The 56141-nt window shown below is 72.3% G+C and carries 51 protein-coding genes (1 of these 51 running past the window's edge); 25 read left to right on the top strand and 26 right to left on the bottom strand.

Annotation, left to right across the window (positions count from 1 at the left end):
* From ACFWV3_RS22240 to ACFWV3_RS22220, 5 genes are all read left to right on the top strand, one after another.
* Nucleotides 1–317: the final stretch of an alpha/beta hydrolase family protein gene (locus ACFWV3_RS22240; RefSeq protein WP_382413325.1), read on the top strand. 1042 nt of this gene lie to the left of the window's left edge; 317 of the gene's 1359 nt are visible here — the last part of the coding sequence; the start codon falls outside the window, past its left edge; the stop codon is at nt 315–317.
* A gap of 112 nt (nt 318–429) precedes the next feature.
* Nucleotides 430–1341, top strand: a complete 912-nt coding sequence (locus ACFWV3_RS22235; protein WP_382413324.1) for a transporter substrate-binding domain-containing protein — start codon at nt 430–432, stop codon at nt 1339–1341.
* Nucleotides 1338–2222 carry an amino acid ABC transporter permease gene (locus ACFWV3_RS22230; RefSeq protein WP_382413323.1) on the top strand — a complete coding sequence of 295 codons (885 nt, stop codon included), beginning with the start codon at nt 1338–1340 and terminating at the stop codon, nt 2220–2222. Before ACFWV3_RS22235 ends, ACFWV3_RS22230 begins: the two co-directional genes overlap by 4 nt.
* The gene (locus tag ACFWV3_RS22225; protein ID WP_382413322.1) at nt 2219–3025 is read left to right on the top strand and encodes an amino acid ABC transporter ATP-binding protein; all 807 of its coding nucleotides are present in this window, start codon (nt 2219–2221) and stop codon (nt 3023–3025) included. The genes ACFWV3_RS22230 and ACFWV3_RS22225 overlap by 4 nt, the downstream gene beginning before the upstream one ends.
* Nucleotides 3018–4169, top strand: a complete 1152-nt coding sequence (locus ACFWV3_RS22220) for a CapA family protein (protein WP_382413321.1) — start codon at nt 3018–3020, stop codon at nt 4167–4169. The genes ACFWV3_RS22225 and ACFWV3_RS22220 overlap by 8 nt, the downstream gene beginning before the upstream one ends.
* Here the strand turns inward: ACFWV3_RS22220 and ACFWV3_RS22215 are convergent.
* Together ACFWV3_RS22215 and ACFWV3_RS22210 are read right to left on the bottom strand one after the other, a co-directional pair.
* Nucleotides 4157–5065, bottom strand: a complete 909-nt coding sequence (locus ACFWV3_RS22215) for a PaaX family transcriptional regulator C-terminal domain-containing protein (RefSeq protein ID WP_382413320.1) — start codon at nt 5063–5065, stop codon at nt 4157–4159. The two genes, ACFWV3_RS22220 and ACFWV3_RS22215, sit on opposite strands and share 13 nt — an antisense overlap.
* A 237-nt stretch (nt 5066–5302) precedes the next feature.
* Complete coding sequence (locus ACFWV3_RS22210) at nt 5303–6223, bottom strand: PaaX family transcriptional regulator C-terminal domain-containing protein (RefSeq protein WP_382413319.1); 921 nt, start codon at nt 6221–6223, stop codon at nt 5303–5305.
* 71 nt (nt 6224–6294) lie between these two features.
* Between ACFWV3_RS22210 and ACFWV3_RS22205 the strand changes: the two genes are divergently transcribed.
* The 3 genes from ACFWV3_RS22205 to ACFWV3_RS22195 are packed head-to-tail and all read left to right on the top strand — an operon-like array spanning nt 6295 to nt 9834.
* Nucleotides 6295–7527 (top strand): CaiB/BaiF CoA transferase family protein, encoded by a 1233-nt coding sequence (locus tag ACFWV3_RS22205; RefSeq protein WP_382413318.1) that lies wholly within the window; start codon nt 6295–6297, stop codon nt 7525–7527.
* A gap of 2 nt (nt 7528–7529) precedes the next feature.
* On the top strand, nt 7530–8594 hold the full coding sequence (locus tag ACFWV3_RS22200) for a 2-hydroxyacyl-CoA dehydratase (RefSeq protein ID WP_382413317.1): 1065 nt from the start codon (nt 7530–7532) through the stop codon (nt 8592–8594).
* Complete coding sequence (locus ACFWV3_RS22195) at nt 8587–9834, top strand: 2-hydroxyacyl-CoA dehydratase (RefSeq protein WP_382413316.1); 1248 nt, start codon at nt 8587–8589, stop codon at nt 9832–9834. Before ACFWV3_RS22200 ends, ACFWV3_RS22195 begins: the two co-directional genes overlap by 8 nt.
* Here the strand turns inward: ACFWV3_RS22195 and ACFWV3_RS22190 are convergent.
* A complete protein-coding gene (locus ACFWV3_RS22190) occupies nt 9823–11283 on the bottom strand; it encodes an FAD-dependent oxidoreductase (RefSeq protein ID WP_382413315.1) in 1461 nt (486 codons plus the stop codon). The two genes, ACFWV3_RS22195 and ACFWV3_RS22190, sit on opposite strands and share 12 nt — an antisense overlap.
* A 42-nt stretch (nt 11284–11325) precedes the next feature.
* Between ACFWV3_RS22190 and ACFWV3_RS22185 the strand changes: the two genes are divergently transcribed.
* A complete protein-coding gene (locus ACFWV3_RS22185) occupies nt 11326–11946 on the top strand; it encodes a TetR/AcrR family transcriptional regulator (RefSeq protein WP_382413314.1) in 621 nt (206 codons plus the stop codon).
* Between the two features lie 3 nt (nt 11947–11949).
* On the opposite strand, the gene ACFWV3_RS22180 is transcribed toward ACFWV3_RS22185, so the two are convergent.
* The gene (locus ACFWV3_RS22180; RefSeq protein WP_382413313.1) at nt 11950–12735 is read right to left on the bottom strand and encodes an alpha/beta fold hydrolase; all 786 of its coding nucleotides are present in this window, start codon (nt 12733–12735) and stop codon (nt 11950–11952) included.
* Between the two features lie 75 nt (nt 12736–12810).
* Between ACFWV3_RS22180 and ACFWV3_RS22175 the strand changes: the two genes are divergently transcribed.
* Both ACFWV3_RS22175 and ACFWV3_RS22170 read left to right on the top strand, forming a co-directional pair.
* Nucleotides 12811–13473: a GntR family transcriptional regulator gene (locus ACFWV3_RS22175; RefSeq protein WP_382413312.1), complete on the top strand. Its 663-nt coding sequence runs from the start codon at nt 12811–12813 to the stop codon at nt 13471–13473.
* A gap of 111 nt (nt 13474–13584) precedes the next feature.
* A complete protein-coding gene (locus tag ACFWV3_RS22170; protein ID WP_382413311.1) occupies nt 13585–16059 on the top strand; it encodes a reprolysin-like metallopeptidase in 2475 nt (824 codons plus the stop codon).
* Here the strand turns inward: ACFWV3_RS22170 and trpB are convergent.
* The 3 genes from trpB to ACFWV3_RS22155 all read right to left on the bottom strand — a co-directional run bounded on the left by trpB (nt 16049) and on the right by ACFWV3_RS22155 (nt 19085).
* On the bottom strand, nt 16049–17281 hold the full coding sequence (gene trpB, locus ACFWV3_RS22165; protein WP_382413310.1) for a tryptophan synthase subunit beta: 1233 nt from the start codon (nt 17279–17281) through the stop codon (nt 16049–16051). The genes ACFWV3_RS22170 and trpB overlap by 11 nt on opposite strands.
* Before the next feature lie 67 nt (nt 17282–17348).
* Nucleotides 17349–18092 (bottom strand): AraC family transcriptional regulator, encoded by a 744-nt coding sequence (locus ACFWV3_RS22160; RefSeq protein ID WP_382413309.1) that lies wholly within the window; start codon nt 18090–18092, stop codon nt 17349–17351.
* A gap of 36 nt (nt 18093–18128) precedes the next feature.
* Complete coding sequence (locus ACFWV3_RS22155; protein ID WP_382413308.1) at nt 18129–19085, bottom strand: alpha/beta fold hydrolase; 957 nt, start codon at nt 19083–19085, stop codon at nt 18129–18131.
* Between the two features lie 62 nt (nt 19086–19147).
* On the opposite strand from ACFWV3_RS22155, the gene ACFWV3_RS22150 reads away from it, so the two are divergent.
* On the top strand, nt 19148–20095 hold the full coding sequence (locus ACFWV3_RS22150) for a helix-turn-helix transcriptional regulator (RefSeq protein WP_382413307.1): 948 nt from the start codon (nt 19148–19150) through the stop codon (nt 20093–20095).
* On the opposite strand, the gene ACFWV3_RS22145 is transcribed toward ACFWV3_RS22150, so the two are convergent.
* The 4 genes from ACFWV3_RS22145 to ACFWV3_RS22130 are packed head-to-tail and all read right to left on the bottom strand — an operon-like array spanning nt 20086 to nt 22920.
* Nucleotides 20086–20730 (bottom strand): NAD(P)-dependent oxidoreductase, encoded by a 645-nt coding sequence (locus ACFWV3_RS22145; RefSeq protein WP_382413306.1) that lies wholly within the window; start codon nt 20728–20730, stop codon nt 20086–20088. The two genes, ACFWV3_RS22150 and ACFWV3_RS22145, sit on opposite strands and share 10 nt — an antisense overlap.
* Nucleotides 20731–20732: 2 nt before the next feature.
* Entirely contained in the window at nt 20733–21596 is an 864-nt protein-coding gene (locus tag ACFWV3_RS22140) for an SDR family NAD(P)-dependent oxidoreductase (RefSeq protein WP_382413305.1), read from the bottom strand.
* The gene (locus ACFWV3_RS22135; protein ID WP_382413304.1) at nt 21593–22444 is read right to left on the bottom strand and encodes an SDR family NAD(P)-dependent oxidoreductase; all 852 of its coding nucleotides are present in this window, start codon (nt 22442–22444) and stop codon (nt 21593–21595) included. The genes ACFWV3_RS22140 and ACFWV3_RS22135 overlap by 4 nt, the downstream gene beginning before the upstream one ends.
* Nucleotides 22441–22920, bottom strand: coding sequence for a MarR family winged helix-turn-helix transcriptional regulator (locus ACFWV3_RS22130; protein WP_382413303.1), 480 nt, complete (start codon nt 22918–22920; stop codon nt 22441–22443). Before ACFWV3_RS22130 ends, ACFWV3_RS22135 begins: the two co-directional genes overlap by 4 nt.
* Before the next feature lie 58 nt (nt 22921–22978).
* Between ACFWV3_RS22130 and ACFWV3_RS22125 the strand changes: the two genes are divergently transcribed.
* On the top strand, nt 22979–24046 hold the full coding sequence (locus ACFWV3_RS22125) for an alpha/beta hydrolase (protein ID WP_382413302.1): 1068 nt from the start codon (nt 22979–22981) through the stop codon (nt 24044–24046).
* A gap of 13 nt (nt 24047–24059) precedes the next feature.
* Here ACFWV3_RS22125 and ACFWV3_RS22120 read toward each other — a convergent pair whose 3' ends face one another.
* Nucleotides 24060–24662: a DUF4232 domain-containing protein gene (locus ACFWV3_RS22120; RefSeq protein ID WP_382413301.1), complete on the bottom strand. Its 603-nt coding sequence runs from the start codon at nt 24660–24662 to the stop codon at nt 24060–24062.
* Between the two features lie 293 nt (nt 24663–24955).
* Between ACFWV3_RS22120 and ACFWV3_RS22115 the strand changes: the two genes are divergently transcribed.
* A complete protein-coding gene (locus ACFWV3_RS22115; protein WP_382413300.1) occupies nt 24956–27637 on the top strand; it encodes an XRE family transcriptional regulator in 2682 nt (893 codons plus the stop codon).
* 111 nt (nt 27638–27748) lie between these two features.
* Here the strand turns inward: ACFWV3_RS22115 and ACFWV3_RS22110 are convergent, their stop codons facing one another.
* The 3 genes from ACFWV3_RS22110 to ACFWV3_RS22100 form a co-directional block, all read right to left on the bottom strand.
* Nucleotides 27749–30910 (bottom strand): S8 family serine peptidase, encoded by a 3162-nt coding sequence (locus tag ACFWV3_RS22110; protein WP_382413299.1) that lies wholly within the window; start codon nt 30908–30910, stop codon nt 27749–27751.
* Between the two features lie 134 nt (nt 30911–31044).
* Nucleotides 31045–31701: a response regulator gene (locus ACFWV3_RS22105; protein WP_382413298.1), complete on the bottom strand. Its 657-nt coding sequence runs from the start codon at nt 31699–31701 to the stop codon at nt 31045–31047.
* Nucleotides 31698–32849, bottom strand: coding sequence for a sensor histidine kinase (locus ACFWV3_RS22100; RefSeq protein ID WP_382413297.1), 1152 nt, complete (start codon nt 32847–32849; stop codon nt 31698–31700). Before ACFWV3_RS22100 ends, ACFWV3_RS22105 begins: the two co-directional genes overlap by 4 nt.
* 148 nt (nt 32850–32997) lie before the next feature.
* Here ACFWV3_RS22100 and ACFWV3_RS22095 point away from each other — a divergent pair, with 148 nt between their 5' ends.
* The 4 genes from ACFWV3_RS22095 (at nt 32998) to ACFWV3_RS22080 (ending at nt 40876) form a co-directional block, all read left to right on the top strand.
* On the top strand, nt 32998–33741 hold the full coding sequence (locus ACFWV3_RS22095) for an ABC transporter ATP-binding protein (protein ID WP_382413296.1): 744 nt from the start codon (nt 32998–33000) through the stop codon (nt 33739–33741).
* Complete coding sequence (locus ACFWV3_RS22090) at nt 33741–36152, top strand: ABC transporter permease (RefSeq protein WP_382413295.1); 2412 nt, start codon at nt 33741–33743, stop codon at nt 36150–36152. Before ACFWV3_RS22095 ends, ACFWV3_RS22090 begins: the two co-directional genes overlap by 1 nt.
* The gene (locus tag ACFWV3_RS22085; RefSeq protein ID WP_382413294.1) at nt 36149–37591 is read left to right on the top strand and encodes an alpha/beta fold hydrolase; all 1443 of its coding nucleotides are present in this window, start codon (nt 36149–36151) and stop codon (nt 37589–37591) included. Before ACFWV3_RS22090 ends, ACFWV3_RS22085 begins: the two co-directional genes overlap by 4 nt.
* A 129-nt stretch (nt 37592–37720) precedes the next feature.
* A complete protein-coding gene (locus tag ACFWV3_RS22080; RefSeq protein WP_382413293.1) occupies nt 37721–40876 on the top strand; it encodes a GH92 family glycosyl hydrolase in 3156 nt (1051 codons plus the stop codon).
* Nucleotides 40877–40923: 47 nt separating this feature from the next.
* Here the strand turns inward: ACFWV3_RS22080 and ACFWV3_RS22075 are convergent, their stop codons facing one another.
* Entirely contained in the window at nt 40924–41946 is a 1023-nt protein-coding gene (locus ACFWV3_RS22075; protein ID WP_382413292.1) for an NmrA family NAD(P)-binding protein, read from the bottom strand.
* 22 nt (nt 41947–41968) lie between these two features.
* Here ACFWV3_RS22075 and ACFWV3_RS22070 point away from each other — a divergent pair, with 22 nt between their 5' ends.
* The 4 genes from ACFWV3_RS22070 to ACFWV3_RS22055 all read left to right on the top strand — a co-directional run bounded on the left by ACFWV3_RS22070 (nt 41969) and on the right by ACFWV3_RS22055 (nt 45362).
* Nucleotides 41969–42301, top strand: a complete 333-nt coding sequence (locus tag ACFWV3_RS22070) for a winged helix-turn-helix transcriptional regulator (protein ID WP_382413291.1) — start codon at nt 41969–41971, stop codon at nt 42299–42301.
* A 194-nt stretch (nt 42302–42495) separates the two neighbouring features.
* Nucleotides 42496–42882 carry a hypothetical protein gene (locus ACFWV3_RS22065; protein ID WP_382413290.1) on the top strand — a complete coding sequence of 129 codons (387 nt, stop codon included), beginning with the start codon at nt 42496–42498 and terminating at the stop codon, nt 42880–42882.
* Entirely contained in the window at nt 42883–44376 is a 1494-nt protein-coding gene (locus ACFWV3_RS22060) for a glycoside hydrolase family 76 protein (RefSeq protein WP_382413289.1), read from the top strand. It begins immediately after the preceding gene.
* A gap of 89 nt (nt 44377–44465) precedes the next feature.
* Complete coding sequence (locus ACFWV3_RS22055; RefSeq protein ID WP_382413288.1) at nt 44466–45362, top strand: CPBP family intramembrane glutamic endopeptidase; 897 nt, start codon at nt 44466–44468, stop codon at nt 45360–45362.
* A gap of 133 nt (nt 45363–45495) precedes the next feature.
* Here the strand turns inward: ACFWV3_RS22055 and ACFWV3_RS22050 are convergent, their stop codons facing one another.
* Nucleotides 45496–46353: an SDR family oxidoreductase gene (locus tag ACFWV3_RS22050; RefSeq protein WP_382413287.1), complete on the bottom strand. Its 858-nt coding sequence runs from the start codon at nt 46351–46353 to the stop codon at nt 45496–45498.
* 160 nt (nt 46354–46513) lie between these two features.
* Between ACFWV3_RS22050 and ACFWV3_RS22045 the strand changes: the two genes are divergently transcribed.
* Nucleotides 46514–46774: a hypothetical protein gene (locus tag ACFWV3_RS22045; protein ID WP_382413286.1), complete on the top strand. Its 261-nt coding sequence runs from the start codon at nt 46514–46516 to the stop codon at nt 46772–46774.
* Here the strand turns inward: ACFWV3_RS22045 and ACFWV3_RS22040 are convergent.
* The 5 genes from ACFWV3_RS22040 to ACFWV3_RS22020 form a co-directional block, all read right to left on the bottom strand.
* Complete coding sequence (locus ACFWV3_RS22040) at nt 46764–47264, bottom strand: hypothetical protein (protein WP_382413285.1); 501 nt, start codon at nt 47262–47264, stop codon at nt 46764–46766. The two genes, ACFWV3_RS22045 and ACFWV3_RS22040, sit on opposite strands and share 11 nt — an antisense overlap.
* Complete coding sequence (locus ACFWV3_RS22035) at nt 47261–47584, bottom strand: WXG100 family type VII secretion target (RefSeq protein WP_382413284.1); 324 nt, start codon at nt 47582–47584, stop codon at nt 47261–47263. The genes ACFWV3_RS22040 and ACFWV3_RS22035 overlap by 4 nt, the downstream gene beginning before the upstream one ends.
* A 12-nt stretch (nt 47585–47596) precedes the next feature.
* Entirely contained in the window at nt 47597–48430 is an 834-nt protein-coding gene (locus ACFWV3_RS22030; RefSeq protein ID WP_382413283.1) for a hypothetical protein, read from the bottom strand.
* A gap of 280 nt (nt 48431–48710) precedes the next feature.
* Complete coding sequence (locus ACFWV3_RS22025; RefSeq protein WP_382413282.1) at nt 48711–49481, bottom strand: aminoglycoside phosphotransferase family protein; 771 nt, start codon at nt 49479–49481, stop codon at nt 48711–48713.
* Between the two features lie 48 nt (nt 49482–49529).
* Nucleotides 49530–50420 (bottom strand): hypothetical protein, encoded by an 891-nt coding sequence (locus ACFWV3_RS22020; protein WP_382413281.1) that lies wholly within the window; start codon nt 50418–50420, stop codon nt 49530–49532.
* A gap of 131 nt (nt 50421–50551) precedes the next feature.
* On the opposite strand from ACFWV3_RS22020, the gene ACFWV3_RS22015 reads away from it, so the two are divergent.
* Nucleotides 50552–51082 (top strand): DUF4232 domain-containing protein, encoded by a 531-nt coding sequence (locus ACFWV3_RS22015; RefSeq protein WP_382413280.1) that lies wholly within the window; start codon nt 50552–50554, stop codon nt 51080–51082.
* A 53-nt stretch (nt 51083–51135) separates the two neighbouring features.
* Here the strand turns inward: ACFWV3_RS22015 and ACFWV3_RS22010 are convergent, their stop codons facing one another.
* A complete protein-coding gene (locus ACFWV3_RS22010) occupies nt 51136–52194 on the bottom strand; it encodes a glycoside hydrolase family 43 protein (protein ID WP_382413279.1) in 1059 nt (352 codons plus the stop codon).
* A gap of 267 nt (nt 52195–52461) precedes the next feature.
* Here ACFWV3_RS22010 and ACFWV3_RS22005 point away from each other — a divergent pair, with 267 nt between their 5' ends.
* Entirely contained in the window at nt 52462–53484 is a 1023-nt protein-coding gene (locus tag ACFWV3_RS22005) for a DUF1996 domain-containing protein (RefSeq protein WP_382413278.1), read from the top strand.
* A gap of 9 nt (nt 53485–53493) precedes the next feature.
* On the opposite strand, the gene ACFWV3_RS22000 is transcribed toward ACFWV3_RS22005, so the two are convergent.
* The 3 genes from ACFWV3_RS22000 to ACFWV3_RS21990 are packed head-to-tail and all read right to left on the bottom strand — an operon-like array spanning nt 53494 to nt 55999.
* A complete protein-coding gene (locus ACFWV3_RS22000; protein WP_382413277.1) occupies nt 53494–54153 on the bottom strand; it encodes a hypothetical protein in 660 nt (219 codons plus the stop codon).
* Nucleotides 54150–54818, bottom strand: a complete 669-nt coding sequence (locus tag ACFWV3_RS21995; protein ID WP_382413276.1) for a response regulator — start codon at nt 54816–54818, stop codon at nt 54150–54152. Before ACFWV3_RS21995 ends, ACFWV3_RS22000 begins: the two co-directional genes overlap by 4 nt.
* Nucleotides 54815–55999 carry a sensor histidine kinase gene (locus ACFWV3_RS21990; RefSeq protein ID WP_382413275.1) on the bottom strand — a complete coding sequence of 395 codons (1185 nt, stop codon included), beginning with the start codon at nt 55997–55999 and terminating at the stop codon, nt 54815–54817. Before ACFWV3_RS21990 ends, ACFWV3_RS21995 begins: the two co-directional genes overlap by 4 nt.
* Nucleotides 56000–56141: the final 142 nt, after the last annotated feature.

Below are 56141 nucleotides of genomic sequence, written 5' to 3'. Positions count from 1 at the left end.
CGGGCGACGTGCGGGTGCCGGTGCTGACCGTCAACGGCACGGGCGACCAGATCTCGACCGTGGCGCAGCAGCAGTCGTACGAAGACCTGGCTCGCCGCGCCGGCCACGGTGGCCTCGTGCGGCAGACGTACGTGCGGACGGCGGGGCACTGCACGTTCACGGTCGGGGAGCAGGTGGCCGCGATCGACCAGATGTGGCAACGACTCCGGACGGGCCGCTGGCCCGATGTCTCGCCGCGGGCCATGAACGGGCTCGCCGGCGACGGTCGGTACGTCGCCTTCACCCCGCCCCGGTTCAACCGGCAGTACGCGGGCTGAGGACGACCCACCGGCGCACCACGGCCGACCTTGACACGACCGGGTGCCGAAGTTAGACACTATCGCCCACGTCCGTAAAGCGGATGCGGTTATATCGACGACGGGAGCACCGATGCTCAAGTCTCGTAGATCTCTTCTCGCGCTGTCGGCCGTGGTACTGGTGGCCGTGGCGGGATGCGGCGGCACGTCCGGCGACTCGTCCGGCGGTGCCCCGAGCGCGGCCGGCGACGGGAAGGCCGTCCACCACGACAAGCTGCCCCAGCAGTTCAAGGACTCCGGGGTGATCCGCTTCGCGGGCGACTCGCACCCGCCGTACCGGGTGGTCGGCAAGGACGGGACCACGGTCACCGGCCTCGATCACGACCTCCAGGAGGCCCTCGGCAAGGTGCTGGGCGTGCGCACGGAGATCACCGTCGTGCCCGGCCTGCCCGCCGCGCTGTCCGGGATGCTCTCCGGCCGCTACGACGCGTTCAACGGCCCGGTCAAGGACACCGCGGAACGGGAGAAGCAGTTCGACGCCGTGGTCTGGATGGTCACGCGCACCGCCTACCTGATCCCGAAGTCGGGCTCGGCCGGCATCAAGGCGAGCGACGACCTGTGCGGCAAGCGGGTCGCGGCCGTGTCGGGCAGCATCATCCAGGACCAGGTCGTGCGGCTGACCGACTGGTGCGTGAAGAAGGGCAAGCAGGCCGTGCAGTTCATCGGCCTGGCCGACACGAACGGCACGATCCTGGCCGCGAAGTCCGGCAGGGCCGACGCCGCGGGCATGACCGAGAGCGCCGCGATCGACGCACTGGCGGCCGCGAAGGACGACTTCACCTACGTGAAGCAGACCGACGAGCAGGGAGCGGGCGTGGACAAGCTGGCCATGCTCGTGCCCAAGTCGAGCGGCCTCGGCCCGGTCGTGCACGAGGCGTTCCAGGAGCTCTTCGCCAACGGGGAGTACGACCGGATCATGAAGCAGTACGGGCTGGAGAACGTCAAGGTGGCCAAGCCGGAGATCAACACGGCGGCCGGCCAGTGACCACGACCGCCGCTCCTCCCGGCGTCCCCGACGTCGACGTCGCCATGGCCCGGCACCGCCCGCGGCCGTGGCGCTGGCTGCTCGGCGCGGTGCTCCTCGTGCTCGCCGCCCAGCTCGCCTGGTTCGTCACCCACAACGACCGGTTCGAGTGGCCGGTCGTCGCCGAGTACCTGTTCGAGCCCAACGTGCTCGCCGGCCTCGGGACCTCCGTGCTGCTCACGGTGGTCGCGATGCTGGGCGGCTCGGTGCTCGGCGTGCTGCTCGCGCTGGGGCAGCTGGCCGACTTCGGCCCGGTGCGCTGGGTCTGCACCCTCTACATCGGAGTGTTCCGCGGCATCCCGCCGCTGGTGCAGCTGCTGTTCTGGTTCAACCTCGCCTACCTGCTGCCGCGGCTGTCGATCGGCGTGCCGTTCGGGCCGACGTTCGAGTCGTGGTCGACCAACGACCTGATCACGCCGCTGACCGCCGCGCTGATCGGGCTCACGCTGCACGAGTCCGCCTACATGGCCGAGATCGTCCGCGCCGGCATCCTCTCGGTGGACCCCGGCCAGCGGGACGCGGCGATGGCGATGGGGTTCACCGGCGGCCAGACGTTCCTGCGGGTGGTCCTGCCCCAGGCGATGCGGGTGATCATCCCGCCGAGCGGCAGCCAGTTCATCTCGCTGCTGAAGGGGACGTCGCTGGTGAGCGTGATCGCCATGACCGACCTGCTGCACGCGGTGCAGGTCGTCTACAACCAGACCTACCAGATCGTGCCGCTGCTGATCGTGGCGTGCTTCTGGTACCTGGTCGTCGTCACCGCGCTGTCGTTCCTGCAACAACGCCTCGAACGCCGGTTCGGCCGGGGGCAGCGGACCACCCGAGGGGAGTGGCTGGCATGACGGACGGTCCCGTGCTGAGCGTCCGGAACATCCGGCGCAGCTTCGGCGAGCACGCGGCGCTCGACGGGGTGAGCCTGGACGTGGCGCAGGGCGAGGTGGTGGCCGTCATCGGGCCCTCGGGCTCCGGCAAGTCCACCCTCGTGCGGTGCGTGCACCAGCTCGAGCCGATCGACAGCGGAGCCATGTACCTCGACGGCGAGCTGCTGGGCTACGAGCAGTCGGGCGGCGGGCTGCGCCCGTTGCCGCCGAAGCGGGTGGCCGACCAGCGGCGCCGCATGGGCATGGTGTTCCAGCAGTTCCAGCTGTTCCCCCACTGGACGGTGCTGCGCAACATCACCGAGGCCCAGGTGCGGGTGCACGGACGCGGCCGGGAGCAGGCGGACGAGCGGGCCAGGGAGCTGCTCGCCAAGGTCGGTCTGACGGACAAGGCCGACGCCTACTCCCGGCAGCTCTCCGGCGGCCAGCAGCAACGGGTGGCGATCGCCAGGGCGCTCGCCACCCGGCCGCGCATCATGCTGCTCGACGAACCGACCAGCGCGCTCGACCCCGAGCTGGTCGACGAGGTGCTCACGGTGATCAGGGACCTGGCGGCCGCCGGGCTCACGATGATCATCGTCACGCACGAGATCACGTTCGCGCTCGAGGTCGCCGACCGGTTCGTGTTCATGGACCGCGGCCGCGTCGTCGAGCAGGGCCCGGTCGCGGACGTGCTCGGCGAGGGCAGGTCCGGTCGCCTGCGGACGTTCCTGTCCCGCTACACCCAGCAGCGCGGCACCGCGCGGGAGGAGGGGGCCCGTGTCTGACGTGGTCACCGTGCTGTCCGTCGGGGACCTGGTGCTCGACGAACCGGACCCGGCGTCGTTCCTCGTCCCGGCCGCGCCCGCGCTGGGCAAGGGCGACCTGGTGATCGGGCACGTCGAGGTGCCGCACAGCACGACGGACGTCCAGGTGAGCACCGACGTCCCGGCGCCGCCCGCGGACCCGGCAGGGCTGGCCGCGCTGGCGGACGCCGGCTTCCACGTGGTGACCCTGGCGGGCAACCACGTCTACGACGCGGGCGAGGTCGGGGTGCACGACACGATCGCCCACGCGCGGGCGGCCGGGCTCACCACGGCGGGCGCGGGACCGGACCTCGGCTCGGCCCGGCGACCGGCGGTCGTCGAGCGCGGCGGCCTGCGGATCGGGGTGCTCAGCTACAACCTCGTCGGCCCGCGCGAGTCGTGGGCCACCTCCCGCAAGGCGGGGTGCGCCTACGTCCGGGTGCTCACGCACTACGAGCTGGACCACGCGAGTCCCGGCGGCCCGCCGGACGTCTACACCTTCGCCGAACCCGTGACGCTGGCCGCGATGGCGGACGACATCGCCGCACTGGCGTCCGAAGTGGACGTCGTCACCGTGTCCATGCACAAGGGCGTCGGGCACACGCCCGCCGTGCTGGCGATGTACGAGCAACCGGTGGCGCGGGCCGCCATCGACGCGGGCGCGCACGCCGTGTTCGGCCACCACGCGCACATCATGCGCGGCGTCGAGGTCTACCGCGGCCGTCCGATCTTCCACGGGCTCGGCAACTTCGTGACCGTCACGCACGCCCTCACCCCGACCGGCAACGACAGCGCCGAACGCGCCGGCTGGGCGCGCAAGCGCGTCGAGATCTACGGGTTCGCGCCGGACCCGGACATGCCGTTCTACCCGTTCCACCCGGAGAGCAGGAACACGGTCATCGCGGTCTGCCGCTTCGACCGCGGGGGGATCGTCTCGGCGGGCTTCCTGCCGTGCTGGATCGACGACTCGGGCCGGCCGGTGCCGGTGTCGCGTTCGGACGGTGGGGAGGAGGTCGCCGAGTACGTCGCGCGGATCGGCGCGGTGGCGGGGCTGACGGCGGACTTCACCTGGGACGGCGACGAGGTCGTGCTGCCGGGCGTGGGCCGGCCGGCTCAGCCCGCGTAGTCGCTGCCGTGTCCGCGCACCAGGGCCGCCGCGTCCTCGTCGTACCGCCCGACGACCTGCCGCACGCGCTGCTCGGCCAGCAGCGCCAGCTCGTCGTAGAGCCCGGTGAACAGCGCCCTGGCCCGCGCCCGCGGCCACGGCTGCGGCAGCAGCGTCATCGGCAGCTCCGGGTCGAGGCCGGGGAACCGCCGCCAGTCGTCCATCAGCGCGGTGCGCACCACCAGCGCCTCGGCCGTGCCGATCCGCCCCTCCGCCAGCCGCCGCCGCACCTCGGAGTACTCGTCGATCAGCGCGACGTACCGGTCGTGCAGCTCGTCGAGGTCCCACGCGGTGATGGGGTGGCCGCCGAGGGGACTGCCGTCGGCCACCTCGGCGCGCAGCACCGTGGCGGAGTCGATGGCGAGCTCGGACAGCACCTCCGTGATGGCGGCGACCCGGTCGTGCGGCGAGACCCAGACGCCGTCGAACAGCGACGCGAACCCGAGCCAGCCCAGCCGCGAGCGCAGGGCGTGGCGCAGGTCGCGCTGCTCCTCCGGCACCGAGAACACCGCGATCGTCCACTGTCCCGTCCACGGCTCCTCGGTGGCGCCGAACGTGACGATCTGCCGCAGCCCCGCCTCCAGGACCTGGGCCGCCCGCGAGCTCAGCGCGTAGGACGTGTGCCGGCCCGCCCGCGACAGCTCCAGCAACCCGCGGCGCGACAGCCTGCTCAACGACGCCCGCGCGCTGGTCTCGGTGATGTCGAACTCGCCGAGCAGCTCCACGAGCGCGGCCGAGGGCAGGGGCGCCCGCTGGCCGTACCAGTAGTCGCCGATGAGGGTGAGGAGCAGGTGCTGGGGGCTGCCGCCGGACTGCATCCTGGGGAGTGCGGGCACTTCGCGAGGAGCAGCGGTCATGAAAACACTCTACATTTTCCTGCTCGATCGACACGAGAGCAGATCTGCTCTGTCCGCCTTCGTCCTGTCAGTGGGTTCCTGAAGGCATCGGTGAGGTCTGCGCGTCGCCAGGCGCGAGGTCTAATGCTTGACACTTTTCGTTCCGGCTGGTCATCTATGAGTCAGATAACGACGTCCGGGCGCGACGGTTCGAGGGGAGTGCGGATGAGTCCTCGCCGTCGAACCGCGCCCGGCCGGTCAGGGCGCCCGGTGGGTCGTGTGGTGCCGGACCAGCTCGATGTCGTCGGGGTCGTGCTCCAGCACGATCTGGCGGACCCGGTGCTCGGCCAGCGGCCCGAGCCCGTCGTAGACCTCGGCGAACAGCGCGCGTGCGGTGTCGCGGGGCCAGTCGCCGGGCAGCAGCTCGTGCGGGAGGTTCGGGTCCTTCCAGCGGAACGTGCGCCACTCGTCCATGACCTCCGTGCGGCGCACCAGCGCCTCGGCGGCCGTGACCCGGCCCGCGCGGACCTGCGCGGCGAGCGGCGACACCGTGTCGGCGAACTCCTCGTAGAGCTCCCGCACCTCGTCGAGGTTCCAGGCCTCGGTCAGCGGCCGGCCGCCGACGGGGCCGCCGGTGCGCAGCACGACCGCGCTGGTCACGCCGAGGGTGTCGAGCTCGTGGACCGTGTCGTCGCCCGAGGCGGTCGGCGAGATCCAGAAGCCGTCGAAGATCGGCGCGAAACCCAGCCACCGCAGGCGGGTGCGCAGCTGGTGGCGGACCTCGCGCTGCTCCTCGGGGATGGAGAACGCGACGGTGGTCCACGTGCGGTCCCAGGGTTCGGCCGGCACGCCGAACGACAGCACCTTGCGGACCGTGTCGCCCAACGTCGCCGCCGCGGCGCCCTCGACGCCGTAGAACGTGCGGCGGCCGTTGCGGTGCACGGTGATCATGCCGCGCCTCGACAGCCTGCTCAGCGCCGCGCGTCCGCTGGTCTCGGTGATCCCGAACTCGGCCAGCAGCCGGACCAGTGCCGCCGACGACGCCCAGCCGCCGGTGGACAGCCAGTAGTCCGCGTAGAGCGTCATCAGCAGGTGCTGGGGCGCGCCGCCGTGCTGCTGGCGGGGGAGCAGGTCGGAGCGAGGGCCGCGCGGGGCGGCGGATCGCGGCGTGGCCGTCACGGTCACCGAGTGTAGAGGCGGGATGCCGGCCGGTACGGGACCGTGCCGGCCGTGACCGAGGAGGTGCGCAGGTGACCGAGCAACCACTCGCCGGGCGGACGGTCGTCGATCTCACGACGGCGCTCGCCGGGCCCTACGCCACCCTGCTGCTCGGGGGCCTCGGCGCCCGCGTGATCAAGGTGGAGAACCCGCGGACCGGCGGGGACTCGTCGCGGGGCAACGCGCCGTACCTCGGCAGGGACGGGCTGGGCCTCGGCAGGGTCCACGACGACGACATGTCCGTGTCGATGCTGTTGCGCGGCAGGAACAAGGAGAGCGTGACGCTCGACCTCAAGCACCCCGACGGGCGCGGCGTCCTGACCGACCTGGTGCGGCGCGCCGACGTGCTGGTGGAGAACTACAGCGCGGGCGTCACCACCCGGCTCGGCATCGACCCCGCGGCGATGCTCGCGGTCAACCCGCGGCTGGTCTACACGTCGATCAGCGGTTTCGGCGCCCAGGGCGGCCCCGCCAAGGCCATGGACACGATCGTCCAGGCGCTGTCCGGGATCATGGGCACCGCCGGTCAGGAGGGCGACGACCCGGTCCGCAACGGCCTGCCGGTCGGCGACCTGGTGGCGCCGCTGTTCGCGGTCATCGGCACCCTCGCGGCCGTCGTGCAGGCCGACCGCACGGGCGTGGGCCAGCACGTGGACGTCTCGATGCTGGGTGCGTTGACGTCACTGGTCGCGTGCGAGCCCTTCGACGCGTACGCGGCGGTCGGTTTGGCGCAACGAACGGGTTCCCTGGTGCCGAGGCTCGCGCCGTTCGGGTTGTTCGAGGCGAAGGACGGGTGGCTCGCCCTGTGCGGGCCGACCGACCGGTTCGCCGCGGGGGTGTTCCAGGCGATGGGGGAGCCGGGGCTCGCCGCCGATCCCCGGTTCGCTACGAGGGACGCGCGGGTGGCGAACTCGACCGTGTTGCACGAGCTGATCGGGCAGTGGGCGGCCGGGCAGTCTCGGGCAGAGGCGGTGGCGCTGCTCGTCGACAACGGCGTGCCGGCCGCCGAGGTGCGGGAGCCCGCGGAGGCCGTGCGCGACCCGCTGGTCCGCGGGCGGCGGGAGGTGGTCGCGCTGACCCACCCCTCCCACGGCGCGACCGCGGACATCTCCGCCACCGGCGTGCCGATCGTGTTCTCCGGTTCTGCCGTCGGCTTCGACCAGCCCGCTCCGGCCCTGGGTGAGCACAACGACCTGGTGTACGGCGACCTCCTCGGTTACGACGACGACCGGCTCGCCGCACTGCGCGCGGAACGGGTGATCTGACCGTGGTGACACCGCTGGAACGCCTCGTCGACCACTACGAGCACCGGTACCCGGTCTCGTGGGACGGCCTCGTGATCGGCTGCGTCGGCCAGGACGTCCCGGTGGAGCTGGTCACGGCGGCGGGCGCGCTTCCCGTGCGCCTCGCGGGCCGGCCGGGCCTGGACGTCGCGGAGGGCGAGACCTACCTGGGCCGCGGCGTCGACGCGGCCTCCCTGTCGGTGCTGACCCGGTTGCTGGCGGGGGAGTACGGCCGGCTCGACCGGCTCCTGGTGTCGCGGGACTGCGAGGCGTCGCTGCGGTTGTTCTACGTCGTGCGGGAGCTGCGGCGGCTCGAACCCGGTCTCGGCCTGCCGGAGACCCACCTGGTCGACGTGCTGCACCTGCCGCACTGGACGACCACGCGGTACGTCGGAGGCCGGTTCGCCGAGCTGGTCGCCGTGCTGGAGCGGTGGACGGGGTCGCGGCTGACCGAGCAGAAGATCGCCTCGGCGATCATGGCGCACGACGCCCGCCGCGACCTGTGGCACGCGGTCTCGGTGCTGCGCGGGGACCTCCGGCTGACCGGCGTGCAGGCACTGGCCGCGTACGGCGCCGTCCTGCCCGTGGTGGAGCACAACAGGTTGCTGCGGCAGCTGGTCAAGTCCGATCTGGACGTCCACACGGGACGGCGGGTCTTCGTGACGGGCAGCTCGCACGACAACCCCGAGGTGTACCGGTCGCTGGAGGAGTCGGGATGCGTCGTGGTCGGCGAGGACCACGACTGGGGAGACCTCCTCGCCGCACGGCTCGTGGGCGAACCGACTCTCGCGGCGCTCGTCGAGCGCTACCAGTACAACGGCCCCACCGCGGCCCGTGCGTCGATCTCCGACCGTGCCGCGCACACGGCGCGTGCGGCCGTCGAGTGCGGCGCCGAACTGGTCGTGTCGTACGTCCGCCGCCACGACGACGCCCCGCCGTGGGACTTCCCCGCGCAGAAGGAGGCGTTGGGACGGCACGGCATCCCGGCCGTGATGTTCGAGCACCAGGAGTACGGCTCGATCGACCTCGCGGAGGTGTTCGTTGGCTGAGAAGCTGCTGGCCTCGGCGACGGAGGCGACCCGCTACCAGCGCGAGTGGTTCCAGGGCCTGCGCGAGTCGGCCGCGGCCGGCGGACCGCTGGCGCTGGTGAACGCCGACGCCCCGCAGGAGATCTTCCGCGCCATGGGGATCCCGTACGTCGTCAACCAGTGGTGGGCGTCGGTGGTGGCGGCCAAGCGGATGGCGCCCCACAACCTGGAGCTGCTGCGCGAGCGCGGCTACCCGGACCACACCGAGCAGTACAGCTCGATCTCGCTCGCGTCCCTGTTCGGCCCGGAGCCGCACCACACGCCGTGGGGCGGTCTGCCCCGGCCGACGATCGTGCTCGCGGAGACCGTCGGCGACGGCGGCCGCAAGATCTTCGACGTGTGGGGCAGCCAGCCCGGCATCACCTACTACGCGCTGGAGAGCGCCGCCGAGAACACCGTCCCGGTGAACTGGTGGGAGCTGATGCCGCACGACTGGGAGAAGGCGGTCGGCACGGCCAGGCTCGACCTGATGGTGGCCGAGCTGGAGAACCTGGTCCGGTACCTGGAGACGACGACCGGACAGGTGTTCAGCGAACGCGCGTTGCGCCGGGTCCTGGACCTGGTCAACGAGCAGGCGGAGTGGAACCGGCGCACCCGCGACCTCATCGCGCGCACCACGCCGAGCCCGCTGGCCGTCACCGACAGCATCCCGAGCGTCATGATCCCGCAGTGGCACCGGGGCACCGAGTGGGCCCGTGACGCCGCACGACTGTTCTACGAGGAGGTCGAGGCACGTGTCCAGGCGGGTGCAGCCGTGTGCGAGAACGAACGCGCCCGGCTCATGTGGATCGGCCGCGGCCTTTGGTACGACATGGACTTCTACCGCCGCTTCGAGCAACGCCACGGCGCCGTCTTCGTGTGGTCCATGTACCTGGCCATCGCCGCCGACGGTTATCCGCGCTACGGCGACGATCCGCTGAGGACGCTCGCGGCCCGGTTCGCCTCCTTCCACGACCAGCTCTACATGCCGCCGTGGTCGAGCGAGTGGTACGTGAAGGAGGCGAAGCTCCACCGCGTCGACGGAGTGGTGCACCTGGTCTCCGACGACGCCCGTGGCAGCTACTTCACCAACCGCGCTCTCCGTGCCGCGGGCATCCCCGTGTACGAGCTGCACGCCGACAACGTGGACACCCGCTCGTACCAGGACTCGACCGAACGGGCGCTGGAGGACTGGCTGGAACGGGAAGTCCTACGCCGGTGAGCGGAAGGTCGTGCCGAGGCCCTTCAGCGCCGTCGTGACCTCCTCGTCGTCCGCGCGGTCCGACGCCCACCACACGTGCCCGTCGGGACGCACGACCACGACCGCGGCACCGGTCCACTTCTGCTCGCCCACGACCACGTCGAACCCCGACGCCTGAGCGAGCGCGGTCACGTCGCCGCCCAGCGCGCCGGCGGTGTCGAGCACGACCGGCCGGCCCGAGGTCAGCAGGTCGAAGAGACCCGGCACCCTGGACCCCGTGAGGGGATGACCGGCCGACGGGTACGCCACGTCGAGCGCGGACAGCTTCCCGGCCAGCGCCAGCGAGAGCTCCGGCACCGTCGAGATCAGCTTGCTCAGCAGCGAGCGCAGCGCCGCACCGTCCGATGTGGTCGCGCCGATCAACGCCGACTGGGCGAGCGTGTGCTCGGCCAGTTCCTCGCCGATCGGGTGGCGCTCGTCGTGGTAGCCGTCGAGCAGCGCCGGGTCCGCGGCGCCGCGGGCCACGGCGGCCAGCCGCCAGCCGAGGTTCATCGCGTCCTGCAGGCCGACGTTGAGACCGACACCGCCAGCCGGGAGGTGCATGTGGGCCGCGTCGCCCGCCACCAGGACGCGGCCGCTGCGGTAGGTCTCCGCGACCCTGGTCGCGTTGCCGAAGCGCGACAGCCAGCCGGGGTCGTGCATGCCGAAGTCGCTGCCCGCCACCCGGATCGTGGTCTCCCGCAGGGCTTCCAGCGTGAACGGGTCGGCCGCGCCGTTGTGGTGCGCGTCCATCCCCGCGATGCGGTGCCTGCCGTCGCGCACCGGGACGCTGATGAGGGCGCCGTGCTCGTTGTGCGCGCTGACCATGGCGGGTTCCGCGAGCCGGACCTCGCCGACGTAGCCGTAGGACGTCGTGTCCGTGCCGGGGAACGCGATGCCCGCAGCCTTGCGGACCGTGCTGCCCGCGCCGTCCGCGCCCACGACGTAGCTCGCGGTGCGGGTGTACTCGCCGTCCGGGCCGCTCACCCGCACGGTCACCCGTTCGTCGTCCTGCTCCAGCCCGGTCACGGCGTGGCCGCGCAGGATCACGACGCCCAACGCGAGGGCGTGCTCCTCCAGGAGCTCCTCGGTGCGGCGCTGGGGGATGGCGAGCATGAACGGGTACGGGGTGTCGAGCGCGCGGAAGTCGAGACGGCTCTCCAGCATCCCGAAGTGCCAGTTGGGCAGCGGTACGCCCTCGGCGAGGAAGCGCTGCGCCAGACCGCGCATCGCCAGCACCTCGATCGTGCGCGGGTGCACGCCCAGTGCCTTGGAGTGCGGGCTGCGCTCGGTCGCCTTCTCGAGGACCACGACGTCGGCGCCGCCCAGCGCCAGCTCCGCCGCGGTCCACAGGCCGACCGGCCCGGCGCCGGCCACGACCACGGGTTCACTGGTGCGTAACTCGGTCGATTGGTGCGTCTCACTATTCATAGTAACGACCATACATTGAATTGGAGGACGTAGGATCCGGGCATGGTTGCGCGCGGCTATCGGTCACCGGTGCGGGCCCGGCACGCCGAGGACACCCGCCGCTCGATCGTCGAGGCGGCGGCGGAGCTCTTCGCGGAGCAGGGCTACGCCCGGACGAGCGTGGCCGCCGTCGCGGCCGCCGCCGGCGTCGCCGTGAACACCGTCTACACGAGCGTCGGCAACAAGTCCGCGCTGATCATGGCGATGTCCGAGGACGGCGCGGCCGACGCCGTGGCGGTGGAGGCGGAGCGCCGGATCGGCGAGTGCGAGGACCCGCGCGAGATCCTGCGGATCCTGGCCGATGGCACCGGCCGGGTGCGCAGGAGCAGGCAGAAGGCGCTGGAGATCCTGCTGGACAACCGCAACGCCGACCCGGACGTGGCCGCCGCGGCCGACCTCGCGACCCGTGCCGTGCGGGGCCGGTTCGAGGTCGTGGCCGCGCGTCTGGTCGCCGTCGGCGGTCTGCGGGAGGGGCTCACCCGCGAGCAGGTGGAGCAGGCGTTGTGGTTCTACTTCGGCTTCGAGGCGTGGCGGACCGTGCGGGGTTTCGGCTGGAGCTGGGAGGACTCGGCGGCCTGGCTCGCCGAGCAGTCCGCGCGCACGCTGCTGCCCGTCACCGGGTGAGGATCACCGCGTCGCGCTGATCCTGCCGACGAGCTCGCGCACGGTCTCCAGCACCTCGTCGGGGTGGTCGAGGTGCACGCTGTGCGTCGCGCCGGGCCACCTGCGCAGCTCGCCGCCGAACGCCGTGGCCAGGCGGCGGTGCGCCCGGTGGACGACGTGGTCCGGCTTCCGATCGGCCGTCACGACCACGGCCGGGAGCCGGGGCAGGTCGGACTCGCGGAAGTTGCGGGCGAGGCCGGTCAGGCCGCGGACCGCGCGGGCCAGCGTCGGGATGTCCAGGTTCGCCGTGCGTTCGGCCGCCGCGGCGCAGTCGGGCCGCAGGCCGCGGGCGGTCCTGAGCGCGGCGGTGCGGACGGCCGCCGTCGCCAGGCGGCCGAGCCCGGGAACCGAGGCCAGTCCGTCGAGCCTCCGCATCATGCGTTCGATGCGCTCGCACGACCCGACGTCGTTGATCGGCGTCGGGTCGAGCAGCACCAGGCCCGCGACGTGGTCGGGGTGGTCGCGGGCGAACAGCGCTCCCACCGCGCCGCCGAGGCTCTGACCGACCACGACGACCGGGCCGCGGTCCAGCCGTTCGACGAGAGAGGCGAGCGCGGCAGCGGCACCGGCCAGCGACCCGTCCACCGCGGACTTGCCGGTACCGGGACGGTCGTGCTCGACGACCTGGGCGGTGGTGGTCAGACCCTCGCGCAGACCGGGGAAGAAGCCGTCGCACGACTCGGCGCCGCCCGGCAGGAGCAGCACCGGGGGACCGGTCTCGCCGTGCACCTGAACCTCGTCGATCCGCATGACGCTCCCTACTCTCCGCTGATTGTGCAACAACCTCTCCAGCATTGTGACACAATCTGCCGGGTGGAGAACGTGATGACTGCTCCGGAGCGGATCGCCGCGACCCTGCGCGGTGAGCTGCTCGACGGCGCGCACCCGGTCGGCACCCGTTTCCGGGAGGAGGACCTGGCCGCGCGGTTCGAGGTGGGCAGGCACACGGTGCGCTCGGCGTTGCGCCTGCTCGTCGACCGCGGCCTGCTGACGCACGAGCGGCACCGGGGAGCGGTCGTGGCGCCGCTCAGCCGGGCCAGGGTCGACGAGATCTTCGACTACCGGCTGGTGCTCGAAGCCGGCGCGCTGCGGATGGCGCTGGCGTCGGGTGCCGACCTGGGTCCGGTGCTGGCCGAGGCCGACCGGCTGGAGGAGCTGGCCGCGCGCTCGTCACGACCGTCGTGGCGGGAGCTGACGGCCGCGCACGGCGACTTCCACCGGGCGATCGTCGCGGTCGCCGGCAACCGGCACCTGCTCGACAGCTACCGCCGCTGCGAGGACGAGGTGCGGTTGCTGCTCACGTTCGTCCGCCCCGACTTCGACGCCGTGAGCATGGCGGCCGTCCACCGCGCGCTGGCCGACAAGCTCGTGCTGGGCGGGGACACCGCGGTGGACGCGTTGGTCGACGACGTCGACCACACCGGGCGGGCCGCGTTGCTGAGTGCGTTGCGCCGCGCAGAGGAAAGCGCTCGCCTGCTCGGGCACTGACCGGTTCCCCGGCGGTCCGTCTCGACTGGCGGATGCGTCCGTTCAGGGGTCGAGGGCATCCGGTGGGTGTGGGTTGATGAAGGGCACCGACTCACTCCGGGGAGACCTCACGTGGCACCTCGTTCGCCGGGACGCCGGGCGCTGGTCCTGACGCTGGTCGCGATCACGGCGGGCGCGGTGGTGACCACACCGGGCGCGGCCGCCGCCCCCGCCAACCCGTGGGCGAGAGCCGACGTCGTGGCCCGGCAGAGCGGGGTTCCGTTCGCCGGGTTCACCCTCGACCGGTCCGCACTGGCCGCCACCCTGGCCGGGACGGGCACCGTCGAGGCGGTGCTGCCGACGCCCGCGGGCACGTTCGAACGGTTCGCCCTCGTGGACTCGCCGGTGATGGAGCCGGAGCTGGCGGCGGCACACCCGGAGATCAGGACGTACGCGGGCAAGGGTCTCGACGACCCGACCGCGTCGGTCCGCGCGGACCTGACACCTTTGGGATTCCACGCCTCGGTGCGGTCGCAGCGGGGACAGTGGTCCGTCGCCCCGAGGTCCCACCGCGACCAGAGCCTCTACGCCAGCTTCCCCGGTTCCGCCCTGAACCCGGCCGATCCGGTGCGGGAGACCGGTGTCGAGTACGCGTCACGACAGGCGAAACCCGGTGGCAGCACCACGAGTCCGGTCGTGCAGGTCCGCACCTACCGCCTGGCGCTCATCAACGGACCGTCCTACGCGCGCTACTTCGGCCTGGAGAACGTGACCGCCGCCAAGGCCTCTCTCGTCAACCGGCTCCAGCAGATCTACGAGGACGAGGGCGCGATCCGGCTGGTGCTGGCCAACGGTTCCGACAAGCTCAACCTCGCCACCGACGCCGAGGCGACCGGGCCGGACGGTCCGTGCGGCGCAGCCCCCTGCTACCGGCAGGAGGAGATGGACCAGTGCGTGACCGGCACCCTCGGCAACGCCGCGACGGTGCTGGGACAGCTGATCGGCGCGAGCAACTACGAGATCGGGCACACGATCCTGGGCGTGCGGGGCGGCGGAGCAGGGGTGCCGGGCGTGGGCGGCCCCGACAAGGCGGCGGGCTGCACGGCCATCGCCACCCCCGACGGTGACTACTTCGCCATCGACTACGTGGCGCACGAGCTGGGGCACCAGTTCGGCGCGGACCACACGTTCAACGGCGACCAGTTCGGCTGCGGCACGGGGCAGCGCTGGGCAGGGTCGTCCTACGAGCCGGGCAGCGGGTCCACCGTCCTGTCGTACGCGGGCATCTGCCAGCAGGACAACCTCCAGCGCCACAGCGACCCGTACTTCTCGCACCGCACCCGCGCGGAGATCGCCTCGTTCACCGCCACGCCGTGGTCGTGGAACGCCGACGAGGTGCAGAACGCGTCCCTGCGCGGCTTCGGCGAAGGCGACTCGTTCACGCTGACCTACGAAGGCCGCAGGACGGCGCCGATCACGTACGCCGGCTACAGCCAGGAAGCGATCAGGACGGCGCTGCAGGCGGTCCTGCCCGTCGGCGCGGAGATCGAGATCGCGGGTCTCGGCGACAACGTCAACCGGCCGTCTCCCTTCGACACCACGGGTTTCCAGGTCTCGTTCGGCGGGACGCTGGCGGGCAGGGACCTCCCCGCGCTGGGCCTCGACGTCAGCGGCGCGTCCGGGAAGGTCGGCGAGACGGTCAGGGGCGGCCCCGCGGCCAACGGCGGCCACCGCGTCCAGTCCACCCGCAACCACGTGCCGGTCGTGACGGTGCCGGCGCGGCACGTCATCCCGCAGCGCACGCCGTTCTCCCTGACGGGCAAGGCCGTCGACCCCGACGGCGACCCGGTGACCTACCTGTGGGAGCAGAACGACCCCGGCGGCGAGAACGGCACCTCGCTCGTGAACAACACCAAGACCGACGGCCCGCTGTTCCGGGTGTTCGGCACCGCCGCGGTCGTCAGCGACGCCGACGCGCTGAAGTACCACTCGCCCGGCGCCAACGCCGCGACGACGAACCCGAGGCGGGACTTCCCGGACCTGGCGCAGATCGCGGCGAACAACACGAACGCGGTCTCCGGCCGGTGCCCGGACGCGCCGCCGCCCCCGTCGCCGGAGTCCGGCTTCGGCACGAACGTGCCGCCGGAGCTCGTCGACTGCTACTCGGAGTTCCTGCCCACCGACGACTGGGTGGGCGTCGACGGCTCCCGCACCCTCCACTTCAAGCTCACCGCCCGCGACGGCAGGCAGGGCGGTGGCGGCATCGGCAGTGCCGACACCGCGCTCGTGGTCGCGCCGGGCACCGGCCCGTTCCTGGTGACGTCACAGGCTTCCCGTGCCTCGTACCGCGGGGGTGCGCGGCAACGGATCACCTGGGACGTGGCCGGCACGTCCGCGGCCCCGGTGAACGCGAAGGCCGTCCGGATCACCTTCTCCGCCGACGGCGGGAAGACCTTCCCGTTCGTGCTCTCGCCCTACACCCGCAACGACGGGGCCGAGACGGTGCGGTTGCCGAAGGTGCGGACCGAGAAGGGCCGGATCAGGATCGAGGCCGTCGGCAACGTCTTCTTCGACCTCAACGACGCCGACCTGACCGTCACCGGCTGAGCGACTCGCGGTCCTGCCGTGCCAGGACGAAGTCGACGTCCTTGTCGCCGCGCCCGGACAGGTTGACCAGGATCCGTTCGGTGGACGGCCTGGTCGCCGCGAGGCGGAGCGCGAACGCGAGGGCGTGCGAGCTCTCGAGCGCGGGGATGATCCCTTCGGAGCGGGCGACGCGGAGGAACGTCGCCACGGCCTCGTCGTCGGAGACGGTGGCGACGGACACCCGGCCGGTCGCGCTCAACATGGCCATCTCGGGGCCGACTCCGGGGTAGGCGAGCCCCGAGGCGACCGACCGCACCGGGGCCGGCGCGCCGTCCTCCTGCAGGACGACGGACGCGGCGCCGTGCAGCGTTCCCGGCCGTCCGAACGTCAGGGTCGCGGCGTGCTGACCGGGCCCGGCACCCCGGCCGAGGGGTTCCGTCGCGTGCAAGGCGACTCCGGGATCGTCCAGGAAGCCGGAGTACAGCCCGAGCGCGTTCGACCCGCCGGCGACGCACGCCACGACGTGGTCGGGCAGCACACCACCGGTGAGCGCGAGGAACTGCGCCCGCGCCTCCCGTCCGACGACCGACTGGAAGTCACGGACGATCAGGGGGAACGGGTGCGGTCCGATGGCGGAGCCGATCGCGTAGAGCGCGTGGGCGTGCTGCTCGGTGTAGGCGTGCAATGCCGAGTCGCTGGCCTCCTTCAACGTGGACTGGCCGGAGTCCACGGAGACGACCCGCGCACCCAACAGGCGCATGAGGCGCACGTTCGCGTTGACCTTGTCGAGGTCGACCGCTCCTATGTGGACCTCGCACTCGAGCCCGAACCGGGCGGCCGCGCCGGCGAGCGCGACGCCGTGCTGGCCCGCCCCCGTCTCGGCGATCAGCTTGCGCTTGCCCATCTTCCTGGCGAGGAGGGCGAACCCGACGCAATGGTTGATCTTGTGGGCACCGGTGTGGTTGAGGTCCTCGCGCTTGACGAAGAGCTGGGCGCCACCGACCTCGTCCGAGATGTTCCTCAGGTGGTGCACCGGTGTCGGCCGGCCCTGCAGTCCGGTGCGGACGGTGTCGAGCTCGTGCAGGAAGTCCGGCGACGAGCTCTGTTCCTGGTACGCGCGGGTGAGCTCGTCGAGCGCGGGCTCCAGGTGCGCGGGCCAGTGGTTGCCGCCGAAGTCCCCGTAGTACCCGGCGGCGTCGGGGAAGCGACCGGCGTGCGTGCTCGTGTTCGTGCTGTGCGGCATCGTGACCACCTTTCAGGCAGGTCGACGGTAGGCACGGCGGAGCGCGAAATCTTGAACAGGATGTGCGTCACCCGGCGCGGTGCGCGGCCCGCGAGAGCGCTCCCGGTGGCACACCGAACACCTTCTTGAACTCACGGGTGAGGTGCGGCTGGTCGCTGAAGTCCGCCAGCTGCGCGACGTCGTCCAGCTCGACCCCGGCGCAGATGAGCTCACGGGCCCTGGCGACGCGGACCTGGCGGGCGTAGGTCTGCGGCGGGATGCCGATGGTGGTGCGGAACGAGCGGACGAGGTGGCTCGGGTTGACGCCGATCTCGCGGGCGAGGTCCTCGGTGCGGGTGGACCGGAGGCGGCCCTGCCGGATGAGCCGGCACGCGGTCCGCACGATCGACGCCGGCGTGGGGGAGCCGGCCGAGAAGCTGCACTCCGCCAGCACCTGCCGCAGCGGCTCCTCGACCGCGGCGTCCGGTGCCGACAGGGCGTCGACCAGCGCGCGGGTGGCCCGGCTCCTGGTGACCACGTCGGTCCGGATCTCCCCGCCTGCCAGGAACGCCTCCGCCGGGTAGAGGACGTCGTAGCGGGCCAGGCCGCCGACGCTCCTGCCCGAGTGCACCTCGAACGGGTTGAAGAAGAACACGTCGCCGGCCCGCACGGTCCTGCTCCAGCGGCTGGACGAGATGTGCGCGCTGCCCTGCGTGATGACCACGACCGAGTACGTGCCGTGCAGGTGCGCGTCGAAGTCCGCCGCGGCTGCCCGCGCGTGGACGAGGTCCGCGTGCCGGAGCGCGAACGTCATCGAGTCGACTCGTGTCACGTGACCTCGTCCCGCGGGTGGATCGGCGCTGTCAAGCTACCCGGCGGTGTCCTGCCGCTCCAGCCACGAGAGCAGCACCCGGTTCAGCTCCTCGGGCTTCTCCTGCTGGATCCAGTGACCGCAGTCGAGGCTGGTCACCTCCACGTTCGGCACGAAGTCGACGAGGTTCTCGGACTTCGCGACCAGGTCCCGGTCGCCGTAGACCATGAGCGCGGGGTGCCGGACGACCGGGTCCACGTCCGCCAGCAGGTGCCAGTTGCGGTCGAGGTTGCGGTACCAGTCGAGGCCGCCGGTGAACCCCGACTTCTCGACGGCGGAGACGACGACGGCCAGGTCGTCCTCGCTCATCACGGGCTCGCCGAGCGGTGCCTCGTCCTGGGCGAGGTTGATGAACGCCATGCCCGGCCGTGGCTCGCGCGGTGGTTCGTTCTTGCGGAACAGGTTGCGCAGGAACTGAGCGGCGTTCTCGTCGAACACGGCGTCCGCCACGCCGGGCTGCCGGGAGAAGTGGACCATGTAGAAGTCCGGGCCGAACAGCTCCTCCAGCGACTCGAGCCACGGCTTCGGCCCGCGTTCGAGGTAGGGCAGGCTCAGGGCGGCCAGCCTGGTGACGCGGTCCGGGTGCAGCAGGGCCAGTCCCCAGACGACGTTCGCGCCCCAGTCGTGACCGACGAACGTGGCGTCCTCGTAGCCGTGGTGGTCGAGCAGGGCGACGAGATCGCCCGTCAGGTGTGCGATGTCGTAGTCGGTCACGTCGGCCGGGCGGCTGGAGTTCCCGTAGCCCCGCTGGTTCGGGACGAGGACGTGGTAGCCCGCCGCGACGAGCGCGGGCACCTGGTGGCGCCACGAGTAGGCGTGTTCCGGCCAGCCGTGGCAGAGCACGATCGGCCTGCCGGCGTTCTCGCGGCCTGCCTCGAACACCTCGAGTTCCACGCCGTTGACCGGGGCGAGCGTCGGCTCGGGGAAGCCGGTGGGGTTGTGCGGTGCAGTCATGCCGCCATCCTGCGAACCAAACCGGTCACCTCATGACCGGTTTGTGTGGAACTCTGGGCGCCGTGGGCACAGACCGGCTGGTGGCCGTCCTCCTCCTGCTGCAACGGCGCGAGCGGGTGACGGCGGCGGAGGTGGCGCGCGAGCTGGAGGTCTCCGAGCGCACCGCCCGCCGGTACCTCGACGCCCTGGCGATGGCCGGCGTGCCGGTGTACTCGGTGCAGGGCAGGGGAGGCGGCTGGCGCCTCGTGGGCGGCGCCCGCACCGACCTGTCCGGGCTGACCGCCGGGGAGGCCCGCGCCCTCTTCCTGGTGGCGGGTCAGGCCTCGGCCGCGACGCCCGCCGTGCGAGCGGCGCTGCGCAAGCTCGTCCAGGCCCTGCCCGCGCCCTTTCGCGACCAGGCGGAGGCAGCGGCGTCGTCGTTGGTCGTGGACCCGCGGCGGTGGGGCACGAGCCGGACCGAGGGCGCACCGCCACCCTTCCTCGCCGAGCTCCAGGACGCGGTGATCCGCGGCGTGCAGGTGCGGCTCGGTTACGCCGACAGCGCGGGCACGGAGACCGTGCGGACCGTGCACCCGTTGGGCGTCGTCGCCAAGGAACCGTGGTGGTACCTCGTCACGGACACCGAATCCGGCCGGCGGACGTTCCGCATCGACCGCGTGTCGTCCGTCGAGCCGACCGGCGATCCCGCGCGCCGGCCGGAGGACTTCGACCTCGCCAGGAGCTGGCGCGAGATCGTCGGCGAGGTCGACCGCGGGCGAACGCCGCTGGAGGCCCTGGCGCTGTGCGTGCCCCACGAGATCGGCCGGCTGCGGATGGGGTTCGGCGACCGGCTCGAGGTCGGCGGCTCCACATCGGACGGTCGCGTCGAGGTCGTCGTCCGCGGCTACGACGAGCACTCGCTCGCCGGTGAGCTCGCGGGGCTCGTCGACTGGATCGAGGTGGTCGGTCCGCCGGGGGTGCGCGACCGGCTCGCGTCGATCGGCGCCACGCTCGTCGGCCGTTACGGCTGAGCGCCGCTGAGCACGACGTGGTGCTTGGCGAGGGTCGGCGTCTCCACCGACGAGACGAGGAACTGCGCGACGTCCGCCCGTGCGATCGCGAGCGGTTTCGGCGTGCGGATGTGCGTGGAGGCGGACCACCGGGTGCTCGGCTCGGCGTCGGTGAGCGCTCCGAAGTAGGCGATCGTCCACTCCAGGTCGGACTGGACGACGGCGTGCTCGGCCGCGTCGAAGTCGCGGTAGTCGCGGCGGATCAGGGTGGAGGCGACGAGCCGGACGACGGGCGAGGCGGCGGCGCGGCTGCGGCCGGTGCCCCACGCGACGGGCAGGACGAGGCGGGGGACTCCCGTGGCGTACATGGCCTTCACCACGTTCACCATCGCGTCCGCGAGGATGGCGGGCCCGCGCAGTCCCTTGAGCCACAAGGGGTTGCCCAGGGCGGACAGCACCGCGTCGTGACCGTGCAGGGCCTCGGCGATCGCGTCGGGCCGGTCCGTGACGGAGCCGAGGCTGATCGACAGCGCGGAGCTGTCGGGCAGCGCGCCGCGGTTGCGGACGAAGGCGGTGACCTCGTGGCCCTCGGCGAGCGCGCGGGTGACCACGGTCCGTCCGAGTCGTCCGTTCGCGCCGACGACGAAGATGCGCAACGTCAGTGTCCTTCCAGTGGTGCGAGTTGTTCGCTGAGCAGCCGGACCGCTCGCGCGAGCTTCGGTGAGGTCGCGCCGCGCGGTGGGCTGATCGGTGTGCCGTCGCGGCCGAGCGTGAGACCGGTCCGTCCGTCGAGCGCGGGGTCGGTGGCCGCGATGATCGACGACCTGGCCGCCTCGGCCGCGGTGCCGCCGGTGGTGCGCTGGAACGCCCGCAGGACGAGGGGCCAGAAGGGCCGCAGCCACGGAGCGACGACCCGGGACGACCGCATGGTGCCGGAGGTCATGTCGGTGACCGCTCCGCCGGGGTCCGCGGCGAAGACCGAGACACCGGTTCCGCGCAGGCGTTGCGCCAGGTCCAGGGTGTGCACGAGGTGGGCGAGCTTGGCCCGGCCGTAGACGTGCAGCCCGTGGTACCCGCCCGGCGCCTCGGCCGCGTCGAACCGGCGTGAGCCCAGGCGCACCGAGCCGGAGGTGACGGTGACGACGCGGGCGGGTGCGCCCTCGCGCAGCCGCGGCAACAACAACTGCGTGAGCAGGTAGGGCGACAGGTGGTTGAGCGCGAAGGTCGCCTCGACGCCGTCCGGGCCGAGGCGGCGGTCGTCGAACATCGCGCCCGCGTTGGTGACCAGCACCCGCACCGGGCCACCGGCGGCCACCTCACCGGCGAGCGCTCGCACGGACGCCAGGGAGACCAGGTCGGCGGCGAGGAAGCGGGCCGCCGGGCCGAGGCGGTCCAGGGCGCGCTCGCCGCGTGCCGGGTCGCGTCCGACGACGGTCACCTCGTACCCGGCCGCGGCGAGTCCGGCCGCGGTCTCCAGGCCGATGCCGCCGGTGCCACCGGTCACCACGGCGCGCCCGGTCATCGCTCCGGCTGTTCCTGGTAGATCACGTGCAGACGGCGGCAGGCGTCGGCGTAGACCGCGGTCACCAGGCCCTCGTCCTCCACCAGCTTCGACGGCTCACCCCGGTGGTCGCGGACGAAGTACGCCGAGGGCGGGAGCGCCGGCGCCTCCGCGAGCTTCACGAGGGTCGTGGCCGCCGCGGCGGGGGAGCGGAGCACTGGACGCGCGAGGTGTTTGAGGACGGTGCCGGTGCGGCCCATGTAGCGGCCGAAGTCGCTCGCGACCAGGCCGGGGTGGACGTCGACGATCTCGACCTCAGGGTGCAGGCGGTGGTGCTCGCGGTGCAGCAGCAGGCTGACCAGCTTGGCCAGTGCGTAGCGCCGGTGCGGGCCGCGGCCGGTCATCCGGTCGAGCTGGCCGGCCACGTCCTCGCGGTGCAGCACCGCCTCCCGGTGCGAGCGGGAGCTCGTGGCGACGACGCGGCCGCCGGCCAGCACCGGCGTCAGCTCCCGCAGGAGCAGGAACGGGGCCAGCGCGTTGACCTGGTAGTTCGGTTCGTGGCCGTCCACGGTGGGCGTGAAGTCCGCGAACGCGCCCCCGGCGTTGCCGAGCAGGACGTCGATCCTGCCCAGGTCCGCGGCCAGGTCGGTGGCGAGCCTGCGCACCTGCGCGAGGTCGGCGAAGTCGGCCACGTAGCGGGGGACGGGGCCGCCGCTCGCGACGAGGGAGTCGGCGACCTGCTCGGTGCGGGCGCGGTCGCGGCCGACCACGGCGACGCGGGCGCCCCGTCCGGCCAGCTGCCGGGCCGCCTGCTCGCCGATGCCGGAGGAGGCGCCGGTGACGACGACGGTCTTGCCTTGGAGAGTCATGGGGTGTCCCTGGGTGGTTCGGAGAACTGCCGCAGCGCGGCCAGCAGTGCGGGGGTGAGCAGCCGGTCGGCGCCGGGCGGCAGCACGCCGTTGATGGCGGCGTCCGCGTCGTCGAACACGGCCTGACCGGCCAGCCGCAGCCGGTGCCCCTCGTCGGTCACCCGCAGCGTCGCCGTGCGGCCACGGCCCGGCTCGGTCACGCGGACGACGGCGCCGAGCTTCTCCAGGTGCCGCACCGTGTCCTGGATGCTCTGCGGGGTGACGCCCGCGCGCCGGGCGAGCTCGCTGTAGGAGATGCCGGGCGTGTGGTGCAGGTGTCCGAGCGCCGAGAGGTGGCGCAGGGTGATGCCGTGCTCGCCCAGGCCGTTCTCGACGCGCTCCTTGACCCGTCTGCCCAGTGCCATCACGAGGAAAGCCGCGCTGAGGGGAGGTCCGTCCCCGGTCCGGCCCGTGCCTTGGCCCGCCGATGTGCTCACGAGTTACAGTCTGCCTGAAACCGAGTTTCAGTCAAGCTGCAACCGAGGACGTGAGCTGATGCCGAAGGTGACCGGAGTGCCGCTGGCGGTGCGGGTGCAGGAGACCGTGGTGGGGGTGCTGGGCCGGCTGCCGGCCTCGGTGCGGGCGCGGATGGCGGGGCCGGAGGTGGTCGTGGACGGCGCGAGCCTGGCCGTCGACGCCCGCCTGCTGATCAAGTCGCTGGCGGGCAGGAAGTCGGCGCTGGTCGTCGACGACTCACCGGAGGTGTCCCGTGCGGAACTGGACCGCAACGCGCCCATGTTGCGCGCCGGTCGTCGCCCGACTCCCGCGGTCACGACGTCCGAGGTCGTCCTCCGCGGCGGCCAGGGACCGTTGGACGCGACGCTGTACGTGCCCGCCAGCAGCGGTGACCGCTCGGGCGCGCTGGTGTTCTTTCACGGCGGCGGGTGGGTGATCGGCAGCCGGGCCGGTTATGACCACGTGGGCCGCTTCCTCGCCGAACGCACCGGCCACCGCGTGCTGTCCGTGGACTACCGCCTCGCCCCCGAGAACCCGTTCCCGGCAGCCGTGGACGACGCGCTGGCCGCGTTCGACGACACGGTCGCCCAGGCCGCCGACCTCGGCATCGACCCGAGCAGGATCGTCGTCGGCGGGGACAGCGCGGGCGCCACGCTCGCCGCCGTGACCGCCCGCCGCGCCGCGGACCGGGGCGAGGGTCCGGTCCCGAGTGGACAGTGGCTGCTGTACCCGGCGACGGACCTGGCGGAGCGGCATCCGTCACGCGAGAGGTTCGGTCGGGGGTTCCTGCTGACCGACGACGACATCGTGTGGTTCCAGGACCACTACGTCCCGGCCGGTGTCGACCGCGCGGATCCGCAGGTGTCCGTGCTGTACGGCACGATCGCGGCGACCACCCCGCCGGCCCACCTCGTCACCGCCGGGTTCGACCCTCTGCGCGACGAGGGCGAGCGGTACGCCGAGAGGCTGCGGGAGGCCGGTGTCGCGGTCGAGGCGGTGCGGGAAGCCGATCTGCCGCACGGGTTCCTGCCGTTCGTGCACCTCGGGCCGCGGTTCGGCGAGGCGGTGGCCGCGAGCGCGGACGCGCTTCGCCGAATGCTGGACTGAGGCAAAAAACCGGTCAGGACTTGACCGGCCCCACGGACATCAACGACTTGTCCGCCGCCGAGCACGCCTGCTGCTCCTTGGCCACGAACATCGCCGCGGTCTCGCCCGGCGGGTAGATCCGCAGGCCGCGCACGTCCGCGGGACCGCACTGGGCCGGGTCGTACACACCGGCGTTGGTGATGGTCAGCTGGCTGGCGGCGCTCGCGCCCGGCTGGATCGTGACCGCCGCCGACGCCCCGTCCTCCGCCTTGGTCGCGGGCGCGCCGACCTGGGTGCCGTTGTCACCCGTCACGAACGAGACGCCGGGGAAGCCCTGGAGCGTGCACGGTGCGGAGCCCTTGTTGGTGAACGTGAGGGCGTACCTCATCTTGTTCATCCCGCCACCGCCCTCGTCGGCGGTGAGGCCGAGTCCGAGATCGGCCGACCTGCAGGCGGCGGGGCCGCTGGGCGCGGGCTGAGGTGCTGGTGTCTCCGAGGTGGTGCCGGGAGCCGGGGTGTTCGCCGCCGAGGACGGGGCAGGTGAGGACGGGGCCGGTGACGCCGTACCGCTCTGGCCGGAGCAGCCGGCGAGCAGGGCGGTGAGTGCGGTCGCGGTGGCCAGGGCAGTGGCACGCATGGCGGACTCCATTCCGGTTCTCGCCGACGTTCGATCTCGGCGAAACGCAGTCGTGCAGGAGTGCCCCGGGGCCATTCGGCGCACACTTCTTCTTGATCTTCCTCACAGATTCGTGGAATCACCCGGTGGAAAACGGACGTAATCACCCGCAATTCATCTCGATTGGCGCGGTATTCGCGCGCGGCGGGAAACGAGTGGCGCGAAAACAGCCGTGTGCCGCGTTCGGTAGGTCCACCTGGTGGCCGTGACCGGTGGCCGTCTCCGGGCAGGATCGAGGTGCTGAAGGGGGAGCGGTGCCACGTCTGGAACGGCCACTGGCCGGGGAGAACACGCCGGTGCAGCGGTTCGCCGCGGACCTGCGGCGGTTGCGGCGGGTCGCGGGGCTGCCGTCCTACCGGGAGCTGGCCCGGCTGGCCAACTACTCGCCGGCCGCGTTGTCGGAGGCCGTCGCCGGGCGCAGGCTGCCGAGCCTGGCGCTGACCAGGGCGTTCGTCCGCGCCTGCGGGGGCGATGTCGAGCAGTGGACGGGGCGGTGGCGGGAGCTGGCCGTGGAGGCGCCCGACCACGGCGACGCGCCGTACGTCGGGCTGGCGGCCTACCAGGTCGGCGACGCCGAGCGGTTCTTCGGTCGGGAGACCGACGTGGGCAGGCTGCTCGAGCTGGTGCGCGAACGGCCCTTCGTTGGGGTGTTCGGCGCGTCCGGTGCGGGCAAGTCGTCGCTGCTGCGGGCGGGGCTGGCGGCGCGGTGGGGCGAGCACGTGGTCGTCACGCCGGGACCGGACCCGGTCACCGAGCTGGCGGTGGCGCTCGCGGGCGACCGGTCGGCGGTCGACGTGCGGGCCGAGCTCGCCGCCGATCCCGGGCACCTGCGCGTGCTGCTCCGCCAGGCGGGAGACGACCTGCTGCTCGTCGTCGACCAGTTCGAGGAGGTGTTCACGCTCTGCGGGGAGGCCGACCGGCGGTGGCTGGTGCGGGCGCTCACGCACAGCGCCGGGGCCGCTCGGGTCGTCATCGGGGTGCGGGCCGACTTCTACGGTCACTGCGGCCGCCATCCCGAGCTGCTCGACGCGCTGCACCGCTCGCAGTCGCTGGTCGGTCCGATGAGCGCGGAGCAGGTCCGCCGCGCGTTCGTCGAACCGGCAGCGCTGCGCGGGGTCTCGCTGGAGAACTCGCTGGTGGCGCGGCTGGTGGCCGACGTGGCGGGCGGTGCGGGCGCGTTGCCCCTGGCGTCGCACGTGCTGGTGGAGACGTGGCGGCGGCGCCGGGGCGCGGTGCTGACGCTCGCCGCCTACCAGGACGCGGGCGGTGTCGAACACGCCCTGGCCCGCACCGCCGACCAGGTCTACAAGGCGTTGTCCGAGCACGAGCAGCAGGCGGCACGGGAGGTGTTCCAGCGCCTGGTCGTCCCCGGCGACGGCACCGAGGACACCCGGCGCCGCGTGACCCGCGCCGAGCTCGACGCGGACGACGCGCTGCTCGACCGCCTCGCCGCGGCCCGGCTGGTCGTCCTCGGCCGCGACACCGTCGAGCTCACCCACGAAGCCCTGCTGCGCGCGTGGCCCCGGCTCGTCAGCTGGCTCGACGAGGACCGCGAGGCGTTGCTCGCCCACCGCAGGCTCACCGCCGCGACCGAGGCCTGGCTCGCGCACGACCGCGATCCCGACGCCCTCTACCGCGGCGTCCACCTCGACCAGGCGCGCCGCCTGGCTGCGCGCCTCAACGCGGCCGAGCGCGAGTTCGTCGACGCGGGGATGGCCGCGGAACGCGACCGGGAGGCGCTGCGCCGCCGGGGTGTGCGTCGGCTCCGGCGGCTCGTCGCCTGCATGGCCGTGCTCGTCGTCCTGCTCGCCGCCAGCGCCACCTACGCGGTCACCGCCCAGCGCGCCGCCACGAACGAACGCAACCAGGCGCTGTCGTCCCGCGCCGCCGACACCGCGCTGCGCGAGCTCGACCACCCGCGTGAGGCCGCGGCGCTCGCACTGGCCGCGTACCGCGTCGCCCCCACCACCCGGGCCCGTGACGCGCTCCTGCTGGCCCGCGCCGCGGGCACGGCGACCACCCTGGGCGACGGCTACGCGCGGTTGCCCCGCTCCGTCGTCCTGACCACCGAGTCCGAACCGGGGGTCACGGCCTACCGCCTGTGGGTCGACCGGCGGAAGGCGGGCAGGATCGACGTGCCGCCCGGCGGGTTCCTGTACCTGATCAGCGCCGACGGGCGCACCGCGCTCACGACGGGCCGCCCCGGCGACTTCGAGCTGTGGGACCTCGCCGATCCCGACGCGCCGCGCCGGACCGCCGCCATGACGAACTGGCCGATGCCCCTGGGGATCGACGCAACGGGCACCCTCCTGACCGCCGTCGAGGACGGCACGGCCGTGCACTGGCGTCCCGGCGACACCACCCGGACCCGCTTGCCGGGCGACGACGTCGAGAACGCCGTGCCGTTGCAGGACGGCACCGGCGTCGTCGTCGTGCGCCGCGACGGCGACCGCCGCGAGGTGGAGGTGCGCTTCCTGGACGGACGGATCACGCCGGTCCTCAGCCGCAAGGCCCGGCTCGCCGCGGCGACGGGGCCGCGCGGCAGGATCGCCGTGTCCGAACTGGACGGTGGCCGCCTCACCGTGCTCGACGGGACGAAGGTGCTCGCGGAGGCGGACGGCGTCCCGGCGGAGGCCCTGGTCGAGTTCTCCGGCGACGGCGGGTCCGTCACCGCCGTGCGCCGCGACTCGCTGTGGCTGCTGGACGTCGACGGCGGCGGCGCGCCGATGTCGTTGCGGGCGCCGGGAATGGAGTTCACCGACGCGCTGTACGAGCGGGGCAGCGGTGAGCTGCTGGTGATGCCGGCGCGCGACGGAGCGGTGTGGCGGGTCGCGACCGGGGTCGACGCCGTGGTCCGCGAGATGTGCGCCGGCCACGTCGACGTCGACTGGCCGGCGCACTTCCCCGGCGTGCCCCGGCGAGCCCTGTGCCCCTGACGGGCCCTGTCCGTCTGCCGAACGCCGTGCCCCGGTCGAGCACCGGGTGCCCGGGCACGTGCTGACGCCGGGCGGAACCTCGTCGGTCCGCCCGGCGCCCCCCGCAGCCGGTCAGCCGAGCCGGTAGGCCCGGATCACCGTCTGGTCCAGCTCGCCGCCGCGCCCGTCGGAGGCACGGACCCGGAGCGAGACGAACGTCCCGGCTCCCGCCCGGTTGCCGACCAGCGCCGTGCGGCCCAGCACCGGGACGCCCGTCCAGCTCGCCCCGTCGTCGTAGGAGGCCTCGACGCGGAAGTGGTGCAACGGCGGGGTGTCCGCGCCCGGTTGCCGGTCCGTCACGAGCGGCACGGCCAGTGGCCGGTTCGCCGGTGCGCTGCCGGTGCCGTCGAGCGCCGGCGTGAACCGCACCACCGACATCGGCAGCCGCCGTTGGCCGGAGGTGGTGTCCGAGCGGAACGTCCAGTCCACCGCGACGCGCGTGCCGAACTCCGAGATCCCGGCCGACCGGGTCGCCTCGGCGTGGGCCCGGAAGGCACCGGGGCCCGGCGGCACGGTGAACACCCCGTACCCGGCGGCGTCGCTGTGGCCGACGATCTTCCCGTCGCGGTGCAGGTCCGTGCGCGCGGAGGTGACACCGGAGTAGCCCTGGTTGCCCTCGCGGTCGCCGAACAACGGCAGCGACACCACGACCTCGTTCCCCGTGCGGGTGAGGCTCGGTTCGCCGTCGTTGTACATCACCGGTCCGATGACGGGTGCGGCGAAAGTGCGTTCGTGGGTGCGGCCCGCGCCGTAGCGCTCGAACTTCCCGAGCATGAAGACCTCTCCCGCGAAGAACACCGTGCGCCAGGTGGTGTCCGCTGTGGTGTACCGCGTCACGGCGCGGCTGGACGACACGTCCGCCAGGAAGCCCGGTCCGAGCCCGCCGGACGGGGACACCATGATCTCGAGGACGTCCTGGTGGTCCGCTCGTGCCGCGGGACCGATCGAGGTGCGCACCTTCGCGAGGTCCCGCGCCCGCGGCTTGCGCACGAACCCGTCGGGCACCCGGCCCTGTTCGGTCCACCCCAGCCAGTAGGGCCCGGACGGGCCGGTGAACTGCGCGGACACGAACACGTCCAGGTCCCCGTCCGGCAGCGGCGGTCCCGCGTGACCCACCCGCGTGCCCGCCGGAAAGCCCGCTGGGGACACGACTCCGAGGCTCGTGGTCGTGCCGCCGATCTTGCGCTGGACCGACAGGCGGTGCACACCGGGCACGGCCGCCGGGTCGGGTGCCGCCACCTCCAGCGGGCCCGCCGTGCGCGCGTCGAGGACCACGTGCGTCGGTCCGGCCACCCGCAGGTCCGGCCGGGTGACGATGGTCTGCGGGCCGGTGTCCGGCCCCAGGAACGCCTGCGCCAGGTAGTCGCCCTTCGGCAGCCGCGCGGTGTCGCCCCGCAGGTAGGTCTGCTGACCCGTGGCCGTGTTCAGCACCGACGTCGCCCTGCCGCCCTCCGGCGCACCGGGGAAGGCGAACGTGACGGGGTAGCTCTCCTCCTCCCGGTTCATCGCGACCGGCGTCCGCAGCACCTCCGCCCCGCCGGTGCTCGCGACCACCGACCCGGAGTAGACGCCGTCGACGGACCCCTTCCGCGCGTCTCCGGTCACGGAGGCCTCGGCGGTGCCGCCCGCCGGGACGGTGATCCTCGCCGGCGACACCGAGAACACCGGGTGCTCGGCGCCGTCCGGCCCGCGACCCCGCACCGCCAGGTCCAGCGTCACCGGTTGCGTGCCGTCGTTGCGGTAGACCAGGGGTTTCACCGCCGGGACGTCGTCGTCGTGCGGCCACTCCTGGCGGCTCAGCACGACGGACGTGGGCTCGCTGGTGACCGTCGTGGCCAGCGCGGCCGCGATGTCGAGGCGGCCGGAGCCCTGCTCGAAGACGCCGAGTGCCGCGTTCGGCTTCGCCGAGGCGGTCAGCGCGGCCTTGAGCCGGGTGCCGGTCCAGTCCGGGTGCCGTTGCGCCAGCAGTGCCGCGGCGCCCGCCACGTGCGGCGAGGACATCGACGTGCCGGACAGGGTGGTGTGGTCCGGGCTGGTGGGGGTGCCGGGGAACGTGCCGGTGCTCGCCCTGGCCGCGACGATGTCCACGCCCGGCGCGGTGATGTCGGGTTTGACCGCGCCGTCGGGCACGCGCGGGCCGCGGCTGGAGAAGTCGGCGAGCGAGTCGTCGCGGTCGACGGCGCCGACCGTCAGCGCCGAGTCGGCGGTGCCGGGGGAGAGCACCGTGGCGGCGCCGGAGAAGCCGGAGTTGCCCGCCGAGACGACGAACAGCGTGCCGTGCTCCGCGGACAGCGCGTCCACGGCGGCCTCCACCGGGTCGAGGTCGTCGGTGGCGGGCAGGCCGAGGCTGACGTTGACCACGTCCGCGCCCTGCTCCGCGGCCCACCGGAGCCCCTCGATGATCACCGACTCGGGACACGCGCCCCTGGCGTCGCAGACCTTGGCGTCGAGCAACCGGGCGTCCGGTGCCACGCCCCGGTACGGCGCGCGGTGGCTCGCGATGATGGCCGCGACGTGCGTGCCGTGGCCGTAGTGGTCGACGCCGTCCTGCTCACGGGTGAAGTCGCGGCCGGCCACCTCCTGCCCGGCGAGGTCCGGGTGCTCGCCCTCGATGCCCGTGTCGACCACGCCGACCGTGACGCCCGCGCCCGTGAGTCCCGCCGCCCACGCCACCGGCGCGCCGACCTGGGCGGTGCTGCGGTCGAGCAGCGGACGGGCCACGCCGTCCAGCCACACCTTGCCGGGGGACCGCCGCAGCTCCCGCCAGCCGGTCGCCTTCGGCACCTCGGCCGCCACGGCGTCCACGGCGGGCAGGTCCAGGGCCACCCCGGCCCCCGCGGGCGGGCGGTCACCGGAGACGATCACCGGCACCGTGTCGCGCCGCGCGTCGTCGTACCCGGCCTCGACCAGCCCGGTGACGTCGAACAACCGCCGGTCCACCCGTCCCTCGGCCAGCGACGCGACCACGTCGGAGGGGACGACCTCCACGCGGCCGGCGTGCTCGGCCACCTGGAACGAGACGCCCTCGCGGTCCGGGCCGGGGGTGACCGAGACGAGCACGCCTCCGTCGACGACGACCTTGTCGCCGGTGACGAGCGTGACGGTGGTGAGGTGGTGCTGTTTCGACTGGTCGTGCGCGACGGCCGGTGCCGGCTCGGCTGGTTCCGCTCCGGCCGGGGCGGCGGCCCCGGCCAGTGCGCAGGCCAGCATGAGCGCGACCGCTCTTCGTGCCACGGGGATCTCCTCGCCCTTCGGGGGAGGCCCGTGCCGAGGACGGTGGACGCGGCACGGGCCGGGCCCGAGTCAAGCGGCGAGGACGGTGTTCAGGTTCGTCGTCCGCGAGCTGAACGACGTTTTGTGGTCACCCGTCAGCCGGTGACGACGCCGGTGCGCCACGCCCAGGCCGCCACCTCGACGCGGTTGCGGACGGCGAGCTTGCGCTGCGCGTTCGCCAGGTGCGTCTTCACGGTCGCGAGGGAGACGTACAGCCTGGCGCCGATCTCGTCGTTGGTGTGGCCGTTCGCGACGAGCCTCACCACGTCCAGCTCGCGGTCGGTCAGCGGCTCCGGCAGCGGCCTGTCCGGCGCGGAGTCCCGTGCCGGGGCGAGCTTCGCGAGCAGCCGGACCGTCACGGCGGGCGAGATGAGGCCGGCACCCGTGGACGCCGCGCGGACGGCCTCGATCAGCAGCGCCGGGGACATGTCCTTGAGCAGGAACCCGCACGCGCCGTTCCGCAAGGCCCGGTAGACGTACTCGTCGAGGTCGAACGTCGTCGCGATGAGCACGTTGAGCGGTGCGTCCACGCCCGGTCCGGCGAGCAGCCGCGTCGCCTCCAGGCCGTCGAGCGCGGGCATGCGGATGTCGAGCAGGCACACGTCGGGACGCAGGCGGCGGGCCTGCGCGACCGCGCTCTCGCCGTCCGCGACGCTCGCCACGACCTCCATGTCGGGCTGCGTGCCGAGGATCATCCCGAACGCCGAGCGGATCATCTCCTGGTCGTCGGCGACCAGCACCCGGATCGTCATGCGGCCGAGGATGGCAGAAGGGCCGTGACCGCCCAGCCGCGGGACGTCGGGCCCGCGCGGAGGCTGCCGCCGGCCGACTCCACCCGTTCGGCGAGTCCCACCAGGCCGAACCCGCCCCTGGGCAGGCTCGTGCCGCCCGCCTGGCCGTCGTTGGTGACGCTGATCTCCAGCTCCTTCCCGTCGGTGCGGGCGCTGATCCGCACCCCGGTGACGCGGGTGGCGTGCCGGAGCACGTTGGTGAGCGCCTCCTGCACCACGTGCCGGGCGGCGTCGACCGTCGTCGCCGGCAGGTCAAGGGAGGCGAGCGCCGGGTCGACGGACGTGGTGACCGGCGCACCGGCGAAGCTGGTCGCGAGGTCGTTCACCATCAGCGAGAGCGCCTGCTGCGGACGGGTCGGGGCGGTGCCGTCGCGCAGGACGTCGACCATGCCCCGCATCGACGTCAACGCCTGCGACCCGGCCCGTTCGATGCCGTCGAGCATCTTGTCGAGCACCGCGGGGTCCGGCAGCCGGCCCTCGCCGGTGGCGAAGCGGGCCGCCTGGGCCTGCACCACGATGGCGGTCACGTGGTGGGCCACGAAGTCGTGCAGGTCGCGGGCGTACTCCAGCCGTTGCGCCTGCCGTGCGAGCTGGAACGCGTCGGTGCGGCCGCGGTCGTGCAACCGCATGACCAGGCCCAGCAGGAGGACGAACGCCAGCACCAGCGCGATGGTGACGCCCATCGAGGCCATCCACCCCGGTTCCAGCGCGTCCAGGCGCAACGGCAGCACGGTCGCCGCGAGCCCGAGCAGCGCGCACAGCCACGTCGCCCGCCAGGCGCCGAACGCCTGCAGGGTCCGCACGGACAGGCAGGCGATGCCGATCAGCTCGAAGAACCCGAACGTGTTGTCGAGCTTGCCCGGCAGCAAGGCCGCGCACACGACGGTGAAAGCGATCGACGCGGTCGCCACGCCCGCCACGGCGTACGTGGTGAGGGTGCGCGTGAACAGCGCCGCCGACGGCAGCAGCCCGCAGACGAGCACGCCCACCGCGCCGTACGTGCTCGGCGCGGAGAGCACGTCGAGGGCCAGCACGGCGGCGCCGGCCGCGAGGATCAGCCCGAGGACGACGCGTTGCCACCACGTGAGCCGCGCCAGGATGCCCGTCATACCGGCGACGGTAGGTCAGAGCCGGAGCCGGCTGCCTCAACCGTTCGGCGGAGACACCCCCGCGATCACTCGGCAGTGCGATGGATCCGCGCGCCGCCTCCCGTCAGCAGGCTGGGCACGTCCCCGAAGTCGACGAGAACGGTGTCCGATGGATCAGCGAACGGTGGCGGTGGCCGACCAGCTCGGCAAGGTGTACGGGTCCGGGCAGGCCGCGGTGACGGCGCTGGCCGGGGTGTCCGCGCGGTTCCGGCGCGGCGAGTTCACCGCGGTCATGGGGCCGTCGGGCTCCGGGAAGTCCACCCTCATGCACTGCATGGCCGGGCTCGACTCGCCCACGTCGGGCAAGGCGTGGGTCGGGGGAGTCGACCTCGGCTCGCTGAAGGAGGCCGAGCTGACGCGGTTGCGGCGCGACAGGATCGGGTTCGTCTTCCAGGCGTTCAACCTGCTGCCCACGCTCACCGCCTGGGAGAACATCGTCCTGCCGCTGACCCTGGCGGGCGTGAAGCCGGACCACGTCTGGACGCGCCGGGTCGTCGAGGCGGTCGGGCTCGCCGATCGCCTGGAGCACCGGCCCGCCGAGCTGTCCGGCGGTCAGCAGCAACGCGTGGCCTGCGCGCGGGCGCTCGTGTCGCGGCCGGAGATCGTGGTGGCCGACGAACCGACCGGCAACCTCGACTCCCGCAGCGGCGCGCAGATCCTCGAGCTCCTGCGCCGCTGTGCGAAGGAGTGGGGCCAGACCGTCCTGATGGTCACGCACGACCCGATCGCCGCCGGGTACGCGGACCGCGTGCTGTTCCTCGCCGACGGCCGGATCGTCGACGAGATGACCGGCCCCACGGCGGACCTGGTGCTCGACCGCATGCGCCGCTTCGACGGTCAGGTGGTGCGCTGATGCTCCGCGTGGCTTGGCGGTCCATGACGGACAACCGCCTGCGCTTCCTCCTGCCCGCGATCGCGATCGTGTTCGGCGTCGCGTTCGTCACCGGGTCGCTCGTCTACGGCGACACCGTGCGCGCGGCCGTGGAAGGCGCGCCGAAGGACTTCGACGTCCGCGTCGAGGAACGCGGCAACGACTCCCTGTCGCCCGAGACCGTCGAACGGCTGCGCGGCGTCGCCGGGGTGGGCGAACTGCGGCCCGTCTCGGAGGGGCCCGCGTTCCTGGTCGGCAAGGACGGCCAGCTCGTCGGCCCCTCGGGGTCGGACGGCGGGGTCGGGTTCGACCCGCAACGCCATCGGCTGGTCGGCGGCACGGCTCCGGCCGGACCGGACGAGGTGGCGCTCGACCGGCGGGCCGCGGACCGCACCGGCTACCGGGTCGGCGACTCGATGCGGGTCGTCGTGGCGGGCACGGCGCGCACCGTCCGGCTCAGCGGGGTGTTCGACTTCGAGAACACCAGGATCGTGCAGGGCGGCACGCTCGTCGCGTTCGACGACGCCACCGCGCGGCGGCAGTTCGACCCTGGCGAGGCCGGCCACACCGCGACCCTCCTCACCGCCGCGCCCGGCACCGGCCCGGCCGTGCTGGCGAACGCGGTGCGCGAGGCACTGCCCGACCTCCGCACGTCCACCGCCGACGAGCTGACCAGGCTGGAGGCGAGCGGCAACGACAAGCTGACCATGATCCTGCTGATCTTCGCGGGCGTGGCGCTGTTCTCCTCGGCCTTCCTGGTGGCCAACACCTTCACGATGCTCGCCGCCGCCAGGGCGCGCGAACACGCGCTGCTGCGGGCGATCGGCGCCGGGCGGCGGTACGTGCTGCGCCTGGTCCTCACCGAGGCGGTGCTGCTGGGCGTCGTCGCCACCGTGCTCGGCCATGTGCTGGGCGTGGCCGGCGCGGCGGTGCTGAAGTCGCGGTTCGCCGTGTTCGAAGGGGCGCAGATCCCGTTGCGGCCGTTCACCCCGGTCACGATTCTCGCGGCGTTCGGCGTGGGGCTCGGCGTGACCCTGCTGGCCGCGTACGTCCCAGCCCGGCGTGCTGCCGCCGTTCCGCCGATCGCGGCACTGCGCACCGGTCTGCCGCCCACCGGGAAGTCGTTGCGCCGCAGGAACGTCGTGGGCTTCGTCGTCACCGCCGCCGGCACGCTGATGGTCGTCCTCGGGCGAGGCGAGCAGACCATGATCTACCTCGGCGCGCCGACCATGCTGATCGGGTTGGTCGTCCTCACGCCGTTGCTCGCCGCCGGGCTGACGTCCGTGCTGCGCCGCCCGCTGACCCGGTTCGCCGGTCTCACCGGGACCCTCGCCGTGGAGAACACGCGCCGCAACCCGCGCCGCACCGGTGCGACCGCGAGCGCGCTCATGATCGGGCTCTCGGTGTGCGCCGCGGTCACCGTGCCGATCGCGTCGGTCTCGGCGAAGAGCGAGGAGACCGCCAGGACCTGGAACAACGCGGACGTGCGGGTGGAAGCGCTCCCGTACGCGGAGATCGACCCCGGAGTGGCCGACGAGATCGCGAAGGTCCCGGGCGTCGAGCACGTCACGGCGTTGCGCCAGGCGTTGCTGCCGCTGGACAAGGGCTCTTTGCCGGTGACCGGGGTGAACGCTGCGGCGATCGCCGCGCTGGTACCGCTGACGGTCCACGAGGGCTCACTGGACCGGCTCGGCACGGGCATCGCGGTCGAGCGCGACGTGGCCGTGCGGCACGGCTGGACGCTGGGTACGACGGTGAGGGCCGACAAGCCGTTGCCCGTCGTGGCGATCTTCACCGCACCGGAGGAGTTCGACGCCGGCGCCCTCGTCGACACGGCGAACCTCCCGCCGGACGAGCTCTACACCCGTGAGGTCTTGGTCAAGGCCGGCGGTTCCGCTGAGCAGGTGCGCGACGGCATCCGCGCCGCGCTGGACAACCCGGCGTTGCTGGTGCAGACCCGCGACGAGTACGTGAAGGCGCAGGGCGCGCAGTACGACCTGTTCCTGAACCTGCTCTACGCGATGCTGAGCGTCTCGGTCCTGATCGGCGCGTTGTCGGTGGTCAACACCATGACGATGTCCACGATGGAGCGGATCCGCGAGATCGGCCTGCTGCGCGCGGTCGGGCTCGCCCGGTCCCAGGTGGGGTCCGTGCTGCGGATCGAGTCGGTGGTGATCGCGGTGATCGGCGCGCTGGCGGGGGTCGTGTCGGGGTGCGTGATCGGCGCGATGACCGTGAGCGGGCAGGCGAACACCACCCCGGTGCTGCCGTGGGACCGGCTGGCCGTGTTCATGGCGATCACGGTGGCGATCGGCGTCGCCGCGGCCTTCGTCCCCGCCCGCCGCGCCGTGCGCATCCCGATCCTGACGGCGATCAAGGCGGACACCGAATGAACCCGAGGAAGAACCTCCTGCTGCCCGTGCTCCTGTGTTCCGCGCTGTGCACCGGTGGTGTCGCGTCCGCCGCGGCACAACCGGACTGGAAACCGTGCGCGGAGATCGCCACCGGCTGGGACCGGGACGACCACCGCACCGAGTGCGCGATGGTCCGGGTCCCGCTCGACCACGCGAACCCCGGCGGGCGGCAGATCGAGATCGCGGTCAGCCGGATCAGGGCCACCGGGGACCGGACCGGCGCGGTCCTGGTGAACCCCGGCGGCCCCGGCCAGCCGGGCGTGACGATGCCGCGCGTGCTCGCGGACAGCGGGGCGAGCGGGCTCACCCTCCGGCACGACCTGGTCGGCTTCGACCCGCGCGGCATCGGCTACAGCACGGCCATCGCCTGCGAGCCCGACGAGACGCAGCCGGACCCGTCGCTGTCGCCGGAGGACCGCGCCCGGTTCACCGCCGGCCGCGACGCCCGGCGCAACCGCGAGTGCTTCGACCGCGACCCGGACCTGGCCCGGTCGATGACGACCGAGAACGTCGCCCGCGACATGGATGTGATCCGCGCGGCGCTCGGCGAGTCGAAGATCGGTTACTACGGCGTCTCGTGGGGCACCGGGCTCGGGGCGATGTACCGGACGTTGTTCGACGCGCACGTGGACCGGATGCTGCTCGACTCCGTGGTGCCACCCGTGCTCGACGTGCGGAACATGGACGACGGTCAGGCGAACGCGGGGGAGAACACGTTCCACGAGTTCGCCGCCTGGCTGGCTCGCTACGACGCCGTGTACCACCTCGGCGTCACGGAACCCGTTGTCGCACAGACACTTCTGGACCTGCGGGCCGAACTGACCGCCCACCCGCGCACCCTGCCCGACGGGACGGTCGTCGACGGCGACACCGTGAACATGATGTACGCCAACCCCCGCAGGGAATGGGCCGGCATCGCCGTCCGGCTCAGGTCCATCATGGACAGTGGGGCGGTCGCGCCGCGGCGTCCGGGCGGCCTCGGCTGGGACGCGGACGTCCACCGGTACGACCCGTTCCCGCAGACCGCGTTGCTGTGCAACGACTCGCCCAGCGCCCGCGACTTCGAGACCGTGTGGCGCCACCACGAGGAGCGGGCCGGCCGCTTCCCGGTCGCCGGCCGGTTCGGGATCTACGAACAGCGCTGCGTCGGCTGGCCGACTCCGGGGAGGCCGTGGGACCTCAAGCCCGGTACCAGCCCGGTGCAGCTCGTCGGCCACCTGTACGAGCCGGTGACGCCGATCGGCTGGGCCGTGGAGATGCGCGCCCGCATCGGTGGCGACCTGATGACGGTCGAGGACGACGCCCACTGCTCACTGCAGGACCTGCCGTGCGCGGAGACGGCGGTGACGTTCTTCGACACCGGCCGCACGTCGACGGGCAGCTGTGCGGGCGCCCCGGTGCCGGGCCCGGCGTGGTAGGCGCTCCCGTTGACATGGTTGTCATCGTGTGCCTCCGCTCCACAAGCCAAGTCTTTGTCAAAACGTTGACGCCGCCTCTCCTGGTCGGAAGGTTCGAGAACGTCAGCGTGGACAACAGGGGGAGGCCCGGTGCGAGTCAGGTTCGCGGTGGCGGCGGTCGTGGCGGTGGTGCTGGGCGCGCCCACCGCCGCGGTGGCGGCGCCGACAACGATGTCCGCCCCGGTGAGCGATCCGGTGAGCGATCCGGTCGCGCACGTCGATCCGATGATCGGGACGGGCAAGGGCGGCGCGACGGTGGGGGAGATCAACAACTTCCCCGGCCCGTCCACGCCGTTCGGCATGATGCAGTTCTCGCCGGACACCCAGGGCTCGTACGCGGGCTACCAGTACCACTCCGACCGCATCCGGGGCTTCAGCCTCACGCACGCGTCGGTCGGGTGCACGGCGTTCGGCGACGTGCCGCTGCTGCCGGTCACCGGCGACGTCGGCACCGCCCCCTGGGACCGCACGGAGGAGTTCACGCACGACGGCGAGCAGGCCGAGCCGGGCTACTACGCCGTAACGGCCGGCGACGTCCGCACGGAGCTCACCGCGAGCACCCGCACCGGGCTGGCCACCTTCACCTACCCGGAGGGCTCGACGCCGCAGGTGCTGGTCAAGGCGGGCGGCAGCCTCGCGGGCAACTCCCGCGCGCAGGTGCGGATCACCGGTGACCGCGAGCTCAGCGGCATGGCCACCAGCGGTGACTTCTGCGGCAAGGGCAACGTGTACACGCTCTACTACCAGGTCGCCTTCGACCAGCCGTTCACCGCGCACGGCACGTGGGACGGCCGCGCCGTGACTCCCGGCGCGGACAGCGCCGACGCGTCCCGGGCGGGCGCGTACCTGACGTTCGGCTCCGGTGTGGTGCGGGCGAAGGTCTCGATGTCGTACGTGAGCGTCGACGGCGCCAGGGCGAACATGGCCGCCGAGGTGCCGGGCTGGGACTTCGCGGCGGTCAGGAAGTCCACCAGGGACGCGTGGTCGTCGGCGCTCGGCAAGATCCGGGTCGCGGGACGGGACCCGGCGCAGCTCAGGTCGTTCTACACGGCGTTCTACCACTCCCTCATGCACCCCAACACCTTTGACGACGCGGACGGGCAGTACATCGGGTTCGACAACCAGGTCAGGACGCTGCCGAGGGGCCGGCACCAGTACGCGAACTTCTCCGACTGGGACACCTACCGGTCGCTCGCGCCCTTGCAGGCCATGCTCTTCCCGCGCGAGGCCAGCGACATGGCGCAGTCGCTGACCAACGACGCCGTGCAGGGCGGCTGGTGGCCGCGCTGGCCGGTGGCCAACGACTACACCGGTCAGATGACGGGCGACAGCTCGGTGGCGCTCGTCTCCGCGCTGCACGCGTTCGGAGCGCGCGACTTCGACGTGAAGACGGCGCTGAAGTACCTCGTCAAGGGCGCGACCTCGGTGGACAACACGCCGGGCGCGTACCGGGAACGGCCCGGCATCGAGCAGTACGTGGCCCGCGGGTACATGCCGAACAACGACGCCGCGCGTGGCGACCACGCCCGTGTCGGCGCGTCGATCACGCTGGAGTGGGCGGTCGACGACTTCGCCATCGCGCGCTTCGCCCAGGCCATCGGCGAACCCGCCACCGCGCGCGAGTTCTCCCGGCGCGGCCAGTACTGGCAGAACGTGTTCAACCCGATCACCGACCACGTGGCGCCACGGGGACAGGACGGAAGGTTCCCGGACGGTCCCGGTTTCGTGCCGCCGCGGCCCGGCAAGTTCGGCCAGAACGGCTTCGACGAGGGCAACGCCGCCCAGTACTCGTGGATGGTGCCGCAGAACCCGGCGGGCCTCGTCACGGCGATGGGCGGCCCGGCGGCGGTCTCGCAGCGCCTCGACACGTTCTTCCAGAAGCTCAACATCGGGCCGAACGAGCCGTACATGTGGATCGGCAACGAGCCGAACTTCGGCGTGCCGTGGCTGTACAACCACGTCGGGCAGCCGTGGAAGGCGCAGGAGGTCGTCCGGCGGATCGCCACGACGTTGTTCAGCGCGACGCCCGACGGCGCACCGGGCAACGACGACCTCGGCGCCATGTCGTCGTGGTACGTCTGGGCGGCGCTGGGCATCTACCCGTCCACGCCCGGCACCGCGGACCTGGTCGTGCACAGCCCGTTGTTCGAACGCGCGGTGATCTCGCTGCCGAACGGGCGCAAGCTCGACATCCGCGCGCCCGAGGCCGCCACGGACACGCCGTACGTCCACCGGCTCGATCTCGACGGTCACCGCTGGGACCGGACCTACCTGCCGGGGGACACCTTCCACGACGGTGGCAGGCTGGACTTCGCGCTCGCGGCGACTCCGGACCAGCGCTGGGCCGCGAACAGCACGCCACCGTCCTATCGCGACGGTGAGAAGCCGTTCCTGGCCGAGGCCGCCACCCAGGTCGTCGTCGAACCCGGTGCCACGAGCACGGTCGAGGTGAGCGCGCAACGGCTCGGCGGCCGCGACCGTTCGCTCGGCGTCACCACCGAGGCCCCGGCAGGCCTCACCGTGACCGGACCCCGGCGGGTCGACCTCGACGACCGGACCGGCAGCGGAAAAGCGACGCTGACCGTCGCCGCGGCGGCGGGAACGCCCGAGGGCTACCGCGAGCTGCCGCTGACCGTGCGGGGCGCGGGCGGGACGTCGTCGACCAGCTCGGTGGTCGTGCTGGTGACCAAGAAGGACGGCCTCGCCGCGGCGTACTCGGACGTCGGCGTCTCCGACGACGGCGACGTGGGGTCGGCGGACCTCGACGGTGCCGGGAACAGCTACTCCCGGCAGTCGCTGGCGGCCGCGGGACTGGTGGGCGGCGCGACCTACGACGTCGCGGGCACGGCGTTCACCTGGCCCACCGCTCCCGCCGGCCGCCCGGACAACGTCGTGCCCGCGGGGCAGAGCATCGCGCTGGGGACACCGGCGACCCGGCTCACCTTCGTCGGCGCGGCCACGAACGGGGACCAGCGCGCGACCGCGAAGGTGACGTTCACCGACGGCAGCACGGCCGAGGCCGACCTGTCGTTCGGCGACTGGGTGCTGCCCGGCGGCGGGCAGCACCCCGTGTTCGGCAACACCCAGGTCGCCCGCGCCGAGTACCGCAACCGGCCGAAGGGACCGGAGCCGGGCGCGTCGGTCTTCGCCACCACACCGTTCGAGGCTCCGGAGGGGAAGCAGATCGCGTCGGTGACGTTGCCGACGAACGCGAACATCCACGTGTTCGCGATCGGTCAGGCGTAGTGACACGGGACCGCGGGCCGTTCGGGTCCGCGGTCCCGTGCACGCTCTCAGACCGCCGTCGGCCAGTCGTCGCGGCGCAGCGGGGCCGCGGGCTCCCGGAAGTGCGCCGCACCCGGTCCCGCCAGGTACGCGGAGACCGAGGTCGGCGTCACGTCGGGGTAGTCCTCGTTGCGCACGTCCCGCAGCGACCCCGTGCCGTCGTACATGGCCACCTGGTACTGCAGGGCGACGTACTCGAACAGGGCGGACGCGGTGAACTGGCGGCGCGCGACCTCCGCGCGCAGGTCCTGCACCGTGCCCCTGCGCACCAGCTCCCACCGCCGCCCGGACGCCGCCTCCACCTCGTCGCGCAGCTCCAGCATCGTCAGCTGCTGCCCGACGACGTGCACGTCGCGGCCCGCGGTCGCCGGGTCGAGCGCGATCGCGGCCGTGAACGCGGCGGTGTCCGGGATGGTGGTGATGTCGACGGGACGCGTGCCGTCGCCCCACACGGAGAACGTGCCGGCCGCCGGGTCCAGCACCTCGTGGACCGCCCCGAGGAAGTACTCGGGGAACGCGCCGACCGCCACCGACGTGCGCGCGACCGCCGAGCCGGCGAACGACTCCGAGAACACGCGGCGGAGGTCGGACAGGACGTTGACCCCGTACCCGTAGCCGTGCAGGTTGATCGAGAAGTCCGACGGGATCATCCGTGCGACACCGGCCCGTTCGGCGGCCCGCAGCAGCTCGCGCTGCCCGTCGATGATGACCTCCGGCCCGCCCTGCACGGCGGACACGACGACCTCGACGCCGTCGACGTGCTGCTGCAGCGCGTCCGCGCCGTCCGTCAGGTCGCCGACGCACGTGGCCAGCCGCGGGTGCGCCGGGAGTTTGTCCACAGAGGACTCGCGGACCAGTGCGCGCACGTCGGCGCCGCGTGCCAGCAGGTTCCGCACGACCAGGCTGCCGAGGCTGCCGGTCGCGCCCGCCACCAGAACTGTCGTCATCATCGTCTCCTCGTCCGGCCCGCGAGAGGTCTCGACCGGGTCGGGGAAAGCCTGCTGCGCCCCGGTGGCACTGGCAAAGGTCACCGAAGTTGCTTACTTTGGAGAAGTGACCAAGGCTGTCGACGAGGAGAACTGCCACCGGATCATCCGCGCGCTCGACATCCTCGGCGCCCGCTGGACCGGCCCGATCCTGCTCGCCGGGGCCCAGGGCGCCCGGCGGTTCAAGGAGTACCGCGCGCTCGTCCCCGGCATCTCGGACCCGCTGCTGACGTTGCGGCTCAAGCAGTTGCAGGGCCGCGGGCTCATCGAGCGGACGGTCATCCCCACCACGCCGGTCCAGATCCGGTACGCCCTCACGCCGGGCGCCGAGGAGCTGATCGTCGTGCTCCGGCCGCTGGCCAGGTGGAGCGAGCTCCACCTCCCGGCCGACGACGCCTGACGCGCGTCGCGACGTCGAGCGGCCGCGGTGCCCAGGGGTGTCCAGCGGTGCTCATCCCGCGGTGCCCTCTCTTGACAGCGGTCGCCGGGACGCACAACCATGAAAGCGCTCTCACACCTCGATTCCGTCCACATCGGACGGTGTCGCGCCGCCGCCGCAGCTGACGATGAACCGATGGGAAGCAAGGAGTCTTGGTGAAGCACTTCACGAAGGTCGCCACCGGAGCCGTCCTGCTCGCGGTGCTCGGTCTCACGAGCGTCGCCGGTGCCACGAGCGCGGTCGCGACGACCGCGTCCACCGCCGGTGCGCAAGCGGAGAGCAGGCAGCTGCTCGGCACCGTCACCGGTGTCACGGACTTCGACGCCACGGCGCCGGCCGATGGCGAGTACGCCGTCGAGTACGAGGTCGGGGGCGTGTCGTACTGGGACACCTACGTCGACGGGCTGGAACTGGGCTACGTCGGTGGTGCGCAGGGTGTGTACCGCACGCGGTCGTTGACGCTGACGGCCGGCTGTCACCTCGTCCGCGTCGCCGGTCCCGAAGGCTGGGGATCGGCCAAGGTGTACCTGGTGAGGCTGTAGATGACCGGGCGCCTGGCGCGCACCGTTCTGGCTGCCGCGGTGGTCGCGGCGACCGTGGTGTCGTCCACGGCCACCGGTGCCGCGGAGATCACTCCGTTGAGCACGAACCCGGACACGGCCTTGACGGCGTTCAACAACGCGTTCCTGCTCAGCAACGGCAACCAGCGCTACTACAAGACGTCGCTCTCGAACGGCGAGAAGGACTACTTCTGGCGTCAAGCGCTGGAGATCCAGGCGGTCGAGGACGTCTACGAGACCACCCGCGGCAGCGCGACGCGGGACCTGGTGGCACGCCTGCTCGACACGTTCCTGCAGCAGAACCAGGGCAGCGGCGGTCTCCGCGACTGGAACTGGAACGAGTACAACGACGACCTGGTGTGGGCGGGGCTGGCGTTCGTCCGCGGTTACAAGATCACCGGCAACACCGGTTACCTCGACCAGGCCAAGTACGCGTTCAACCGCGTGCACGACCGGGGCCGGGACGGCGCGCTCGGCGGCGGCATCTGGTGGAGCGTCGAGAAGAAGGACAAGAACGCGCTGAGCAACAGCCCGGCGGTCATCCTGGGCACCCTGATCTACGAGGTGACCAACGACCGCGGCTACCTGGACAAGGCCCAGGCGGTCTACGACTGGGTGTGGAGCACGCTGCTGGACCGCTCCACGGGTGGCGTCCACGAGACGATCACCGCGGACGGCAGGCTGTCCGGCGACCAGAACGTCTACGCCGCCGGGGCGTTCGTCAGTGCGGCACAGGCCCTTTACCGCAACAACGGGCGTGGGTCGATCCTCGACGACGCGCGGCGCACGACGGACTGGGTGATCCGCGACCGCACGAGCAACGGGATCATGACCAACGGCACGCGTGACGGCACCTGGCAGTCGGAGTTCGCCCGCGGCATCGGCGAGCTCGTGCGCGAGAACAACCTCTGGGACAGCTACTACGACTGGATGAAACGCAACGCCGACGCCGCGTGGAACACCCGGCGCACCGATCTCAACGTCAGCTGGAACCGGTGGGACGCCCAGACTCCGCGCGACGACACCAAAGCCTTGGAGTCCGTCGGCACCGTGGTGATGCAGGCGGTCACCCCTGCCGCGAAACCTGCCGGCAGCAGGAACGTGCTCATCAGCCAGTGGAGCGACAAGTGCGTCGACGTGCCGGGCTTCGCCTACCGCGACGGGCAACGCCTGAACGCCTGGACCTGCACGAACGGCGAGAACCAGAGCTGGCAGTTCGTCGACGGGACCCTGCGGATGCCCGGCGGCCTGTGCATGGACGTGGCAGGCGGCTCCAGTGCGAACGGGACGACCGTCCAGCTCGCCACCTGTTCGGGCAACGGCGCGCAGCAGTTCGTCCTGCGGCCCGGCGGAAGCCTGGTCAACCCGCAGACGGGCAAGTGCGTCGAGATCAAGGCCTGGAGCACCGCCGACGGCGCCGACCTGGTCCTGTGGGAGTGCAACAACGGCACGAACCAGAAGTGGCACCGCGGTTGACAACCGGCTCTCGGGGTGGAGCTGGCTCCACCCCGAGAACGCCCCCGCACTGCACTGACTGGGACAAGATCGATTCCTAGTCTTCGATCATGACTTCGACCCCCGCACCCACCCACCGCTGGCAGGCACTGGTCCAGCGGTATCCGCTGGTCACGTTCTTCACGCTGGCCAACGGCATCAGCTGGATCGCCTGGCTGCCCTACATCCTGTCGCTCGACGGGTTCGGCGTGCTGCACTTCCGCTACCCGGACCTGCTGATGGGCAACCAGCTCACCGCGATCCTGCCCGGCGCCTACCTCGGCCCGCTGACCGCCGCGTTCACCGTCACCGCCGTCACCGAGGGCAGGGAAGGCCTGCGGCGCTGGCGCCGGCGGCTGTTCCAGTTCCGCGCCGGCGCGGGCTGGTACGCGTTCGCCCTGCTGGCCGTCCCGGTGGCCGTGCTGCTCGGCACGCTGGCCGCCACCGACGCCGAGGGCTTCCAGGTGCCGTCGCTGATGGTGCTGGCCGTCTACGTGCCGATGCTGGTGCTCCAGTTCTTCACGACCGGCCTCGCCGAGGAGCCGGGCTGGCGCGACTTCGCCCTCAGCCGCCTGCAGCAGCGCCACCAGCCGATGGTCGCCACGCTCGTCCTCGGCGTCCTGTGGATCATCTGGCACCTGCCGCTGTTCCTCACGCCCTGGGGCGGCCCGGACGTCAACGCCGAGACGATCGTCCGCTTCGCGATCATGGCCCTGGAGATGAGCTTCCTGATCACCCTGGTCTACAACAAGGGACGCCAGAGCCTGCCGCTGGTCATGCTGCTGCACTGCTCCATCAACAACTTCCAGTCCGTCGCCTTCTCCGAGTTCTTCCCCGACGCCGGCAACGAGGCGCTGTGGGGCCCTGCGCTCGGCCTCGGCCTGCTGGCCCTCGTCGTCATCGTGGTCACGAAGGGACGGCTCGGCTACACCGGCGTCGTCGACACGAAGGTCCGTGCGACCGCTTGAGGCTCGTCCGCGCACTCCCGTCCGGTGGCCCGCTGACCACCGGACGCGTGCGTTTCCCGGCGCACTCGACGGACGCTCGGCAGCGGAACCCGCCGAGCGGGCCGGGTCACCGCCGCCCGGCGCCGGCCCGCCTTCAGGTGATCGAGTCGCCGCCCGTCACGCCGAGCACCTCGCCGCTGACGTAGCTGGACTCCTGCGACGCGAGGAAGACGAAGGCGGGCGCCAGCTCCGCCGGTTGCGCGGCGCGGCCCAGGGGAGTCCGCGAGCCGAAGCCGTCGACGTTGCCCGCGGGCAGGGTCGAGTGGGTCAGCGGTGTCCACACCGGACCGGGGGCCACGGAGTTCACCCTGATGCCCTTGCCGATGAGGTCGGTCGAGAGGTTCTTCGTGAAGTTGACGACGGCGGCCTTGGTGGCGGCGTAGTCCATCAGCACGGGCAGCGGCGCGAACGCCTGGATGGACGAGGTGTTGATGATGGCGGAGCCGGGGCGCATGAACGGCACGGCCGCCTTGCAGAGCCAGAACATCGCGTAGACGTTGATGCGGAACACGGCGTCGATCTGGTCGCCTTCGACGCTGAGCAGCCCGCCGTCGCGCATCAGCTGGTGCCCCGCGTTGTTCACCAGGACGTCGATCCGCCCGAACTCCGCGTGGGCGCGTTCGGCGACCTCGCGGCACTTCTCCTCGGTGCGCAGGTCGCCCGGGACGAGCACGGCGCGCCTGCCGGCGGCGCGCACCAGTTCGGCGGTGCGCTCGGCGTCGTCCTGCTCGTCGTCCAGGTAGGACAGCACGACGTCGGCGCCCTCGCGGGCGAAGGCGATCGCGACGGCCCTGCCGATGCCCGAGTCGCCGCCGGTGATCACGGCCGCGGTGTCCGGGAGGCGCCCGCTGCCCCGGTAGGTGAGCTCACCGTGGTCGGGGTCCTGGACGCCGCTGCCGGGGCCCGGGTACTGGTGCCGGGGGTCCTGGCGGGTGTACTGGTCCTCTGGCATCTCCGGTCCCTCTCACAGCGCTGTGACGGGTGCGCGCGGGAAACGGGTCCGCCGCCGGTGTGGCGGCGGACCCGTTCCGCGTGCTCAGACGGGCTCGACCAGCGCGGAGACCCTGGCGACCCTGCCGTTCGAGCCGAACTCGAAGTGCAGGTACCGGCCGTTGACCTGGTACCGGTCGAAGCTCGGGCCGGTGCGCTCCGGGGTGCCCAGGAACGCCCTGACCTCGTCGCGGGCGGTCGTGCTCGAGCTTGTCGCCGACCTTCTCCCGCTTCTTGAGGTTGGCGTACGTGTCGACGTCGAGCGCCTGGACGTCGTTGCGCGCCGGGCGGTTCGAGATGCGCAGCTTCTGACCGATGCGGTTGAAGATGCCGGCGTTGGCGATGGTCTTGTTCGCCTTGGGCTTCTTGGTCTTAGGCATTGAGCACCTGGCTGATGGCCAGATCGATCGCCTGGTCGACCAGGATCGAGGTGATCTCCTTGAAGACGGGGATCTCCAGCAGCGACAGGCCGAACGTCGGCACGGCGGTCGCGATGGCCTGGGCGATCTGGACGGCGAGCATGGCGAGCTGCACGACGACGGCGATCTTGAGCGCGATGACGACGCCGCCGGCGACGTAGAGGCCGGCACCGACCAGCGAGGAGGCGGTGGCGCCGTCCTCGAGGTTCTTCTTCGGCGCCTCGTCGTTGTCCCAGAACGCCTTGAAGCCGTCGATGGCGGCGCCCCGGTTGCCGCTGAGCACCTGCTGGGCGTGACCGTCGGCGGTGGCCGCGGCCGGGCCGAGGCGGTCGGCGAACCCGGTCCAGAGACCGCCGAGGTCGAAGAGCTTGCCCTCGTCGCTCTCCGGCCAGTTGAAGCCCAGGGCGTTGAGCAGCCCGGACAGCTCGGGCGGCAGCATCATGCCGGTGCTCATGCCTGACTTCCCATCAGCTCGGTGAACATGTCCTGGTTGGCCGTCTCGACGGCCGTGTACTCGTCGGCCATGCCCTGCAGGTTGTCGCCGATCTCGCCGAGAGCGGCGGCGTTGTCCTCGAACGACTCGAACGCGACCTCGGAGACCATCTGGTAGATCGTGTCGAGCGCAGAGCCGAGCTCGTCCCCGCCGAACGCGCCGGCGAGCGCCTCCACCTGGCTGCGGAACGAGGCGATGTCGCTCGTGAGGGACTCACCGGTCCCCAGGATCTCTTTCGCGGACCCGCCGATCATCTCGGCGTTCACTTCCATCCCGGACATCGTGCTGGCTCCCTAGTCGATGGTGCGCATGATCGAGGTGAGGTTCGTCGTGTAGGTGCGCAGGTGCTGCATGCTCTGCTGGCGGACCCGCTCGGCCTGGTCGCTGATCTTCTGCAGCGCGGCCACGTCCAGCCCCGGCCTCTCGACCGCGGCGGCCTGCCGTTCCCAGTCCTCGATCGCGGTGTTGACCGCCTCGATCACCGCCCGCGTCAGCTCAGCCGGCGGGAACTGCAGCGCGACGACGGTCAGCGACAACGCGTGCACCTGACCGCTGGAGACGCCGGCGGTGATCTCGTTGGCCTCGTCGCTGCCCTCACCGACGATCATCGGCGGCGGATCTGCGGCCAGCGCCGCCTGCGTGGAGCTCACCACGTCCAGCGCGTCCTGGAACAGGTAGTCGACGTACTGGGGCGCGCTGTCACCGCTGAGCCCGTTCTTGGCCATCGCCGCCTCGAGCAGGCCCTGGACCCGGCGCAACGCCTCACCGCCCTGGCGGGTGAAGTCCGCCAGCTGCTGTCCCAGCGCGGCCAGGTCGGGCCCGGGGTCACCGGCGCCGGGCGTGTCGATCAACGACTGCGCGAGGGCGTCGTTGATGGCGGCTCTCAGCGGCTCCGCGACGGCACCGGGCGGCTGGGTGAGCAGATCCGGGTGCAGGTCCAGCCACACGATCCGGCGATCCCGCGCCACGACGCTCACGCCAGGCGCCGTCGCCATCGCGTCCTCGAGATCGTCCCCCTCCGGCGCGGGCGGTGCGTACCCCGCGCGTGCCTGTGCCAGCCAATGGTGCTGCTCAGCGAGCCGGGCCTCGTAGATCTGGCCCTCGTCCACCCTGCCGCCCTCCGACATGAATTACCTCCCTGCTTCGGAGAGTAGCGATTCAGTTGCGGGGCGATGACGCGAACGGGCGAATTCCGACGCTCGAATGGACCAATTGATACGGAGAGACGGTAGATCTTTAGCCGATTAATTCAATCGGGTGAGTATTGGGGGACGAGAAAAGTCGAGGTCGCTGGTGGGGAAGTGGGCGGCGGAAATCGCGTTCCGGACGGGTCGCCGGCTGAAAGATGTCGATTCCCGATCGAAGAGATGGCTGCGGGTGTGTCGTCGAGCTGTGCCCGCGGACCCGCTATTCGAACAGGTGCCTGTTGTCCCGGCTCCACGCGACCCTGCCCGCCAGCTCGTCGAGGTGCCCCTCGGCGACCCAGTCGACGTGCGGCTGCGTCCGCGCGTCGGCCAGCCTGCGCACCACGTCGATCCCGTCCTGCTGGACCTCGATCACGGCGTCGACCAACCCGGCCGTGGACGTCAGGCCGTAAGCGCTCGCGAACACCTCCACGCGATGTCTGCGGTCGGGTGGAGCGGGATACCGCAACGCCCGCAGGCACTCGGCGTCATCGCGGAACGGCGCGACGTACTCCAACGCGTAGGCGACGTCGTGAAGACGCGACGCGGGACGTGCGTAGTCCCAGTCGATGACACCGACCGGACGCTCTCCCCGCCAGACGACGTTCCACGGTCCGAAGTCGCCGTGGCAGATCACCTCGTGCCCGCTCAGACCCGTGTCGCCGGTGAACCAGCCGAGGTCGTCGGACGGGACGAAGCCGGCCACCGCGTCGTGGTAGTCGCGCAGCAGCCGGGCGAACCGCGTCAGGCCGGCGTCGTCGACCACCCGCGCCCAGCCCTGCGGCCCGGACTCGCCCTCCACGTAGGTGAGGACCTCGCGGCCGTCCTCGTCGAGTCCCAGGAACCGGGGCGCGTTGGCGAAACCCGCGGACTCCAGGTGTCGCAGCAACGCGTGGATCGACGGTGACCACGGGTACGTGGGCCTGCGGACGGTGTCGCCGATCCGTTCCACCCGCCGGTGCGGCCGGTCCTGCAACACCTCGTCGTTCGTCACGCGGGCGCACGCTACCGGCGGTCCCGGCCGGGCCGGTCAACTGCGGATCTACGAGTAGCCGATGTCCAGGTGGGCGAAGCCGCGGGACCGGAACAGCGCCTTGCCCTCGCGCCGGAACGGGTTGCCGCAGTCGACGAACACGACGCTCGCCAGCGCCGGGCAGTCCAGCAACGCCTCGACGTTCACGATCCTCTTCGAGTTCAGCACGGTCAGCTGGACCAGGCGGGGCAGCGCCGGGAACACCGAGCAGTCGAGCTCGGCGCGGATCCCGTTGAGCCGCACCGACTCCAGCGTCGGGATCGCGGCGAGCCGGGCCACCGGGAAGTCGCGTCCGGTGCCGGAGATCTCCAGCACGCGCAGCGGTGCCGCCAGGTGGTCGACGACGTCGGTGTTCTTCAGGTCCACGAGTTCCAGGTGCCGCAACGAAGGCAGGTCCTCGAGCTGACGCAGCACCGCACCGTCCCCGGTCACGGTGGTGCGGAGGAACTCGAGCGGTGGCAGCGGGTCGGCCACCCGGGGGAGCCGCGGTGTGGTGTACGAGCTGACCCACATCAGCGCTCGCAGTCCCGGCAGGGCGGTGTCGGCGGCGAGCGGGGCCGATGGGGCCTGCCCGTCGGGGTTGCCGATCACGAGCGACGTCAGCGCCGGGGACGTCAGGTGCGCCACGAGCGGGGCCGGCAGCGTCAGCGACCGCAGGTTCACCAGGTCCGGCAGGTAGGAGGGCAGGACCGCGGTGCGCAGCTGGGCGTCTGTCGGGCACAGGGCCAGGCTGCGCACGCGGGCCAGGTCCTCGGGCTGCGGCTTGCCCCGCCACGGAATCCGGACGGCGCCGTCCTCGACGTAGTGGTCGCACTCGTCGGCGTTGCCGACGCAGAAGACCCCGTCGACCAGGTCCAGGTACCGCTCGCGGCTCGCGGAGAAGAGGTCGACGTCCGTCATGCCGGCATCATCCAGCCTCGGCCCACCGCGGCCGGCGCGGGGGCGATCACTCCACAGTGGAACGATCGGCTTCGTGGAGGTGTTGTGAAGGTTTCGCCTCACCGTCCTCCGCCGGTGGCATGCTCGGGATCATGAGACATGGGGGCAAGGTTCTTGCCGCAACAGCCGTTCTGGCCGGCCTGGTCGCGAGCGGCCCGGCCGTGCAGGCGTCGGAGGATCCGGGCTGCGCCGCGGGGGTGCGGTTCACCACGAACTCCACCGAGGCGGCTTCGGGGTTGCGCGTGATGGCGGTCGAGGTGGCCAACTGCGGCACGGAAGCGCTGGAGCTCAACGGGTATCCGCAGGTGAGCCTGTTCGACGGGGAGGGGCAGCCGCTGGACGTGGCGATCCTCGATGGCTCCGGCGGGATCACGTCCCTGCCGGGGTTCGACGACCCGCCCCAGCCGATCACCGTGCTGCCGGGGGAGACCGCGAGCAGCGCGTTCGTCTGGCGCAACACCCGCATCTCGCCCTGGGAGCCGCCGCAGCTCGCCAGGCACGTCGAACTGGCCACCGCTCCGGGCGCTGTCCGGCAGCCGTTGGTCGCCCTGCCGCCGCACGACAGCATCCACATCGACCTCGGTGACACGGGACGGATGGGCGTGCGCGCCTGGTACCGCTGACAGTGCGAAACCGAGGGGCCGTCGTGGCCGGAGAGCCACGACGGCCCGCCGGGCTACTCGAAGAACTTGAGGCTGAACCCGGTGTCGGTGGCGGCACCCGGTGAGTTGGCCCGGCGATAGGTGGTGGAGCCCCACCAGACCGCCGTTCCCGTGTACCAGTACCGGTTGCGCCACTCGTACGGAGTGCCCTTCGCGACGGCGTGGTACATCATCGGGAACCGGTTGCCGGCGGGCGGGCTGTTCGCGATGTCGCCGCCGGGCAGGACGAACGTGTGGTGGCCGGGCCCGTTCGCGTACAGGGTCGCGTCCCAGCCGGTCATCATCTGCGCCTGGTTCGACCCGAACAGGCACCCGTTGGACTTGTACCAGTCCCACACGTTGGTGGGGTCTCCGCCCACGCGCAGGCGGAGGTCGGCGAGGCAGTACCTGTCGCTCCAGCTGCCGTTGGCCGAGTAGGCGATGTGGAGCTGGCCGTTGGGGTCCTTGATCGCTTCCGGCGACTCGTTGATGTACGGGTTGCCCACCACCCGCTCCCAGCTCTCGCGCGGCTGGGAGATGACGTACCGCGCGCCGGTCGGGGTGGTCGGGCTGCTCATCCTGGCGATGTAGAGGTTCTGCTCGACGTTGGTGTCACCGGCCCAGCCGGACCAGACGAACCACCGCTGACCGTTGAAGGTGAACAGGGTCCCGTCGATGGCCCACCGGTCGCCGGGCAGGGCGAGCTTGGTCTCGGAGCCGTAGCCGGTGGTGGGCTGCGCGGAGCTGATCACGTACATCCGGTGCGCCGCATCGCGTCCGGCGGTGAAGTACACGTAGAACCGGCCGCCGTCCACGACGATCTCCGGTGCCCACACGTCGCCGAGGTCGCGGGTGTCGGTCCAGATCCGCTGGGTGGGCGCGGTGGCCAGGCCGTCGGGGGTGGAGGCCTGGCGGGCGAGGATGCCGCCCCCGACCGCCTGGACGCCGACGTAGGTGGAGCCGACCTCGACCACGCTCGGGTCGGCGGCTTTCAGACTCGTTTGCCCGGCGTTCGAGGCCGGTGCGCTGCAGATCATCACGACGACGCACAGGGCGGACGTGATGGCACAGCGCAGGAATCGGGACGGTGTCATGGGCGACATCCCTCTGTTGATCACAGCTCAGGCAGGGGTGCGAGCTGTTCGGAAGGATCGCGTGGCGGAGCGCCGGTGAGGAAGTCCGCGCGGTGCTCTTGCTCGATTCAGCGGGCTGAAATTGGTCTATACCGGTGACAGACCGCGGAGTCGGAGCCCTGGGTCCCGGCCCTGGGCAGCCCTGGGACTTTGGGCTCACGACCCCGGTCGCGCGGCGTCCTACGTTTCGGCTGGCAGCGCTGTGTGCTGTGAGCGAAGGAGGAAGCTGTGGCAGATGACAGGAGGCCCCCGGCCGGGAGGCGGGGCAGAGGACCCGTCGGCCGGATCGGGCTCGTCGGTGCCGTGCTGGCGGTCGTCGGGGCGGTGGTGGTGCCGAACGGTGGCGCGCAGGCCGGGTCGGCGACAGGACCGGAGCAGACCAGAACGGCGCTGGCGGCCGGTGCATGGATCCCGGTCGACCAGGCGAAGTGGAACGCGCAGCTGGCGGCGTTCCGCGCGATGACGCCGCGGACGATCCCGCCGAACGCGAACCGCAACGCCGAGTTCAACGCCACGTGCACCTACAGCCACTCGGCGCAGGACGACCCGATCGTGCTCCCCGGGCTGCCGGGGGCGTCGCACATGCACTCGTTCATCGGCAACGACCGCACCAACGCGAACACGACGTTCGACGACCTGATGCGCTTCACCGCGTCGAGCTGCCAGCCGCTGGAGGACCACTCGGCGTACTGGATCCCGACGCTGTACGAGCGCGACCAGCCCGTCCAGCCGGGACAGGTGGTCGTCTACTACGGATCGCTGCTCAGCGACAAGTCGAAGACCGTCCCGATGCCGCAGGGGCTGCGGATGGTCATCGGCGACGCCACGCGGCAGGTGTCGACCCCGGCCGGCGCGGTCAACGCGTTCTACTGCGCCGGTGGCCCGCTGGAGGGGGCGAGCCGCAGCCGGGACGGGAACTGGCCGGTGTGCCAGGGCGGCACCCTGCACTTCACGATGCGGTTCCCCGACTGCTGGGACGGTCAGCACCTGGACAGCCCCGACCACAGGAGCCACGTCGCGTTCGGCCAGGGCGGCCGGTGCACCGACCAGTTCCCGGTGCCCATCCCGGCGGTCACCTTCTCCATCTCCTACCAGACCAGCGGCAGCGCGGACGGGTTCCGGCTGGCCTCGGGGATGGCCTCGTCCATGCACGGCGACGTGTTCGCCGCGTGGGACGAGAACGCGCTGGGGCACCGCGTGAAGGACTGCGTGGTCCAGGTCGTGCAGTGCAACACCGCGGGCGGCTTCTGACCCGCGGCGTCAGCCGACCACGACCTCGTTGACGTCGGGCGCCGACCCGGTGTCGTTGAAGAACCTGATCCAGCTGTCCCCGGCGGGCACGAACGCCTCGAGCGTCGTGGTCGCCGGGATCAGCAGGCTCGCCGCCCCGGTCAGCCGCCGGGTCTGCGCCTCGCCGTCGTTGACGGCGACCTTGAGCGTCCGCGGTTCCTCCGTCTCGTAGACGATCGTCACCGTGCGGGTGCCGGCCGTGGGCACCCCGGTGACGCGGACCGCGAGTGTGTTCGGGCCGCCGATGTAGCCCACCCGGCTGCCACCGCGGCAGGTCGCGCACTCGATCACGCGAGCGCCGCTGCGGAGGTTCGCCGGATCGGACGCGTGCACGGTGATGCTCTGGAACGCGGGCGGTGGGGGCGAAGTCGTCGGTGGCCGATGGGCTTCGGCCGGTTCCCGGGGCGCCGCGGTGACGGCGGGCGGCATCACGACGACGATCGACGACACGACGACGGACGTGATCACGGACGGGGGAGTCGTGGACGGTGCCCCCGACGCGGCCGGTGGAAGTGGTGCGGACGGTGGGAGCGGTACCACCAACGGCGACACGAGCACCGCGGCTGCCGCGACTCCGATGGCGAGCAACGTCCACCCCGCCCGACGCAGCACCACCCGGCGGGCCCTCATCCGGCCTCACGCCGGCTGGTCCAGCGCAGGACGGCCTCGGTGCGGTTGCCCACGTGCAGCTTCGCGAAGGCGTGGTGCAGGTGGTTCTTCACCGTCTTCTCGGTGACCAGCAGCCGGCGCGCGATGGCCGCGTTGGACAGTCCCTGCGCCACCAGCCCGAGCACGTCCTCCTCGCGCGGTGTCAGTCCCAACCGGACACGCAGCCGCCGTTGCTGTTCCTGCTGTTCGTGTTCTGTCCGTTGACGATCGGCCTGCTCGCGCACGGCCGACACGGCGACGGCCGCCGCCTGGGCGGACAGCCACCCCTGCCCACGGGCGACGGCGTGCACCGCCCGCAGCAGCTCCTCGGGGTCGAACTCGCCGTGCACCAGGTAACCCCGCGCGCCACCGCGCAGCATCTCGCCCACGAGGTGGGGGTCCGCGTCACTGGTCAGCACGAGCACCGCTGTCCACCGGCACAGGTCGCCGAGCACCGACAGCCCGTCCGCGATCGGCATCCGGTGGTCCAGCAGGGTCACGGCGGGGCGCAGCCGCCGTGCGAGGGTCAGCGCCTGCCGTCCGTCCCCGGCCTCGGCCACGACCCGCGCGGACCCGGTACCGTCGAGGAAGCCGCGCAACGCCTCCCGCACGATCGGGTTGTCGTCGACGACCAGGACGTCGATCATGAGGCCGTCCTGGCAGGGCGGACGACGGGCACGGACACCTCGACGGTCGTGCCACCACCGGGCTTCGACAGCACCGCCAGCACGCCGCCGGCATTGCGAGCACGCTCCACCATGCCCACTATGCCGAAGTGGTTCCTGTGTGCGAGGACCGAAAAATCGACCGGGACGCGGAAGCCGCCACCGTCGTCGTGCACGCGCAGGCGGAGGCGATCGGTCTGCGTGAGAGTGACCGTGATCTGTTCCGCGGTTCCGTGCCGCACGGCGTTGCTCAGTGCCTCGTCGAGGATGCGGCTCAGCTCGTAACGCACGTCGGCGGGCGGGTCCACCGGTGCCGTGGTGAGGTGCACCGCGACCCCCGACGACTCGGCGCGGTGCTCGCAGATCCGGTGCAGCGTCGCGGCGAAGTCCTGGTCGGGGGAGTCGAGCCGGAGACCGGTCAGCAGCTCGCGCGCTTCCCTGGCGGCCGCCATGGCGCCGCGGGACACCGTGCTCGCCAGCTGCTCGGCGAGCTCGGGTTGCCTGCGCAACGAGGACGGCAGCGCGAGCGCGGCGAAGGAGACACCGCGCAGGGTCTTGCTGACCGAGTCGTGCAGCTCACGGGCCAGCCGGGCCCGCTCGGAGGCCGCCGCGGAACGCTGGGCCGAGGTGACCACGTCCACGGAGAGGTCGACGTAGCGCACGAGCGCTCCGGTGGCGACCGCGGCCGCGATCCCGGCGAGGACGTCCATCGGCGGGAACGCCAGGGCGAAGACGGCGACGTGCGGGCTCGACGTCCAGGCCTGCAACAGGTCACCGGCCACCGAGTAGCCGAGCACGGCGTGCGGCACCCACAGCACCAGCCCGCGCATGCCGAGCAGCACGCCGCCGAGGGCGCAGGCTCCCGCCGCGAAGCAGAAGAAGGGCACACCGCCCCGGCTCGCGACCAGGACCGCCAGCACCGCGGCCGAGTCCGCCACGACCACCCCCGCCGGACACCGCACCACCCCGGGACGGCGGGCCAGCAGGACGAGCCCGGCGGCCGTGGTGACCGCGACGACGACGAGCACGGCGAGCGCCGTCCGGGGATCGGGGAGGACGCGCAGGCCGACCCCCGCGGCGGTGAGGGTGAGCGCGGCTCTGCCGAGCAGCACGGCCCGTCCCAGCGCGGCCGCGGCCACGACCCTGTTCGCGGGGAGAGTCACGCGCCCACCACTCCTCATGACCTCGTCGTCAACCACAGAGGGTGACTGGACTGTAGCGCAGATCGACCGTTCTGTGAGAGCGCTCTCCGAGGTGCCGGCACGACCGGCCACAGTGGACGGAGGTGGGATTCTGCCGCGCCCG

The sequence above is a fragment of the Lentzea sp. NPDC059081 genome (genome assembly GCF_042738015.1).
Classification (GTDB): Bacteria; Actinomycetota; Actinomycetes; order Mycobacteriales; family Pseudonocardiaceae; genus Lentzea.
This window is presented reverse-complemented; position numbering and strand designations above follow the sequence as displayed.

Excerpts from the sequence above, each read along its gene's own strand:
- ACFWV3_RS22235 (WP_382413324.1), top strand. The coding sequence starts at position 430 with ATGCTCAAGTCTCGTAGATCTCTTCTCGCGCTGTCGGCCGTGGTACTG.
- ACFWV3_RS22225 (WP_382413322.1), top strand. The coding sequence starts at position 2,219 with ATGACGGACGGTCCCGTGCTGAGCGTCCGGAACATCCGGCGCAGCTTC.
- ACFWV3_RS22215 (WP_382413320.1), bottom strand. The coding sequence starts at position 5,065 with ATGACCGCTGCTCCTCGCGAAGTGCCCGCACTCCCCAGGATGCAGTCC.
- ACFWV3_RS22190 (WP_382413315.1), bottom strand. The coding sequence starts at position 11,283 with ATGAATAGTGAGACGCACCAATCGACCGAGTTACGCACCAGTGAACCC.
- ACFWV3_RS22185 (WP_382413314.1), top strand. The coding sequence starts at position 11,326 with ATGGTTGCGCGCGGCTATCGGTCACCGGTGCGGGCCCGGCACGCCGAG.
- ACFWV3_RS22180 (WP_382413313.1), bottom strand. The coding sequence starts at position 12,735 with ATGCGGATCGACGAGGTTCAGGTGCACGGCGAGACCGGTCCCCCGGTG.
- ACFWV3_RS22175 (WP_382413312.1), top strand. The coding sequence starts at position 12,811 with ATGACTGCTCCGGAGCGGATCGCCGCGACCCTGCGCGGTGAGCTGCTC.
- trpB (WP_382413310.1), bottom strand. The coding sequence starts at position 17,281 with ATGCCGCACAGCACGAACACGAGCACGCACGCCGGTCGCTTCCCCGAC.
- ACFWV3_RS22155 (WP_382413308.1), bottom strand. The coding sequence starts at position 19,085 with ATGACTGCACCGCACAACCCCACCGGCTTCCCCGAGCCGACGCTCGCC.
- ACFWV3_RS22140 (WP_382413305.1), bottom strand. The coding sequence starts at position 21,596 with ATGACCGGGCGCGCCGTGGTGACCGGTGGCACCGGCGGCATCGGCCTG.
- ACFWV3_RS22135 (WP_382413304.1), bottom strand. The coding sequence starts at position 22,444 with ATGACTCTCCAAGGCAAGACCGTCGTCGTCACCGGCGCCTCCTCCGGC.
- ACFWV3_RS22125 (WP_382413302.1), top strand. The coding sequence starts at position 22,979 with ATGCCGAAGGTGACCGGAGTGCCGCTGGCGGTGCGGGTGCAGGAGACC.
- ACFWV3_RS22120 (WP_382413301.1), bottom strand. The coding sequence starts at position 24,662 with ATGCGTGCCACTGCCCTGGCCACCGCGACCGCACTCACCGCCCTGCTC.
- ACFWV3_RS22105 (WP_382413298.1), bottom strand. The coding sequence starts at position 31,701 with ATGACGATCCGGGTGCTGGTCGCCGACGACCAGGAGATGATCCGCTCG.
- ACFWV3_RS22100 (WP_382413297.1), bottom strand. The coding sequence starts at position 32,849 with ATGACGGGCATCCTGGCGCGGCTCACGTGGTGGCAACGCGTCGTCCTC.
- ACFWV3_RS22095 (WP_382413296.1), top strand. The coding sequence starts at position 32,998 with ATGGATCAGCGAACGGTGGCGGTGGCCGACCAGCTCGGCAAGGTGTAC.
- ACFWV3_RS22090 (WP_382413295.1), top strand. The coding sequence starts at position 33,741 with ATGCTCCGCGTGGCTTGGCGGTCCATGACGGACAACCGCCTGCGCTTC.
- ACFWV3_RS22085 (WP_382413294.1), top strand. The coding sequence starts at position 36,149 with ATGAACCCGAGGAAGAACCTCCTGCTGCCCGTGCTCCTGTGTTCCGCG.
- ACFWV3_RS22060 (WP_382413289.1), top strand. The coding sequence starts at position 42,883 with ATGACCGGGCGCCTGGCGCGCACCGTTCTGGCTGCCGCGGTGGTCGCG.
- ACFWV3_RS22055 (WP_382413288.1), top strand. The coding sequence starts at position 44,466 with ATGACTTCGACCCCCGCACCCACCCACCGCTGGCAGGCACTGGTCCAG.
- ACFWV3_RS22050 (WP_382413287.1), bottom strand. The coding sequence starts at position 46,353 with ATGCCAGAGGACCAGTACACCCGCCAGGACCCCCGGCACCAGTACCCG.
- ACFWV3_RS22040 (WP_382413285.1), bottom strand. The coding sequence starts at position 47,264 with ATGAGCACCGGCATGATGCTGCCGCCCGAGCTGTCCGGGCTGCTCAAC.
- ACFWV3_RS22035 (WP_382413284.1), bottom strand. The coding sequence starts at position 47,584 with ATGTCCGGGATGGAAGTGAACGCCGAGATGATCGGCGGGTCCGCGAAA.
- ACFWV3_RS22030 (WP_382413283.1), bottom strand. The coding sequence starts at position 48,430 with ATGTCGGAGGGCGGCAGGGTGGACGAGGGCCAGATCTACGAGGCCCGG.
- ACFWV3_RS22020 (WP_382413281.1), bottom strand. The coding sequence starts at position 50,420 with ATGACGGACGTCGACCTCTTCTCCGCGAGCCGCGAGCGGTACCTGGAC.
- ACFWV3_RS22015 (WP_382413280.1), top strand. The coding sequence starts at position 50,552 with ATGAGACATGGGGGCAAGGTTCTTGCCGCAACAGCCGTTCTGGCCGGC.
- ACFWV3_RS22010 (WP_382413279.1), bottom strand. The coding sequence starts at position 52,194 with ATGACACCGTCCCGATTCCTGCGCTGTGCCATCACGTCCGCCCTGTGC.
- ACFWV3_RS22000 (WP_382413277.1), bottom strand. The coding sequence starts at position 54,153 with ATGAGGGCCCGCCGGGTGGTGCTGCGTCGGGCGGGGTGGACGTTGCTC.
- ACFWV3_RS21995 (WP_382413276.1), bottom strand. The coding sequence starts at position 54,818 with ATGATCGACGTCCTGGTCGTCGACGACAACCCGATCGTGCGGGAGGCG.